Consider the following 57671-nt stretch of genomic DNA (forward strand, 5'->3'; position numbering starts at 1 on the left):
CGTAGGCGGCCGTAGTGGGTTGGATAAGACGGTTGCTTTTCATCGATTGTGCCCAAGGGGTCCTCGTTTTCAGCTGCGCACGGTCTGTGTCCGAATGATGCCCCCTTGACCTGCGCAGCCCGGGCGGAGGCATCGTTGCCACTGTAGCAGATGCGGATTCAATGTGCCTTGTTTCTTCACAGGATGGTAATCGAACCATGACGAATCGGGCCTCGAGCCCGGAGGAAATCTGGTTTCCTTGTGCGAAACAGGGAAAACCGGCATCACCATTCACCATTGTGATAGTTCAGCCGTCATCAGGATTCGAACAAATGTTCGATTCGTTGTTTTAAGTTCCGTCTGGTTGGTTCCGTCTCTATCGCCGCATTGCCACGGTCCCGTCCCTATTCGGGACCTGCGACTCTGGAGGTTTCCCCGGTGGTGTCTTGCGGTGACATCTGGGGGTGCGGGACCGACATGCACCCTGAAAAGCCCTGAGGACGAAAAGACTTTCGGCACATGTCGGGTCAATTTCGCTGATGCCATAATGGCACTATCAGGACGCTGAGACAGAGGCGAGTGTTGGATCCGTATGGTGACGGCCATGGTGTGGCTTTGATTCGACGCACCCATGAGCCAAGCCGTGGTTCCAGGCAAGGTTCGGCCTTGTCGCAGGTCAGGGATGCAGGATGAACAGGAGATGCGATGAAAGAACCGCCATTGGTGCTCGATGATGTCTCGTACCGGTATAACGCCACTGATACCGGCGGAATCACTGGCGTGAACTTACGCTGCGAAGTCACAGGATCCTCCTAAACGTGTGCGCCCGCTCAGGGTGGCCATGGGCGTGGTGTTGCTTGCAGGGGCGCTGTGCATGCTCGTCATTCCTGCATTGGCCACGGGAAAGCTGAACCCCGGTGATTTCGTGTCGCATGGCAACAGGGAAAGCCCGCTGGAAAGCAAGGTCACCGGCTTCATCGGATTTTCGGTAGGGGGCATGTTTCTCATGGTCTTCGCATTGGCTGTCCTCGCGCCATATGTCACGCATTGGTTCACCAAGGGATGGACTCACGTGCTCGCCGTGCCCTCCACAGCGTGGAGGCTCGCCAGGCAACAGTCCGTGGGAAGGATACAGCGGCAGAACGCAACGATCATCCCCATGACCGCTGGACTGTGCCTGCTGATGACGTTCTCCGGTGTGCTGCATACTCTGGCTGACAGTCTGAAAGGATTCGCCGGTCGCGGCGGCATGAACGTGAACCCGCACATGCTGACCAATCTGATGGCCATGCTCGGACCCGCCATCGTCATTGCATTGGTCGGGGCGATAAGCGGTCTGCTGATCACGTCGCGGGCACGAAGCCTAGATTTGGCTCTGACATATGTGTCAGGAGCCGAGGTTGGCCAGTTGCGACTGCTGGGAGCCCTTGACGGTGTCATCACCATGGTCACGTCCGTGTTGCTTGCGTTCGTCATCACGCTGTTGAGCACCGCAGGAACGGCCCTGATGTTGAAACGATACCTAGGCAGTGCAAAACTTAGCGTCCAGTGGGGCTATTGGGCAATCATCATCGTCCTTGCCGTGGCTGCGGGTACCGTCGCCACGGGTGTGCAGGCGTTGTCCACGCGATTCGACGATTCCTTGATAATCATTTCGCATGCGATCGGGGGAGTAAGACCCCCGGAAGGATTGAACGAATCACTGGGTGCTCCACGGCTTTGAGGAATAGACCATTGCATTGTTCGATGTAGCTGCTTAGTTCCCTATATTTGGGAGGCTGCGTCACATGGTTGCGGCTAACGCCGAGGATGATGTGAATGAGGTTTGCGGGATATCGAACACAGGTTCAGAATAATCGTATGAATATCGTATAGATACAAGGAGTAAACAATGAAAACAAGACAAACGACGTTGGATAGCGGCGACGTGCTCCGAGCTCAGGGAGTGGTCCGTAGCAAAGGCCGCTTCACGCTCGGCCCGGTGAATCTGACTTTGCACGAGGGGGAGATAATGGCCGTGGTCGGAGCGTCCGGCTGTGGCAAGTCCTCGTTGCTCAGGGCCATGGCCGGCATGGTGAAGCTGGATCGTGGATCCGTCGTTTTCGAAGACAGGCGTCTGGACAAGCTTGGCGAGGCCGCGCTCGCCTCATTGCGTAGCTCGCAATTCGCGTTCATCTTCCAGGACTACATGCTGCTTGAAAACCTGAGCATCGCCGAAAACGTGGCATTGCCGGCGGCCGTGAGGGGAGAAAGGATGGAGATGGATCGCATACGACGCTCTGTTGCGTGTGTCGGTTTGCAGGAGAAGGCTCTGGACACTCCGGTCACGAACCTGTCCGGAGGCCAGCAGCAGCGCGTGGCCATCGCCCGTGCGCTCGCCATAGGCGCGCAGGTGCTTTTCGCGGACGAGCCCACGGGCAACCTTGACCCCAAGTCACGCGACGATGTCGTATCGACGATTCGTACGTCCATGAACGCCGGTCTTCGTTCGGTTCTGATTGTGGCGCACGATCCGGTGGTGGCCGCCGCGGCCGATCGCATCGTGTTCATGCAGGACGGTCGCATCGTGCGCGAGTTTCCCCAAGGGTTGCAGACACGACAAGTCGAGGAGCTTCTGCTGGGCCGAGCTCCCGCACGGCCGCAGACGTTCGGCGGAGCAAGGCCGGTGATGTCAAGATGACGGAAGACAGGAATCTTCATCGTTCGACGGACAAAGTGAGCCCATCCCCGAGTTCTGGCGTATCGCAATCTCCGGTACCGACCTATGTGAGAACGGAGAAGTTGAGGATGAGCGGCTTCCAGGTAGTTTCGGCTCTGTGGCGCGGGAGCAGAGGATTGCAGGTGCTGGGTGGGGCCGCCATGCGTTCGATGGTCGTCCGGTCAAGACGCTGGCCGAATGCCGTGGGGCTTAACGCACGTGCCATCTGCCTTACTTCAGTGAGCGATTCCCTGGTGATGTCGTCCGCACGGGCAATGGAACTCCTGATGGCATCAAAGTCGGGATTCGACCTGTCAGCGCAGGTCTCTCCATGCGCCTTTCCGTGCGCTGCTGCCACGCCGCCGGCCTCGGCGTTTTTCGACTCTTCCACGTGATTGAGCATCCTCAGCGCCGACTCGTGTGCATAATGGACGGCGGAAAGCTGCTGTCCGAGCGAATCGTGCATCTCCGAAGCCATGCGTGCCCGTTCGCGCGACAGCGTCAGGGATTCGATGGTATGCATGTCGTCTTCGAGTTTTTCGTTGGCTTGCTGCAGTTTCGTGTTCTGTGAAGTGAACACCATGAATACGATTCCTGCAAACAGCACGTACAATGAGGCGATTTTGAACTCGCCGGAACGATATGAGGAAAGCATATTCAGTATTGGGGAGATCGTCCAGATCACGCAGGCCGAGATGAGGATGGTCACATAGCCGAATACCTCGTTGAACAGCAAGGATGCCTCTGCTATCACGATGTACGTCAGCAGATGCCCACCGTGGCGAAGATACGGCGCGGCCCATATGCATGTCGCAATGAGCAGCAGTGCCGCAGCCCTCTGCGAGAGCAGGTTCGGAAGTTTGCGCATGGCTATATACAGTCCGATTATGAGCGCCGGTTGCAAGAGGAGCAAGGCGAAATTGCCCACATACGCCGAATCCGGAATGATGAAGACGAAGCCCAGTATGAACATCATGCTGGCGTAGTTCGGGAACCTTCGCGCCGGCGTATCCCAGTCCGTCCTTGCCTGTGTCCTGATGCTCATATATAGAACTATACCGTTTGCCGAGAGAGACCATACCGCATGGGATGGATTCGTATAGTATGGAGACATGATCGAGCCGAATCCACAATCCGCAGAACCGTCGGTAGTGCACTGCGAGGAAGGCGATGTCGAGGCAGTGCCTGGACAACGCAGTATCATCGTCGGTGCGGACGGCGTGGCGCGTTGCTGGTGGGCGTATACAAGCCCGCTGCAACGGCGTGACCATGACGAGGTATGGGGAGCGCCTTGTTATGACGGTGATGAACTGTTTGCCAGGCTTTGCCTTGAGTGCTTGCAGGCGGGGCTCTCATGGAGCTCGATCCTGAGGAAGCAACGTCGCCTGCGCGAGGTGTTCCATTACTTCAGGCCCTACGCCGTGGCTCGGATGGAGCCCGAGATTCTCTCCCTGCTTCAGGATGCGGGCATCATACGCAACAGGCGCAAGATCGAGGCGATCGTCGCAAATGCGCAGCTTGTCGTGGACCTGCAGGAAGCCGGCGTTCCATTCGCCGATTACCTCTGGCAGATGGTAGGCGGCAAGCCGCTGCTGCGCCGCCCCGCCTCATCGAAGGACGTGCCCGACACCGATTTGACGGCAACTCTTATGAGCACAAGGCTGCGCAAGGACGGCTTCAGATTCGTCGGGCCGACCGTCGCATACGCGTTCATGCAGGCCTCGGGCATGGTGAACGACCATCTTGCCGGATGCTTCAGGGCTGTGCGGAATCCGGAGAAATGCGAGCACTGCGCCGGAGGAATGGTCTTCGACGAGTTCGGCCGAGTGGCGCTTATCGGCCGTGAGCTTCCCGAAGGCGGTTATGAATGGTGCCTGCCGAAGGGGCATATGGAGAACGATGAAACACCTCAGGACACTGCCGTTCGTGAGGTGTACGAGGAAACGGGCATACTCGGAGAAGTGACCCGTGAAGTCGCTGTGGTCGACCACCGGTTCGAATGGGAGGGACACATCGTCCATAAGTTCATCACGCATTTCGCTCTGCGTCGAATCAGCGGAGAACTCAACGCCTCAAACGATCCAGACCATGAGGCGCAGCTTGTGCGATGGGTTCCGTTGCGCGATCTGGAGGCGACGCTCACGCATCGCACGGACCAGGAGGTCATTCGACGCTATATGACAGGCTGAAGCTGAGACGATCCGTCGCAGTGGAAACGAACGTACTTGGTTTTGCCGTGCGTTGCGCACAGGGCACTGGCTTCGGGCCAGTGGGAATGCCAGTCCTTGGCATAATGGCAGTCCGATCCCAATGTGATGGGCAGTGCGTGGTGTTCCTCCAAAGCCTCAAGCAGGAGTTCGTAGAAGTCGAGGTTGTGGTATTTGAACATGCTTTTGGTGTTGATCTCCACAGCCAGTCCGAGAGCCTGGCATGAGTCGAGGATCGCATGGATCTCTTCCGAAAACTCGTCGAAGACGTAGGCGGCGTCGATATGTCGATATCTGAAAGGGTAGTCCAGGTGGGACAGTATCCGGCAATGCCGTCCCAGAGCGCCGATCGCCTCCTGGACCCGTGAGAAGTAGCGTGCGCAGAAGTCATGTCGGTCGTACCTGCTCGTGCTGTTCCCGAGGAGCGCGAAATCCGTGCCCTCGTCCTGATGGATGCTCAGCAGGGCCACGGCGTTCGGGAACTCATCCAACAGGGGAAGGAACCGGCTGAGGCAGTCTGGCGCGTAGCCCAGCTCCATTCCCATGACGAATTCGATTCCAAGCTCCTCTGCCAGCTCCTGGCCTTGGCTATGCAGCGCTGCGAAATCAGGTATGTCATCGCGACCTTCATGTGCCGAATTGCATAATTCCACATGCTCGCTCGTCATCAGCACTCGGTTGTCGAAGTCCGCATACGATTTCAAATCTGCCTGCGAGTCGAACGAATACAGGCTGTGCACATGCTGGTCGACGATCATGATGGCTCCTTTGCTGGGTGTGCGATGCGACGAAATCATAGCACCAGGGCAAGTGCGTATGCATGGTACGGGGTTTCACCGTCAGGTCAATCGACATGGCCGTGCTTGACACGTCAGCGCACAGGGATATACTGGCACACTGTAAGTTCCGGTTCACGTCCGGCCATTTGTCTGGTCAGGCGACCCGGGTCACCTGAATTCCTTAGGAGACATCATGAAGCAGGGTATCCATCCCGATTATCATACCGTACAGGTCACGTGCTCGTGCGGCAACACCTTCGTCACTCGTTCCACGGCCCCGGGCGACCACATGACGGTCGACGTCTGCTCGAACTGCCACCCCTTCTATACCGGCAAGCAGAAGATTCTCGACACCGGTGGCCGCGTTGCGCGCTTCGAGCGTCGCTATGGCAAGAAGACCAAGTAGCTACTTTTTGCGCCAGCACAGCATCCCCTCGATTCAGGGTACATTGCGTGCTGGCGTTTTTGTATGTGATCGCAAATCATTCACATGAGGGTTTCGGTTTACCCGAAGCCCTGTGAAGAGCGGGTACCGGCCTGGGTGGTTGGAACCGACGGTTCAATGTATATCGTGCGCGTACGGCGCGGAAATTGAAGAACAGGCAGGGTGATGGCAGAAGAACAGTTCGCGGCCGCGAAAAAGGCAGAAGAGGAATACAACGACATCGAGAGGCGGATGAGTCGTCCCGAAGTCGCCTCCGACCCGAAGGCGATCCGCAGGCTCGGCCGGCGTCGTGGCGAACTCGTTCCTATCGTCGATGCATATCATGCCTATGTCGGCGCCTGCGACGACCTCGCCGCCGCTAAGGAAATGGCCGCCGAGGACCCCGATTTCGCCGCAGAGGCCAGCGAGCTGGAATCCAGACTTCCATCCATAGAGGACAGGCTTCGTACGGCCCTCATCCCACGGGACCCCGATGACGCCAGGGATACCATCATGGAGATTAAGGCGGGCACGGGCGGCGAAGAGGCGGCTTTGTTCGCGGGGGACCTGCTGCGTATGTACATGCGCTACGCTGAGAAGCGAGGGTGGTCCACCACGATCCAAAGCCAGAACGGCACGGAGCTTGGCGGCATCAAGGACGTTCAGGTGGCCATCCGTGCCAAGGGCAATCCGGCTCCGGAAGACGGTGTGTGGGCCAGTCTCAAATACGAGGGTGGTGTGCATAGGGTGCAGCGCATTCCGGTCACCGAGTCGCAGGGGCGCATACAGACCTCAGCCGCGGGCGTCATCGTGTTCCCGGAGGCCGACGAGGACGATGACGAGATCGAGATAGATCCCAAAGATCTGAAGATCGACATCTTCATGAGCTCCGGCCCTGGTGGACAGTCGGTGAACACCACCTATTCCGCGGTGCGTATGACGCATATACCCACCGGCGTCGTGGTGAGCATGCAGGATGAGAAGTCACAGATCCAGAACCGTGCCGCGGCTTTGCGGGTGCTCAAGTCCCGTCTGCTTGCCATGAAGCATGAGAAGGAAGCTGAAGAGGCCGCGGACATGCGACATTCACAGGTTCGTTCTCTGGACCGTTCGGAGCGCATCCGTACCTATAACTTCCCTGAGAACCGCATCGTGGACCATCGTACGAACTACAAGGCATACAACCTCGATCAGGTTCTTGACGGGGACCTGCAGGCCGTCATCGACAGCGACATCCAGGCTGATGAGGCGGAGCGACTTGGGGCTGGTAGGAACTGACGAACGTTGAACCCGTAGCGTCTTTTCGGCTCATCAGAGCCAAGAGATGTTATCGTCCTGTGTGCGGACGTCGTCATTCAGGCGTCGTGACATGCGTGGATTGCGGTGGATACGATCTTTCGCGAAAGGCTAGCAACTCGGTTTCATGCCGGTGGCGAGAGCCATGTACCGAGTGGAATCGACTTCGGAACCTTGATTGTTTCGAATGGGGGTGGCGATGGTAAGTACGGCAACATTGGTGGGGAGCGCTGCTGTTCTGCTTCGGAACGCGGGAATCGATACACCAAGGAACGACGCCAAGCTGCTTTTGGCGGAGGCGTTTGAGATCGCTCCGGGAGATGTAGAGAAGTCGGTTCTTCTAGGCGAGAATGCCGATGAGCTCATGCAGGGCAGCAAGGCGCGTTCGGACAGGGATGACGGGCGTGCAGGTGAGGGGTGTCTCGATGGTAGGCGACGCTTGGATCGATTCCGCCACATGGTCGCACTTCGCCAGATGCGCGAACCGTTGCAATACATCGTGGGTCACGCACCGTTTCGCTACCTCGACCTGCGAGTCGGCCCCGGAGTTTTCATTCCGCGTCCCGAGACGGAAGAGGTGGTTCAGGCGGCCATTGATTGGATTAGATTGTGGCACCTAGACCATCCGAGGATCGTGGACCTGTGCGCCGGTTCGGGTGCGGTTGGTCTCTCCATGTTCACCGAAATCCCGAACGCCGAGGTATGGGCGGTCGAGATTTCCGAGGAGGCGCTGAAATGGGCACGTTGCAATCGGGATCTTGTCCTTTCGAAAAAAGGGAACTTCCTGTCGTGTGAACGTCTGCGCACGGAAACCGGCGACCCGCTGGCATCAGAGAGTGCTAGTGTTTCCCTGAGCCAGCCCGGGAATGAGAATCGGCGACAGCGACCGTTACCTCATGTCCACAGATATCATCTCGTCCAAGGTGATGCCGTTGATGATGCGGTGCTCGGAGAATTGAACGGAACAATCGATGCGGTGGTGACCAACCCTCCCTATGTGCCACTGTCTCATATCCCTTCGCAGCCTGAGGTTCGCAACCACGACCCTGACTTGGCGTTGTATGGGGGTTCGTCGGACGGGCTGCACGTGCCGCGGCAGGTCGTCACACGCAGCCGTGCCTTGTTGAGGCCGGGCGGGCTGCTTGTCATGGAACATGACATTTCGCAGGCGCAGGCACTTCGTTCCTTTGCGATAGCTGAAGGATTCACGGATGTAAGGACAGGTGAGGACCTTAATGGACGCCCCAGATACCTGAGTGCCTTGAAGGGAATTGAATTTCCCTCATAAGGGAACATTCAGGATTTACGACTATTCGTGCGCGGTGTACGATTGTAAGTAATATACCAGTTTGATGCGGGTCGGTCGCATCTCGACAATGTGGAGGCCAAGTCATGGCTGAAGAGAAGACTCCGGAGATAGTGAACATGGAACGGGCGCAAAAGGCTTATAAGCAGGCCCGATCGGCATACAAAAGCGACAGGTCCGATGCGAAATCCACTCTGAAAAAAGCCCAACGTTCGCATGACAAGGATGTCAAGTCCGCCGAGAAGGCGCTGGAAGAGGAACGTGAGCGCTTGACCAGGCCTCTGGCTTCATTCGCCGGCGCGAAGCTCTATTGGGATCATATCGAACATAAGAAGTCATCACTCGCGTTGGAAGAGGGCATGGTGGTAGAGGTCAACTCTTCAGGAAACACCTATACCACGGTCGCGAACACGGGAACCATAGAGACCAGTTCCAGCAGCCCCGTTGCGTCGGCGTCCTCTTCGGCATTTTCCGAAAACTCCTCGATTGACGAAGGTGGTGTCAGCACGGCAAGCAGGGACACCAGAAACCTTTTCATCACGCTGAAGACTTCCAACAACTCCATGACCATTCAATGTGACCCGGATAAGGAGAAAGGTGCGAGGGACTTCGCGGACGACATCGCTGCCGCTGCGTCGAAGGTAACCGCACAGGCTGAGGTCAATCGCTCCCGTATCAACGAGGCACACAGTGAGATAGCGAAGAGCCGCGGTGATGTCGATGGCGTGAACCTGGCCAAGGACTCCTTCACCACAGTCGAAAGCGACACCACGCAACTCGATGAGGCTAAATTACGTCTGGACCAGGCCGTTTCAGCGGTTCCGCCGGAGGAGTTGAACGAATACCGTTCCGTGCATCGGCGCAGGAAGGCCGTCGCCATACTGGTATGTGTGATTCTGGTGATCATCGTTTTGGTCGCTGTCTACGTTCTGCTGCGTTGATGGTTTCGGTTCCATTCCCGACCACTGGAGCCTGTCCGTCCTGGGCAAGTCGAGGTGCGATGATGCAATAGGCATAACGATTCTGAAACTAGAGATACGGAAGATAGGGTTCAATTCAGATGTACGATGTCTGTGAAGTAAGTGATTCCGCGGTTGCGAGGGCTGCACAAATCGTCCGTCGCGGCGGACTTGTCGTTCTCCCTACAGACACGGTGTATGGCATAGCCTGTAGCCCTTATAACCGGGCGGCAATGGAGCTTGTATACCAAGTGAAACATCGCAGGCTCGACAAACCGTTGCAGGTACTGGTCTCGTCTGTCGATGATCTGGATGACTTGGGTTTGTATCTTCCTGCGCCTCTGGACAAGTTGGCCGTCCGTTTTCTTCCGGGGCCTTTCTCTCCGATAGCACAGGCGCAGGATGATTGCCGTCTGGCGACACTATGCCAGGATGGTCAGTCGGCTCTCCTGACCCAGGGCGTGCGCATACCGGATTCATCGTTGTCTTTGAGGATTCTTCGGGAAACCGGGCCTCTGGCCTGTTCCAGTGCCAATCGTTCGGGTCGGCAGAGTGCCCAAACGGTTCAGGAAGCCATTGATGCGTTCGGTGACGACGTGGAGCTCTATTTGGATGGTGGGCCTACGCAAGGACACGTCGCAAGCACCGTGGTCAAAGCCGATTCCAGTCGAGTCGACGGCATCGAAATCGTGCGGGAAGGCGTCATCGACGAAGCCACGGTCAGGGCGGCCCTGAACGGCAACGGCGGAGGGCTTTCCCGGTGAGAATATATCTGTTCATTGCGGCAATCGCCGGAGGTGTGACTTGGCTTGTGACGCCTTTAGTCCGTCACCTTGCCATTGAGATCGGAGCGGTGGGGGAGGTCCGCAAACGCGATGTGCATACCGTGCCGACGCCACGGATGGGCGGTGTCGCCATGCTCATAGGTTTCGCCGTTGCGATCATGTTTGCTGACAGGATGCCCTTCATCTCAGGACTGTTCCAGAATTCAAAGCAGGCTTGGGTCGTGCTGTTCGGGGCCGTGCTGATCTGCCTGCTGGGAATGGCCGATGATCTATGGGACTTGGATTGGATGCTGAAGCTTGCCGGACAACTGCTGATTTCGGTCTTCGTCGCATGGGGCGGCGTGCAGATCATCTTTCTCCCGTTCGGTTCGCTTGTTACGGCGTCACCGAGCATCTCCATGGCCATAACCGCCTTTCTTATCGTTGTTTCCATCAACGCGGTCAATTTCGTCGACGGGCTGGACGGGTTGGCTGCGGGGATCGTGTCGATCGGAGGGATAGCCTTCGGCGTCTATTCGTACATCCTCGCCCGCTCGTCTCCGAGTTATGCATCGATGTCCACGCTGATCGACGTGGCACTGGTAGGCGTGTGCGTTGGATTCCTGCTGCATAACTGGCATCCCGCAAAACTGTTCATGGGAGATTCCGGGTCGATGCTGCTGGGCTACCTCATTACCTGCGCCTCGATTATCATGACGGGTCACTTGGATCCGGCCTCTGTGCACACCAGCGTTTATGTTCCCGTGTTCATGCCCATCCTGTTGCCCGTCCTGGTCCTGTTCCTCCCCGTTCTGGACATGGTTCTTGCGGTTGTGAGACGCTTGAGCAAAGGACAATCCCCAACGCATCCGGACCGCATGCACCTACATCATCGCATGCTCAACATAGGCCATAGCGTACGCGGAGCGGTGATAATCCTTTGGGGTTGGGCGGCGCTGTTCGCTGTCGGTTCGTTGACTACGCTTTTCTTCCAGCTTAAGCATGTCATCGCGGGCATGTGCGTTTCGGCCATCGTTCTTACCATATTGACGATGATGCCTTACATGCGTAAGCGGATACCTGAAATCAGAAGGGAGAATTCCGAAGCACGGGACGTGCATACCGTTCCGAAGCACAAGGCGGAGTAGTTCTTGAACGGATGCGATCCGGGCTATTCCAAGGCGACGCTTGTCAACGTGCGGATAATGGTGACTGTGCATGGGCGCGGCATCAGCTCCGGAGAAGGTGTCAGTATGCGTAAGTATATTTGTCATATGGCTACAGATTCACTTAATGATGTTCAATCCGCATTCTCACCGTTGCCTGACAAGTTCGAAAAGCTAGGTCTTGCCTATGACGACGTGCTCCTTCTTCCTAATGAGACCGATGTAATTCCTTCCCAGGTTGATACCACGACTCATTTGACGCGTGAGATCACCATGAAGACACCGGCGATTTCGGCTGCTATGGATACCGTTACCGAGTCGGAGATGGCCATCGCCATGGCACGAAACGGCGGAATAGGCGTGTTGCACCGCAACCTTTCCATCGATGATCAGGCTGCCCAGGTTGATATGGTCAAGCGCAGCGAATCGGGGATGATCACCGATCCACTTACCGTAGGTCCGGAAGCCACACTGGCCGACTTAGATAAGCTGTGCGGCCGCTTCCATATTTCCGGCCTTCCCGTGGTTGACAAAGACAACACTTTGGTGGGTGTCATCACGAATCGCGACATGCGCTTCATCGCCGCTGAGGATTATGACAAGCTCAAGGTCAAGGATGTGATGACTCGAGAAAAACTCGTCACGGGTCCTGCCGACATCTCACGCGAGGATGCGCACGATTTGCTCGCCAAGAATAAGATCGAGAAGCTTCCCCTGATTGATGGCGAAGGTAAATTGGCCGGCTTGATCACGGTGAAGGATTTCGTGAAGACCGAGCAGTATCCTGACGCCACTAAAGATGATCAAGGGCGTTTGCGTGTAGCTGCTGGCATCGGTTTCCTAGGTGATGCTTGGCAGCGTGCTTCGGCCCTCATGGAGGCCGGTGTCGATGTGCTTGTCGTGGATACGGCCAATGGCGAGGCAAGGTTGGCGCTGGATATGATTACCAGGCTGAAATCCGACCCGGCGTTCGCCGGCGTCCAGATCATCGGTGGCAACGTCGCCACCGCTTCCGGAGCACAGGCGATGATCGATGCGGGCGTCGATGCCGTGAAAGTGGGCGTCGGTCCCGGATCCATCTGCACCACTCGTGTTGTGGCTGGTGTCGGCGTACCTCAGTTGACCGCGGTTTATGATGCCGCTCGGGTGTGCCAGGCTGCCGGGGTTCCTTGCATCGCCGATGGCGGCATCCATTATTCCGGTGACATCGCCAAGGCGTTGGTCGCAGGGGCTTCAACGGTTATGCTGGGAGGTACTCTCGCAGGGTGCGAGGAAGCCCCGGGGGAGAAGGTCCTGTTGCATGGCAAGCAGTACAAGCTCTACCGCGGAATGGGTTCCCTCGGCGCGATGGCGCCAAGAGGCAAGAAATCGTATTCGAAGGACCGCTACTTCCAGGCTGATGTAACCAGCGGCGACAAAGTCATTCCGGAAGGAGTTGAGGGCGAGGTACCCTATCGCGGCTCGCTCAATGCGGTTCTGTATCAGATGATCGGCGGCCTGCATCAGTCTATGTTCTACATCGGTGCCCACAACATCAAGGAGATGTGGGAGAAGGGGCGCTTCATACGGATCACGGACGCAGGCTTGCGTGAATCCCATCCACACGACATCCTGATGACGGCCGAAGCGCCTAACTATTCAGGCATGCACAACTGATTGGTTAATGGCTTGTAGATATCGCAGTCATGTACCGCCGTATCGGCACTTGCATATCCATGTACCCGTACGGCGGTAGCACGTTTCAGAGTTTCAGCTATGCTGGGTGATGCATGGCCTTCTTGTTGATAGACCTGTCATGCAGGGAACTCGTTTGGCTCAATTGTCTCGTTTGCTGTTTCGTTCGGGATTCGCCTTGGTGCACGAACACATTGGGGATTCGCGAAAACCGACAAGAGTAGGTCAGCAGAAAGCTGTTTCTAAAAGAGTCCTGTGCTGCGTTTCATTCCGGATTGCCTTCGGCTTCCCTGATGAACACCCATCGGTACTCGTCTGAACGACGCACATCATAGCGATAACCAGCCCAGTCGAATCTCCGTAGATTAGTCTCATCCTCAAGTCGGTTCCTGATGATGTATCTGGACATGAGTCCTCGGGCTTGCTTTGCACGAAAGCTCACGATTCTGTATTCATCGCGAACGCGATCCATGAAAATCGGTTGGATGATTCGTGCGTTGACCGCTTCCGCCCGTAACGCGCTGAAATACTCCCTCGATGCTAGATCAATCAATGTGCCGTAATGATGCGAAGCCAGCTCGGTGTTGAGATGTTCAGTCAGGGCTCGTTTCCAAAACCCGCATGGTCCGGTCTTGCCTCCGAGAGGAATCCTCGATCCCATATCCAAACGATACGGCTCGATGATGTCCAAAGGACGAAGAGCTCCGTACAGTCCCGACAGTATCCGCAGATGGTCCTGTGCATAGACAAGGTCTTCCTCACTGAAATCCCGCGCATGAAGGCTTTCGTAGGCCTTACCGCTAAAGGCGAACAACGCTTGGCGCGCATTTACCCCTGGCTCGCAGGCCTTGCTCCAATCCTGGAATCGTCGGTATGTCAGGTTGGCTAATTTCGCGCTGACCCCCATGAACTCTTGAATATCGGCGCATGAGAGCTTGCGGCAGGATTCAATCAGTTCCTCTGCCTCATTCTGGAGCGCGGGGACGGTATAGGTCTCAATGCTCAGCGGGGTAAGGAAGTCCAGCGTTTTGGATGGCGATACAATCACAAGCATACGAGATATAACGCCTTTCATCTGTCATTGTGTAGATTGGGGGCCGCCATTCACGAGCGCGATATGGGAAGGCCAACCATCAGCTTCGACTTTACCAGCGGCTTCGGGGTGGCTTGCCGATGAACGGAAGCGCCACACATGTAGAGAAAAGATGGTAGCCACGGGCATCGTCCGTGTATCGATTCTCTAACTCGTGAAATTCGTAAGACTGCGCCATGTCGGTCCTCTGTGCACGATAGACTTGCATGTTCGGTGGAATCAAGTGGAAAGGCGATGGCTATGGCCGATCATAATGAAGATCTTACGTTCACTCCGGAGGAGTCTCGGCTTATCTGGATCGATTGTGAGATGACGGGGCTAGACATCTTCAATGACGAATTGTGCGAGGTTTCCGTGGTACCCACGGATTTCAATATGAAGGTGCTGGATGAAGGCATCGATGTGGTGATCAGGCCTTCCGACGCTGCAGCGGCTCATATGAACGATTTCGTGCGGCATATGCACACCTCATCAGGTCTGGTAGATGAATGGAACAAGGCAGGTCTCGGACTGGGGGAGGCCGAACGCCAGGTCGTCGATTACGTGAAGCGTTTCCTTCCCGTTCAAGGCAAAGCTCATTTGGCAGGCAATTCCGTCGGTTCCGATAAGAAATTCCTCGACAAATACATGCCAGACCTCATGTCGCTGTTGCATTATCGCGTCATCGACGTGAGCACGCTGAAAGAACTGTCACGCCGCTGGTATCCCGACGTGTACCGCAACAAACCCGCCAAGCATGGTGGGCATCGTGCCCTAGCCGACATCATCGAATCCATCGACGAACTTCGCTATTATCGGGACATGTTCTTCGTGCCTGCACCGGGGCCCAATGAAGCCGCGTCGATTGTCGGTGCGAAGCGCATCGAAGATACGAGTCTTCTTCGTGATTACGAAGCCAAAGGGGCTCCGGTGGAGGATCCGCAGCATCCTCAGAAGGCGGATTACTGATACACTGACAGGTTGGTCGAACCTCGGCTGAGGTCGCCGAAAAACGGAAGAACTGAGGAAGGCGCGGCATGCGGCAATCGGAAGCTTTGACCATACTTGACGCCGGAGCCAGCGTCTTTCTCACCGGTGCGCCTGGGGCTGGTAAGACCTACGTTCTCAACAAGTTCATCGACAAAGCGAGGTCGTCGGGAGCCCATGTAGCCGTCACTGCATCCACCGGCATCGCCGCCACCCATATCGATGGTATGACCATACATTCGTGGAGCGGCATAGGTATATCGCAGTTTTTGACCCCTGAGCTGCTCAAACGCATACGGTCACGCAGGTCGCGTAAGATTCAGGCGGCAGACGTGCTGGTCATCGACGAGGTTTCGATGATGCACGCCTGGTTGTTCGATATGGTCGATCAGGTATGCAAGGCTGTGCGCCACGACCCCAATCCGTTCGGTGGGTTGCAGGTGGTGCTTTCCGGTGATTTTTTCCAGCTCCCACCAGTACGCCGCTCCAATCGGTTCGAAGGGTTCGCCGCCGATCCGCTGCTTCAGGAGTCACGTGAGCGTTATGTCCATGAGGGCAAAGATCCCGAAGGTTTCATCACCGAGTCGTTGATTTGGGATGAGCTCAAACCATTGGTCTGCTACATCACCGAGCAACATCGTCAGGACGATGGACAGTTGCTTGATGTACTGACCAACATCCGTGACGGTGATGTGAATGATGACGACCGCATGGTCCTTGCTTCAAGGCAGCACGTCCAACCTGCTCCGGACCAGGTCGCGGTGCATCTTTTCCCAGTCAACAAACAGGCGGATGCGCTTAATGATCTGCGTTTGGCGAGGATTCGAGATGAGGCGCATACCTACGATGCTCAATCCACGGGTTCCGCCGAGCTGGTGTCACGCCTGAAAAAGAACATGTTGGCGCCGGAACGCCTGACATTGAAGACGGGTGCCGCTGTCATGGCACTGCGCAACGACATGGACCATCAGTTCGTCAATGGTTCGGTCGGTACCGTCATCGGTTTTTCCGACGCGCGCCATGGCGGATTGCCCATTGTGAAATTCGAGAACGGCAACACCGTCGTCATGAAGCAGGCTTCTTGGGACATGATGGATGGCGATACGCCATTGGCCACGGTAAAGCAGGTGCCGCTTCGCTGCGCTTGGGCCATAACCATCCATAAATCACAGGGGATGACTTTGGACAGGGCGGTGATGGACCTTGGACGTACATTCACACCTGGCATGGGTTATGTGGCGCTTTCACGGGTTGAACAATTGGACGGTATCTATCTGGAGGGAATCAACGATATGGTTTTTGCGGTTTCCCGGGATGCCGTGGAGCTGGATGGCGATCTGCGCGCACTTTCACAGAATGCCGTGACCGTTTTACATGAGAATGGACCATCGGCCTTCACTCGCCAGGTAAGCGGACAAAGCGTCGGCGAAGAGGATGAATTCGGTCAGGACGAGTTGTTCTGAACCGGGACGAGCCAGCGATTCATTAAGTTAATGCAGGCACTGATTTCGGTGCTCTTTCGGTAATTCGGTGGCTCCCAGCGACGTTCATGTCGTCATTTTGTTTCCTCCATTGCCGCTTATTCCGTGAGCAAGCTCGTGTGCGGTTTCGGATGAGGCCGCAGGACGAGGCTTGGATCGCGACTTATTTCAGGTCTTGCGTGATGCCCTTTCTCCCGAGCAGCGTCTTCAGCTGCGATACACGCGACGGATCGATCACATTTCTCGTGAGCGATGGCGTGTTGTCGGCTCGAACGCATATTTTAAAGGTATGACTAAAGCACTTCGTATGTCTCGACTCTTCCTCAGAACGCTTCGTGAGGATCCCGCCGACGCCGATGTCGATTCGGCCCGTCTGCTTCAGCGTGCAGGCTATATCCGCAAATCCGCTCCCGGCATATGGACTTGGTTGCCGTTGGGATTGAGAGTGCTCAATAAGATCGAGGCAGTCATTCGCGAGGAGATGGAGTCCATAGGCGCCCAGGAAGTTCATTTCCCCGCGTTGTTGCCGAAAGATCCCTATGAGGCGACGCATCGCTGGGAGGAGTATGGTGAGAACATATTCAGGCTGAAGGATCGGCACAAGGCCGATTACCTTCTTGCACCGACGCATGAGGAGATGTTCACGCTCCTGGTCAAGGACATGTATTCTTCATACAAGGATCTGCCGCTTACGTTGTATCAGATCCAGACCAAATACCGGGATGAGTTTCGTCCCCGTGCAGGTCTTGTCAGAGGACGTGAGTTCATCATGGAGGATGGTTATTCATTCACCATTGACGAAAAGGGTCTTAAGCAGGCCTATATCGATGAGCGTGATGCCTACGAGCGCATCTTCAAGCGTCTCGATCTGGATTATGTGATGGTGCATGCGGTTTCGGGACCTATGGGTGGTTTCGAATCCCAGGAGTTCCTTTCCCCCCTGGCCATAGGCGAGGATACCTTTGCCTTGGCGGGTAGTGGGAAGGCCTGGAACGTAGAGGCATTGAAGACGCCGAAACCGGCCCGGATCGATTGCTCGGAGACACCGGCGATGGCGTTGAAGCCCCTTCCTGAAGCGCACTCAATTGATGATATGGTTGAGCAATGTGACAGACTGTATCCGCGTGATGATGGCCGAGGATGGAAGCAGTCGGACATGCTTAAAAACGTGGTCCTTGCCGTAAAGCATCCTGCCGATGACGAACACGACGGCAAACCGTGGCGAGAAGTCGTGGTCGTAGGTTTGCCGGGCGATCGTCAGGTGGACATGAAACGACTCGAAGCACAGTTCGCTCCTGCAGAGCTTGAAGAGGCCGGTGACGGTGACCTCAAGACTCGCCCCGAGCTCATCAAAGGCTATATCGGACCTATGGTGTTAGGTCCGCAGGCTCGACGCAGAGATGGTAAGCATGACGTCGTTCGCTATTTTGTAGATGCCCATGTAGCCGAAGGCTCGGTGTGGGTGACCGGGGGAGATGAGGATGGCGTCGATGCTTTCAACATCGTGTACGGCCGTGATTTTGAAGCGGACGATGTCGTTGAGGCGACCGAAGTGCGTGAAGGTGATATGAGTCCTGATGGCTCCGGTCCGTTGAGCTTCCAACGAGGCGTGGAGATTGGCCAGGTGTTCCAACTGGGGCTGAAATACTCTGATGCGTTGGGTCTCAAGGTGCTTGACCAAAACGGTAAGGCCGTGCCTGTCTGGATGGGTTCCTACGGCATTGGGGTCTCTCGTGTGATGGCGTGCATAGCCGAGGCACATCATGATGACAAGGGTCTGGCCTGGCCGATACAGGTAGCACCTGCGCAGGTTCATGTGCTCGCCACAGGAAAGAAAGAGGAAGCCTTCGACATCGCGGAAAAGCTCGTTTGCGACCTTGAGGCCCGGGGTGTCGAAGCGATATACGATGACAGGCCCAAGGTGTCACCCGGCGTGAAGTTCAAGGATTCTGAGCTCATTGGTGTGCCGTTGGTAGTGGTGGTCGGCCGCGATACTTTGGAAAACGGCACTGTCGAGTTGCGTGACAGGACCGGGGACAACGCAATGGTCATACCTGTCGGGCAGGCTGCAACTTTGATTTCGGATAGGGTGCATTCCTTACAAGTCTGAGTCGCTGGTCTTTTATTCGTATCGGAACCACTGCCGGGCCAAACCATGAGGTCTAAGTCCAGCAGTGGTTCCTTTGGCATCAATGTCAGAGGATTCATCGTTGTTCTTGCTTGATGAGATGTCGTTGTGCCGTTTTGATGTTTTGATTGTCGTCATTGTTATGGCGTGTTCGTGGCGGAGTAGTCGGTGGCTGTGCACGTTCGATAAATAGTTGTGTGAGTGGTATGCCACACGCCAGCCATCGTTCGCTTTAGGTGCTAAAGCGCAGGAATCGGTTTTTGATTCGCGTCGTACTTCCGCTGTGAAGATCGGTTTGTTTAGTTGCGACACGCCAATGGGCCATGTCATCATACATTCGTCCACAAATGCGGGCGACGGTGCTTTCGCTATGCGTTCGCGGGCATACTGGTAATCACCACGGGGACGAAGCGGAGGCGGTCCTCACATCGTTTTCACCGTCGCCATCTATCCTTCTTCTTTGGGCGGTTCCGATGACGCTTCGTCCTCAGTGGTCCAACGTAAGCCCAAGGTTTCAGGGAAAGGGAGACGAGATGCAGCATGCAATGACTACGATAAGTGGCTATGTGGGGACCGAACCGGTCGTCTTTGGGAAACAGGGTGGTACCCCTGCGGTTTCCTTTAGATTGGCCTATACCCCGAAATTCTTTCAATCGTCAACAGGTCAATGGCAGCAACGTGCCACGGTTTGGATGACAGTGAAGGCTTTCCGGTCCTTGGCTCTCAACGTTCGCCAGAGCGTTCATAAAGGTGACGCGGTAATTGTCACCGGAGCACTGGGAGCCGAAGAATGGACCAAAGACGGGCAAAACCATAGCAGAACAGTGTTACAGGCGACAGGCATAGGCCATGACCTTTCCTTGGGTACATCGGTGTTCACCAAAAGGGCATCGGCTCATGATCCGCATGGAAGCGAAGGTGTTGGTTCTGATGAGGGGCGACTCGATGGTCGTGAAGAGCTCGATTCCGGGCAGATCGGATTAATGAATGAGAATACCGCCGGATTATCGGTCACCAAGGACATCGATTGGGATACCCAGGAAGGACGAAGGAGAGACGTCGAGGGGCAGCCCGATGAATTCTGCCATGATGAAGGCATGTAAAGCCGTTCATCATGGCAGAATACGACGTATTGCAGGGTTTCGGTTTTTCTCCGTCGGGCACAGCCGGGAATTAGCCGAAGCTATAGAGATTATGCAAAGACGTAGCACGATCAATTGATCGTGCTACGTCTTTACCAGAGGTAAGAATTCCTGCTCTGGACTTGGTATCAGATACCTTTCCTAATGCGAAAAACGCGGGAAACGTAGCGGAAGTTCTGAGTCCGTCGCCGTACCGGCGATTGTGGAATGTCATGAAACACAATCGCCGGCAGAGCATTACCAGATATTGACGCGCTGATCAGGATTCATCCACATCGGACTCTCTGGAGTGACATCAAACGCTTTATAGAACAGATCGACATTACTCACGATGCCATTTGTTCGGAATTCCGCAGGGGAGTGCGGGTCGATTTGTAAAAACTGCTCCGCGAGTTCGGGTCTTGTCACTTCCCGCCAGATGGAGGCATAGCTCAGGAAGAAGCGTTGAAGGCCGGTGTATCCATCAATTATCGGTGCAGTGGACAATGAGGCTTCAACCGCTTCTGGCGATCCGTCAATAGGCTTTCCGGCAGACCTATCCAGTGCGAACGCATAGGCTTTTAAGGCGATATTAACCCCGGATAGATCTCCTATGTTTTCACCGATGGTCAGTGCACCGTTGACATGAGGTGCCTTGTTCGGTTCGTCTGCATACCTGTCCTGCAAGTCTTTGGGTACGTAGTGGTTGTACTGTTCAATAAGCTTGTCGGTGAGCATCTTGAAGTTCGCCCGGTCATCGTCGGTCCACCAGTTGGTCAGTTTGCCGTCACCGTCATAATTGCTGCCTTGGTCGTCGAATCCATGGCCAATCTCATGACCGATGACGGATCCTATCGCTCCATAATTGGTGGCATCATCGGCGTCTGGCTGGAAGAAAGGCGGCTGCAGTATTGCAGCAGGGAATACGATGACGTTAAGTGATGATTCGTAATAGGCGTTGACGGTCTGCGGGTTCATCTCCCATTCGAACCTGTCAACGACTTTGCCGACTTTGCTCATCATATAGCCGCAGAGATAGGTCGATGCCGCGTGCATATTCTCCACTAAGCTGTTGTCTTCACGTATGTCGAGTGGGCTGTAATCTCTCCAGTGTTCCGGGTAGCCGATCATCGGTGTGAATTTGGAGAGCTTGTCCAGAGCTTTTCTCTTGGTTTCCTCGCCCAGCCAGGAACTGTTCTTAATGGATACGTGGTAGGCCTCGATGAGATTGCCAACCAGCCTTTCCATCCGCTTCTTGGAATTCTCCGGGAAGTGGCGCTTGACATACTCCCGTCCCACCTCTTCCCCGCATACGCCGTCAACCAGAGACACTCCACGCTTCCAACGCTCCACTTGCACCTTGGAACCGGAAAGGACCTTTCCGTAGAAATCGAATCGCGCATCTTCGAAATCCTTGTTCAACGACGCTGACCAACCTCGCAGATAGGACACCCTCATCCATAGACGAAGATCGTCAATGTCGCTTTCCTTCCATAATGCATCGACACCTTTCAGGAAGCTTGGCTCGTGTACATTGACGTGATTGAACACTGACCTGAAATCAAGTGGCCACGTCTTCGATGTGTCCGTAGCGTCGTACGTGGCTTGGCAGGAATCGAGCCATACGGGAAAATCGAAGTTCGGCAGCATGGCGGAAAGCTTCGCGTAATCGAATGGATTGTTGGTTTTCTGCGTATCACGCGTGGAGACATTGTCCCAATGATAGCTCGCGATTCTGCTTTCCAAATCGACGAAGCGTCGGGCTTGGTCCTCGGCTTCACCTGCATCGGCATAGCCTGCCAGCCGCAGTAGCCTGGCGGTGAAAGCTGTGTAAGCCTTCCGGGTGTCTTCGTAACGATCTTCACGGTAATAGGCTTCGTCAGGCAAGCCGATGCCCGATTGCTCCACATGCAACGCATAATGCTCGGGATCCGACGGCTCCCCATAGACCTCGAACTCGAACATGTCACAACCACCGGTGATGCTGAATGTACCAAGTGCCCGCGTAAGATCCGTCTTGCTCTGTGCACCGTCGATCAGGTCAAGTCCGTCCCTGATTGCGGAAAGTCCGGCCTTTTCTATGGACTCAGTATCCAGATATGACGAATACAGCCATTGGGATTTCTTAGCCGGGCTGTTTGGCTCATCAAGGATCTCTTTGATGTGTTGCTGCGACTGTTCATGCAGTTTCATGAACGAACCGTATCGAGACTTGTCATCGGGCATCTGGAAAGTATCGATCCATGGGCCGTTCACGGAGCGGAACAGATCTGTGGAAGGCTTGATGACTGAAGAGAAAGAGCTTGTTTCCAGCCCCGATTTCATTGGATTATCCATAACTGCATTGTAACAAGTTAGACGACAATATACGTTTCTAAATCCATCCGCTCCAGGACGTGACGGTGTGCAGACATGTCGAAGGCCTGAGTTTTCTTTGATGGCTTCAAAACTGCATGATTCCATTGATATCGGTGCAAGTGAATGCCCGATCGCCTTGCCTGTGTTGTGTAGTGGATTCCATTCCAGATAGGTGAACATGCCATAAGCGAAACTTTGGTCGCCGCTTTCACGGTTTGATCGAGGCCTTATAATTAATAGCGTTATATCGATGGTCTATTTTTCGGTTTGGAAGCGAATAAAGTCAGGTGAATCATGAGTTATGAAACGAACAATTACGTCAATGGTGGTGATGCTGGGCAACCCGGTTACGATCCGGAGAAGAACGAATGGTTCAGGCTCAATCCTTTCAAGTTGGCGGAACAATGGCTGCCTAAGCAGGCCAAGCGCACCATCAGGATGGTTTATGCGATCGTCGGACTGGCGGCTTCGTTGTTCGGAATTGCACTGCTGTTCTGGCCGGGGAAAACGTTGAAGCTTCTCGTATTGGCTATGGGTATCTATTTCATCATCTCAGGTCTTGTGCGCATGGTCGGTGCCATTGTCGAGACAGGTCTTCCGGGAGGCTGGCGCGTACTGGATATCCTGGTCGGACTGGTACTTGCAATAGGTGGCATTGTCATGGTCAAATACAATGGTCTGGCCAGCGCGGCGCTGTTACTCGTGGCCAGCATGGCCATCGGCATCGGGTGGCTTATGGAAGGTATCATGGCACTTGTAGAAACCTGGAGGTTGCCAAGTTCCGGATGGGCGGTGTTCTATGGCATCGTCTCCATTATCGCAGGCCTTGTCATGCTCTGTGCTCCTATCGGTTCGGCGGTATGGCTTGTCATTTTCGCCGGTGTCGTCATGCTTGTCGTGGGAATATCGGCAATCATCCGGGCATTGCGTTTCGGCAAATGATGGATGGCGGTCCGTTGACCGCCGTTGACTTCTTTCCGGAATGCTGCCGAAGCCGGGACTTCGATAGTGAGCGAGTAACAATGTTTCAATGCCACGATTCATCTGCTACGCCTTGTTGGGTATGGCGGCTAGTCTTGATGCCATGATCGAACTGAAAACACCCGCCGAAATCGAGGCGATGAAACCAGCTGGCCGCTTTGTCGGAAGCATTCTCAAGGAACTCAAGGAAGTCACGAAAGTCGGCACCAACCTACTTGAAATTGACGATATCGTACGTCGACGCATCGAAAGCCGAAAGGGGGCCGAGTCCTGCTATGTGGATTATGCTCCTGATTTCGGTACCGGTCCGTTCAGACACTACATCTGCACTTCGGTGAACGATGCCGTGTTACATGGTGTTCCCTATGATTACGACCTAATGGATGGGGACCTGGTCAGTCTCGATCTCGCGGTGAGTGTGGACGGATGGTGCGGTGATTCGGCCATCAGCTTCGTTGTGGGTAACGATCCGGACCCTGATGACCTCAGATTGATCCAGTGTACCGAAGATGCGCTGAAGGCGGGGATAGCAGCAGCCCTACCGGGAAACCGGCTGGGCGATATCTCGGCTGCCATCGGTGAGGTTGCCCACGAACAAGGTTATTCGGTAAATCTCGAATTCGGAGGTCATGGCATAGGCCGTGTCATGCATGCCGATCCCCATGTCGCCAATGATGGGCGAGCCCATCATGGTTATAGGCTTCGTCCGGGTCTGACCATCGCCATCGAGCCGTGGTTCATGAAGACCACCGATGAGATATACCAGGACCAGAAGGACGGCTGGACCTTACGCAGCGCCGACGGATCACGTGGCGCTCATAGCGAGCATACCATCGCGATAACCGAAGACGGGCCGCAGATTCTGACGGTGCGCGAATAGAGATGGACGTCGCTGCGGATACGGCGATTCGGTAGCGTTCGGCGGCTTTTCGAATCCATTATCATCGATGGATTCGAAAGCGCCGAACGTATCTGGTGAAGCCGTTGCAAAATTCAGTCTTTGTTCAGTATGTCCTAGTTCTTGTGCAGCTTTTCATTCAATGTGACGCCTACTTTTCTGTGACGAGCCTCGATTGCGCCTGAAACGGAGTTCCTGATGAAAAGCAGGTTGTCCTTTCCGGACAAATCAGCTCCTTTGACGACATCCAGAGGTTGACCCGCGTCGATTTTTTCCCTGTCATGAATGGTGACTTTCGTTCCTGCCGTTACATACAGTCCGGCTTCCACGACGCAGTTGTCACCTAAAGAGATGCCGATGCCGGCATTGGCACCGAGCAGGCTGTGTTCTCCGATTGAGTTCCGGAGTTTGCCGCCTCCCGATAACGTCCCCATGATTGAAGCCCCACCTCCTACGTCGGATCCGTCACCTACCGTGACGCCTTGCGACACCCGGCCCTCGATCATGCAGCTGCCGAGGGTACCTGCGTTGAAGTTCACGAAACCGGCATGCATGACGGTCGTTCCGGAAGCGAGGTACGCTCCCAGACGGACGCGGTCCGAATCGGCGACGCGAACGCCGGTCGGAACCACGTAATCCAACATTCTTGGGAATTTATCAAGGGCGAGTACGTTGACCTCTCCCTGCGGAGTGCTGGGAGAGTTGGTTGATGGGGCGTTTTCATTCAGCGAGGACATGACCTGGAGTCTGCGTAGGGCGAAGTTCTCAACCGCGAAGGGGCCGAGATTTGTCCATACTACATTGGTCATTGCTTCGAAAATGCCTTCGAGATTGAGCGTGTTGGGTCGCGCCATCCTCATGCTCATCAGATGCAGCCTTAGGTAAGCGTCCGCCGTATCGGTAATTGGCTGGTCCAGTATGGAGACGGTAAATACAGCCTTTCGCCTGACGCCGCGCATGTCCGGTTCATCATGTTCCAACGGGCCGAAGTCATGGTTCGGGCGTTCGTTCCGGCTTGGTGGTTCGCCCAGTTCAAGATCGGGATACCATACGTCAAGCGTTTTCCCCGCCTCGTCGATGGAAGCTAAGCCCCATCCCCATGCCGTATTCGTCATCTCTGCCGTCATGGCCTCTCCTTCGTGTTGCCCTTATGGGCATACTCCTAAGTGATTGTGTTGACAAGTCTACTCCAGAAGTCGCTCTCGCGAGAAGGAAATGCGGTTTTCGAGCGAACCTGCTGAAATCGTACGTTCTGGCTATCATGGACACATGGGCATAGGCAGGATAGGAGCAGAGGACGGGCGTGAAAAAGCCGTCTTTTTGCGGGCCGGTCATGGAACGCCATTCAAGGTCTGCGTGCTTCTTAGGCTGATATTCCCGATGCTTGTTGCGGGCCGTTGACTCTCGGTTCCGGTTCGGGCTGTTTCTTCAAGTCTCAGCCGAATATGCAACGTTAAGGAACTTGGTGTCAAGCATGGCATCCGGTGCTGTGCGGATCACGGATCAGCATAGCGGAATACATGGTGAAGGATTATGGCAGAATTCGATTTTTTGCAGGCACTGGAAGCGGCACGTGCCAAGTACGATTCAATCGTCAAGGCTTTGGATGTCGAACGTCTCTCATCGGAGATCGCGGAGCTCCAGGAGGAGGCGACGCGCCCGGATTTGTGGAATGATACCGAGCACGCCCAGAAAGTGACCAGCGCACTCTCGAACAAGCAGTCGTTGGTCAAGAAGCTTGATGTCATAAACAGCAGGCTTGATGATGCACAGACCCTGTTCGAACTAGGCCAAGAGGAAGACGATAAAGGTTCCATGGACGAGGCGGAGCATGTGGTCGACTCGCTGAAAAATGACCTGGACGAGCTGGAAATAGAGACCCTGCTCGACGGCGAATACGATGAAAGAAGTGCCGTCGTCACTATTCGCAGCGGCGCCGGCGGTGTCGATGCCGCGGATTTCGCTCAGATGCTGATGCGTATGTATCTTCGTTGGTCCGAGCGTCACGGTTACAAAGTGAAGGTCATGGACACATCGTATGCAGAGGAGGCTGGAATCAAATCCGCGACCTTCCAAGTGGACGCACCCTATGCCTATGGAAGGCTTTCGGTCGAGGGAGGGACTCATCGCTTGGTGCGCATCTCACCTTTCGACAACCAGGGAAGGCGCCAGACCAGCTTCGCGGCTGTAGAGGTCGTACCTTTGGTCGAAGCTACGGACCATATCGACATCCCTGATTCCGATATTCGCGTGGATACCTATTGCTCGTCAGGACCAGGAGGGCAGGGTGTCAACACCACGTATTCGGCTGTGCGCATCACCCACTTGCCCACCAACATCGTGGTTACCATGCAGGACGAGCGTAGCCAGATCCAGAACCGCGCCGCGGCCATGGCGGTGCTGCAGTCGCGTTTGTTGGTGCTTCGTCATGAAGAGGAAGCCAGGAAGAAGAAGGAGCTGGCCGGAGACATCAAGGCGAGCTGGGGGGATCAGATGCGTTCGTATGTCCTGCATCCCTACCAGATGGTCAAGGATCTGCGGACAGGATACGAGACCAGCCAGACCCAGGCCGTGTTCGATGGTGACATCGACGGGTTCATCGATGCAGGCATACGTTGGCGCCATGAACAGCGGCGTATCGAAGAGCAGGAGGAAGGTTGATGGCACTGATAACGCTGGACCATGTTTCCAAGATGTACCCCAAGGGGGCCAAACCGGCGCTCGATGACGTCACGCTGCATGTCAACCGCGGTGACTTCGTCTTTCTCGTCGGTGCCTCCGGTTCCGGGAAAACGACTTTGCTGAGTCTGCTGCTGCACGAAGAGGAGGCTACTGACGGCGAGATTCGCGTCTCCGGCAACGACCTGCGCCGTATGAGCCCCAGCCAGGTGCCTCAGTACCGGCGCAACATCGGTTTCATATTCCAGGACTTCAAGTTGCTCAACAACAAGACGGTCTGGCAGAATGTGGCTTTTGCCCTTGAGGTGATCGGCACTAGCAGGTCCACCATCAGGTCCTTGGTCCCAAAGGTCCTTAAGACCGTGGGTCTTTCGGGCAAGGAGAAGAACTATCCTCACGAACTCTCCGGCGGCGAGGCCCAGCGTGTCGCGATAGCAAGGGCGTATGTCAATCATCCGCAGATACTGCTCGCCGACGAACCGACAGGGAATCTTGACCCTACGACTTCATTGGGCATCATGGAAGTGCTTGACGCCATCAACAGGACCGGAACGACCATCGTGATGGCTACTCATAACGAGGAGATCGTCAATTCAATGCGCAAACGGGTCGTGGAGCTTCACGCCGGGAAGATCGTTCGAGATCAGGCGCATGGTTCTTATGATTCGGCCTTGTTCTTCCCGGACGCCGATGTGGAGTCCCAGGCGCAGCAGGTGCTCAGTCCCGTGCGCCAAGCCAACGTAACCGGCGATGTCGCCGCCGCTACAGAATCCTTACGGTCGATACGGTCCAACGGCGTATCAAGTGCCATCGATGACAGCTCGGTGGCGACCCGTCAGGCGATGGATGCCGTATTGGATGCGGTGAATTCACAGGATGGAGAAAACCTCGGAATAGCCCGGCTTGCGAGCTCGGTTCACTCCGGACGAAAAGGGCGTTATGGAGAGGCCTTCCAAGAGGCCGAAACGACGATGACTTGGGGGAAGGGGCTTTCTGAGATCACGACCAAGGATGCCAAGGGCACGGCGGTGCCTGATGGGTCGAAAACCCATGCGGACAAGCCTCCGCTGCCTCCTGCACCACCCTCCGCGAAGCCCAGTGGCCATGGAAGTCGTCAACGGAATGATGACACGATCCAGAAAGGTGTTCGACAATGAGATTCCGTTTCATTCTTTCTGAAACCTGGACTAGTTTGCGCCAAAACGTCTCCATGATCCTCTCGGTTTTGCTGGTGACGTTCATCTCCTTCATCTTCATCGGTGCATCCGTGCTGATGCAGGCGCAGGTAAGCAAGGCCAAGGGCGACTGGTATAAGGAAGTGGAAGTAGTAGTATGGCTATGTCCTGATGGAACCAGTCAGGTAGCCAACTGTTCGTCCGGCAAAGCACCGACGCAGGCTGAAATCGTTCAGCTCGAACAGAACATACATAACGATCTGAGCGATGTGGTTGCGAAGATTACCTACACAAGTCGTGAGGACTTCTATAAGAATACCTTCCTCAAGCAGTATCCTGGTGGGGTTTACCAAGGGAGGACTCTGACCGCAGCGGACATGCAGGACTCATTGCGTCTCAAACTCAAGGACCCGACCAAATACCAACAGGTCAGCGAGACGCTGACGAATAAGCAGGGTGTTGAGGAGGTCCAGGATCAGCGTCAGATTTTCGATCCCGTATTCAATGTGCTGAACAAGGCCACAATCGTAACCGTGGTGCTGGCGGCGGTGATGATCGTCGTGGCGGTTCTGCTCACCGGCACCACAATCAGGATGAGCGCAGCCAGCAGAAAGAACGAAACGGAGATTATGCGCTTGGTGGGTGCTTCCAATTGGACCATACGTCTGCCGTTCATACTCGAAGGCGTGATCGCCTCGTTCCTGGGTTCGTTGCTGGCCTGTGGCGCATTGAGTCTCATCGTCAAAGTGTTCATCACCGATGGTCTTTCCAATAGCGTTCGTTGGATGCCTTACATCGATCAACGCTCAGTATGGTTGACTGCTCCGGCACTCATACTTGGGGCGATGTTGCTGTCCGCTATATCTTCAGCCGTCGCGTTGAGACGATATCTCAAGGCCTGATTTTACGCCAATTGTCGGCTTCTCTTGTGGAGTTCATGAGCGTCTGTATAATGGGTTCTAGTCTCAAGGAAAGGAAAGAACATGACGAACGCAGGTCGTCTAGGGAGAAGCGTTGCGTTGCTGCTTGCCGCTGCCACGGTTTCGGGTACGGGGCTGTTGATGGTCGCACCGCAAACGCATCCCGCCTATGCAGATGTCTATAGCGACTACAATCGGAGTGTCGCCAACCGTGATGCATTGAAACGTCAGCTTTCCGGAGTAGACAGCGATTTGGCGAACCAGATTCTGCAGCTTGATGATTTGAATTCGAACAAGATTCCGGCGGCGCAGCAGGCGGCTGATTCCGCACGTCAGTCAGCGGATCAAGCGAAAAGCTTGGCCCAGGCCACTGCCGACAGGCTTCAGGCGGCACAGCAGGATAAGCAGAATCTTGAGACTCAGATAAAGCAAACCGGTGCCGATTATGATGATGCCAAGGCCGGTGTGGCTCAACAGGCCAGGGATGGTTTCCACGGTTCCGATGCGTCTCAGGTGATGGATGTAGTCACGAAGTCGAGTACGACACGTGATTTCGTCGACAAGATGCAGTCTTCCGCCGCTGTAGCAAGAAGCGAGTCCAATGCGGCATCGGCCGATGCCGCCTGGCTTGGAAGGTCCTCGAACCGCAAAGACCGTTTGGCGGCGATTGAGACGCAGATAGGCAAGTTGAAGGAAGAAGCGGACAGTCAAGCGGCCTCCGCCCAGAAAGCTTCCGATGATGCGCAAGCGCAGCAGGCGAATCTGCAGGCTCTGCGAGATCAGGGGGCACAGGCGCGTCAGAGCCTCGAAGCCAAGAAAGGCGAACTGACCTCCGCTTCAGCGCGCGAAGCAGCCCAAGTCGCTCTGCTGAGCTCGAAAATCGATGCCTTGAATCAATCCTCCGCGGTCGTCAACGCCCATCCGAACGCAAGCTCCGGTGGGCAGCAAGGAGCGTATCGTCCGCCGAGCGCCAACAACGGAGGCGGTGCGCCGGCCGCTCCAAGCAGTCCCGGATACAATGGACACCCGACAGGCGATGCTGGGTATAACGGTTACCCCTCCGGACAATGCACATGGTGGGCCTACGAACGCCGCCATCAACTCGGTCTGCCCGTCGGATCGTTCTTTGGCAATGGCGCGCAATGGGCAGGCGCTGCCAGAGCGTTCGGCTATAGTGTGGACAATACCCCGAGGTCGGTAGGTGACATCGTCGTCTTCCAACCCGGTCAGGCCGGGGCGGATCGCACCTATGGGCATGTCGCTATTGTCGAAGGCATTTTTGGCAACAGCATCATGGTGTCCGAATGCAATTACGGTTCCGTGTACGTCACGCGGAGGATGGTCGGGAACGCTGGCGCGTACCAGTACATACACAGCTGATTCATGCTTGGACGTGTTCTGGCCTTCATGCGTTGCCTCCAACGTATGAAGGCCAGAACGTTGTTCAAGAATAGGAGGATTCGTGGCTAAAGAGCGTGGAACCAAACTTATTGCCCAGAACCGCAAGGCAAGACATGACTACACCATTTCAGATCGCTATGAGGCCGGATTGGCTCTTACAGGTACGGAGGTCAAGTCGTTGCGCGAAGGACGGGCTTCGCTTGCCGAGTCTTTTGTGTCAATAGACAGACGTGGTGAGATTTGGTTGGAAAACGCCAATATTCCTGAGTACCTCAACGGGACCTGGACCAATCATGCTCCGAAACGCAAACGCAAGCTGCTGTTGCACGCGGCGCAGATTGCCAAGCTCAGTAGGCAAACAGAGGCCAAAGGTTATACTGTGGTGCCTTTGAGTCTTTATTTTAAAGATGGTCTGGTGAAAGTGGAGATTGCCTTGGCCAAGGGGAAGAAAGAATATGACAAGCGGCAGGCGTTGCGTGAGGAACAGGATAAGCGTGATGCATTGCGCATCATGCGTTATAAGAACAGGCAAGTGATATAGTCCCTCCCTTCCCGTCCCATTCATGATCGCCATGCGGTTTCATAGAACCGCATGGCGTTTTTTTATAACGGAAACACCTTTCGACACGCCGGTGTATAAATATACAGCATATCTTATATTATGTAGAACAAGTAATTCATAAAACATGAGGAAGGGGGAACTCCATGACATTCAAACATATGAGACGTGCATGTGCTTTGGTAAGTGCCTTAGTATTGAGCGCCTCACTTGGCGCTTGCGGGACGTCCGATATGACGGCGGACACGAAGATTCCTGGATATGACGTCAGCTATGTCCATAAGGATGATGCGATCGCAGCGATGGTTCCCAAGGACATCTCGGAAGATGGTGTGCTGACGATCGGCAGTGAGACGACGTATGCGCCGGTCGAATTTGTGGCGCAGGATGGCAAGACCGCCGTGGGATTTGAGATTGATTTGGGCAAGGCAATTGCCGCTCTCATGGGCCTTAAACCGAAGATTGTATACACGCCCTTCGATACCGCCATCCCAAGCACAGGGTATCGGTATGACATCAGCATTTCCGGTTTCACTCCGGAGGAAGACCGCAAGACCGTGGCGGAATGGGTCTATGACTATTCAAGCGGTCTGCAGTTCGTCGTCCGGCATGGCAATCCCAAAAATGTCGACACCAAGAATCTTTGCGGACATTCTGTGTCGGTACAGACAGGCACCTTGCAGGAATCGGATCTTCAGAACATGAGCAAGCAGTGCAAAACCAAAGGCAATCCGGGAATCATGGTTCAGTCAATGAGCCTTCAAACCGATGCCACCACGGCCGTCATCACCGGAAAATCCGACGCTTTTTTCGCTGATGCCACGGTAGCCAACTATGCAGTCAAACAGACCGAAGGCAAGCTGGACGCGCTGGGTGAACCTATGGACCGAATGCCTCAGGCGATCGCCATCAGAAAAGGCGACATGCAAACGGCCAAAGCAGTGCAAGCCGCGATTAACAAGCTCATTGATGACGGCACCTATATGAAGATATTGAAATATTGGGGAGTCGAATCAGGGGCGATCAAGAAATCAATAGTCAATCCAAAGCTCACGCAGCGCTGACTGCGCCAATCCAATGACTGAGAAACACTGAAAAACGATGAAGGGAACGAAAATGGAAGGCAAACATACTACAACCGAAATTCCTGGCAAAATCAAGGCGTTACCGGTAAAACGGCCTGGTTCGCTCATAGCTGGTATTGTGGTGGCGCTGCTTGCGGTCTGGATAGCCCGTGGTCTCATAGGCAATGATAAATTGGATTGGCCGACGGTATGGCATTATCTGTTCAACGAGAATGTTCTTGATGGTATTTTCTGGACTCTGATTCTTACGGTCGGCTCAATGGTCATAGCCGTCATTCTTTCCGTGATTCTCGCAATCATGAGGAAATCAGTGAATCCTGTACTGCGGGGAGTAAGCTGGTTTTACATTTGGTTCTTCCGTGGCACACCGGTGTATACGCAGTTGATTTTCTGGGGATTGTTTGTAGTCTTGGTGCCTAAGCTTTCGCTTGGCATACCTTTTACCTCACTGACGTTTTGGTCGATCAATACGCAGGACATATACAATTTCGTAGAATCGGGCTTCATGGCGGCATTGCTGGGATTGGCGCTTAATGAAGCCGCCTATCTTGCCGAAATCGTGAGGACTGGTTTGGATGCCGTTGATTCAGGTCAGATAGAAGCGGCTCAGGCTCTCGGTATGAGCCGTGGGCAGATCATGCGTCGCATTATCCTTCCGCAAGCCATGAGGATCATTATCCCCCCCACCGGCAATGAGACAATAGGCATGCTGAAAACCACCTCGTTGGTCATGGCTGTTCCGTTCACCTTTGAACTGCAATGGGCCACGACTACCATCGCCAACCGTATCTATAAGCCGATTCCGTTGTTGTTGGTGGCGGGCATCTGGTACTTGGTCATCACCTCCTTCCTCATGGTGATCCAAGCTCAGCTGGAGAAGCATTTCGGTAAAGGCTTTACCAAGGAGGCGGCGAAGCAGAACGGTTCCGACGTCACTATGACAGACGCGAAGCCCAACGGAGCTTCGTCCGGAAACGACGAAACCGATTTGAAATTCATGGGCCTCAACGCCTGATGCCAAACGATTCGAGGAACAATTCAGACATGGAAGGAAAAACGATGACTACAACGGAGAATTTCAACGCTGATCATGCGTCAGTACCCACGGTCAAGGCAACCAACGTGCACAAGATGTTCGGCGATCTGCATGTACTTAAAGGCGTGGATCTGATTGTCGAACCAGGAACGGTGAACGTCATACTCGGCCCATCTGGTTCAGGCAAATCTACCTTGTTGCGGCTCATCAACCAGCTTGAAACGCTCACAGCAGGGAGTATCGAGGTCAATGGTGAACTGATGGGGTACAAACACGTCAAGCACAATGGTGAAGACATGCTCCAAACGCTTAACGAAAAGGAGGTTGCCAAGCAGCGTGAGCACATCGGCATGGTCTTCCAACGCTTCAACTTGTTTCCCCACAAAACCGCCATCGAAAACGTGATGGAAGCTCCGGTCCATGTTGCGAAAGTCCCCAAGAGCGTGGCCAAGGAACAAGCCATGGCACAGTTACAGCGTGTGGGGTTGGCGGATAGGGCGGACTATTACCCCATGCAGCTTTCGGGTGGTCAGCAGCAGCGCGTCGCAATCGCACGGGCACTTGCCATGAATCCTGAACTCATGCTGTTCGATGAACCCACCAGTGCCCTCGATCCGGAACTCGTAGGTGAAGTGCTCAAGGTGATGCGCCAGCTTGCCGATGACGGCATGACCATGATTGTGGTGACGCACGAGATTGGTTTTGCCAAAGAGGTAGCGGATCAGGTGGTGTTTATGGATGGAGGAGTCGTAGTCGAACAAGGCGGCCCTGAAATCATTGACAATCCGACAAGTCCGCGTTTCTCCGAGTTCCTCAGCCATGTGCTGTAGAGTTACGCTTGCTTTCATAACCAGGATGACATGAGTGCAGGCGGAGCTTTCGCCTTCCAGCCGAGTCTGATTGTCGTGATGCGGTGTTTTTACGATGATCGGACGCGGCTCTTTTGGCATGTATCTTGTAAAAACATGGCGACTTTCCGGCGGTTTCAAACCTATGAGCGCTCACAACGAATTTGACTTAGAACCAGAAGAAGAGTACAGAGCTTCCTGCGTATGTTTTTCGGCCGCCATGTCTTTCTAGAAGTTTGTCAGGTCGGTATCGCCTCCCTATCGGTTGGGTTTGAACCTGTCAAAGTGCCCTGTAACCTTGTCTCGCGGTTAGTTCTTCGATCCAGACAGAGAATGCGCATTCGGCTGAAGGCATGTTCCGTCATGAGATCGTTTACACTGGATGTTCATGTGTGGAATCGTAGGATACGTAGGAAACGGCACGGCATGCGGTAAACCGCTGGAAGTGTGCATGGAAGGTCTGAAACGTCTCGAATACCGCGGGTATGATTCCGCTGGAGTTGCGGTGGTGGCTCCAGGACTCGGATCTGCACTCGTGCGCAAGAAGTCAGGAAGGCTGGCGAATCTGTCCGCCGAACTTGAGCGAGACCCATTGCCGGAGGCGACAGCTGCCATAGGCCATACCCGCTGGGCCACCAACGGAGAGCCGAGTGATGTGAACGCCCACCCTCATACCAGTGCCGACGGGCATATCGCCATCATCCACAACGGCATCATCGAAAACGCAGGCGTATTACGCGAGCAGCTCAAAGAAGAAGGCTATAGCTTTGACTCGGCTACCGACACGGAAGTGGCGGCCAAACTTCTGGGTAGGAACGCTGACGAGATCATCGCGGAAAACGGTGAGACCGATCTGTTCGAGGCACTGCGTCGAACGGCACGAATGCTGACAGGAGCCTTCACGATCCTGGCAGTGGACTGCAGACAACCCGACATCGTCGTGGGTGTGCGACATGATTCGCCACTGGTCGTAGGCCTTGGAGTAGAGGAGAACTTCCTTGGCTCGGATGTCGCGGCTTTTGTAGCGTACACCAAGGAGGCCATGGAATTAGGACAGGATGAAGCCGTGTGCATCAGCTCTCACGAGGTCATCGTCACCGATTTCGATGGCACACCAATCACCGACTCGCGACGCTTCAGCGTCGATTGGGATGCGGGCGCCGCTGAGAAAGGTGGCTGGGACTCCTTCATGGACAAGGAAATCCACGAAGACCCCGCAGCTGTGCGCAATACATTGCTTGGCCGTTTCAGCGCGCAAGGGGACATCGTTCTGGACGAAGTCCGCATTGAGCCGGAGGTGTTCCGTGCCGTGGACAAGATTATCGTTGTAGCTTGCGGGACAGCCAGCTATGCGGGGATGGTTGCGAAATACGCCATCGAACATTGGGTGCGCATACCGGTCGAGGTGGAGCTCGCCCACGAGTTCCGCTATCGTGACCCGATTCTCACGCCCCGTACCTTGGTAGTGGCCATTTCCCAGTCCGGAGAGACCATGGATACGCTTATGGCATTGCGCCATGCACGTGAGCAAGGTTCTCATGTACTGGCAATCTGCAACACTCAGGGTTCGAGCATTCCAAGGGAGTCGGATGCCGTGCTCTATACTCATGCAGGTCCCGAAGTGGCTGTCGCCTCCACGAAGGCCTTCGTCTCCCAAATCGTCGCCGCTTATCTGCTTGGTCTGTATCTGGCGCAGGTCAAGTCCACCTTGTATGCCGATGAGATACACGAGGTGGTCGAGCAGCTTAAGGCCATGCCGGACAAGATCCAGTGGGTCCTTGACAATGTGTCCAGTACTGTAGAGGCCGCTGCGAAAAGGTTGGTGAACTCACGTTCGTTCCTCTTCCTGGGCAGACATGTCGGTTACCCGGTGGCGATGGAGGGCGCCTTGAAGCTCAAGGAGGTGGCTTATACATTTACCGAAGGCTTCGCCGCAGGTGAACTCAAGCATGGTCCCATCGCCTTGGTCGAGGAGGGCGAGCCGGTCGTCGTCATCGTCCCTTCGGCGCGTGGACGTGACGTGCTTCATAACAAGGTCGTTTCCGGTATCGAAGAAGTGAAGGCCAGAGGCGCCTTTACAGTCGCAGTGGCCGAGGAAGGCGATCCAGATGCCGAGCGGTATGCGGATGTCGTGTTCTGGCGTCCTCAGTGCCCGACGTTGCTCAGCCCTTTGGTGGATGTGGTCTCGTTGCAGCTACTTGCGCTCGATATGGCCAGACTTAAAGGGTACGACGTGGACAAGCCCCGCAACCTGGCCAAGTCGGTCACGGTGGAGTGATTCGGTGGCGTCGGTCAGGCACCGTTGGGTGACGGATGAGCCGAGGATTCCCTTCAATCTTGAAGTCCTATACGACGATGCATCAATCATCGTCGTAGACAAACCCCACTTTCTGGCGACCATGCCGCGCGGAATGTGGTATCGGCAGACGGCGCTCATGCGACTGCGCGCGATGTATGACGATGATTCCATCGTACCTGCCCACCGTCTGGACCGGATGACTGCGGGAGTTGTGCTGTTTGTCCGCGACCCCGCGTTGCGCGGGGCCTATCAGACGATGTTTCAGGAGCACAAGGTGGAGAAGATCTATGAATGCCTTGCGCCCGCTAAACCGATCGCTCGACCGTGGAATGGTACGGTGGAGTTCATTGCACGGCCGAATGTCTTCCCGCTGATAAGACGTTCGCATATTGTCAAAGAGCGAAGCCGACTCCAGGCTCGCGAGATTCCCGGTGAGCCCAACGCCCAGACTATGATCGATCTTGGCCGTCCTCCTGCTTGTGCGCAAGGATACAGAGAATACGTCCTACATCCTTGCACAGGAAAGACGCATCAGCTGCGTGTCCATATGAACTCCCTGGGTCTGCCCATTTGCGGCGACGATCTTTATCCGACGGTCGTAGATAGGCCTTATGATGACTTCTCTACTCCTCTGGAACTTGTGGCTCGTTCATTGGAATTCAAGGACCCTGTCAGTGGCACAGTGCACAGGTTCACGTCCAAGGTGCCTATTGGTGTAGCCTAGAACCTGATGGGAAACGGTATGACGATGAGAGTGAAATTGGCACGGTTGACGGCTATGGTATGCACCGTGGTGAACCTTTTTGCATTGAGTTCCTGTCAGGCTGCCACGGACAATCGAACGCTTATCAACGTCTGGTCGTGGGAACCGAGTATGGAGGCCGAGGCCAGAGTCTTTGAACGTGAGAATCCGGACATTCGAGTCAAAGTCACCGAGAAAAGCGGCTATGACAATCTCAACACCGCCATTCAGGATGGTTATGGGCAACCGGATGTCGTGCAATTGGAGTATTACGCGTTGCCCCAGTACGCTGTGAGCGGGCAGATACGTGATATCACCGACGAGGCGTCAGGATACTCTTCTTCGTTTTCACCGGGCACGTGGTCGTCGGTTCAGCTCAACAACCGGGTGTATGGCATCCCCCTTGATTCCGGCCCAATGGCATTTTTCTATAACAAAGACGTCTTCGATCAGGCTGGGGTCGACGCCACTGCGATACATAGTTGGGAAGACTATTACAATGCGGCCAAAAAACTCAAATCGATAGGCGCGTATATCACGGCGGATTCCGGGGATGCAAGCTTCTACAATGCGATGATATGGCTTGCGGGGGGTCGTCCTTTCAAGACCTCTGCGGACGGGCATCAGGTGACCATCGATCTTGCGCAGGATCAGGCGACAAGACGATTCACTGGATTCTGGCAGAAAATGGTTGATGAGGGGCTTGTGAACACCACTTTGCCGACATGGTCCGATGGTTGGAAGAAGTCGGTGGGCAATGGCAGTGTCGCTTCGTTGTTCGCGGGAGCCTGGCTGCCGTCGCTGCTGCTGTCGGACCTTCCGGGCACATCCGGGCTATGGAGGGTCGCTCCGATGCCGACGCCGGACGGCAGGACCGGGAACTCTGAGAATGGGGGGTCCTCCTTGGCGATCCTGCAGTCAAGTCGCAAGCCCCAGGCAGCCTTCCGCTTTATACGTTATGTATGCCACAGCAGGGAAGGCATCGATCGCAGGGTGGAGGGCGGCGCCTTTCCCGCGGATTCGAGCTCGTTGAAGAGCCAACGGTTTTTGCGGAAGACCACGCTCAGGGATGCCCGGGGCGTTGAAGTCAATTACTTCGGTGGTCAGGAGTTCAATCGTGTGCTTTCCCGGTCGGCTGCAGATGTTTCGGTGGGTTACACATATCTGCCCTTCGAAGTCTACGCGCGAAGCGACTTTCGGAACACGGTCGGCGCGGCGTATCAGTGGTCCAACAAAAAACTGGCATTCGAGCGGACCGAACAACGGATCGAGGAGGGACAGATGAACCCGGATGGCTCTCCGCTGCAGCTTCCGCAGAACCCAGGGGCGAAGGTGAGTCTTTCCGATGGCCTGGAGGCCTGGCAGAAAGATCTCAAGGAGTATGGTACCAACCAAGGGTTCGATGTGCGCTGACGGTGGCTTGATCCATAACGCCTGTGAAACGCAGTATGCCGACGGCAGAGTCCGGCCGATGAGATCTCTACTGCAGGCGGTGTGCGCCGGGCGTTCGGGCTGCGCCGCCTGCCCGGTGTGAGGAGGGTCGATCGATCGTCTGGGTGTATATCTGCAGCATTCCTTTGAAGATGAGATCCGGATCGTATACGTCGATCATATCGGTCTCTCCTTTGAGTACCGAAGACAGTCCTCCTGTCGCGACTACCGTGAAATCCTCCTTGAGCTCCCGACGGAATTGTTCGATGATCCGTTCCGTGCCGCCTAGGAAATCATAGAACAGTCCGGCCTGCATGGCGGTTTTGGTTTCCGTGGCTAGTATGGTGTTCGGTCTGGTGATTTCGACTTCGGGTAGTTGCGCGGTCCCCTGCCACAAGGCCCGCGCGCAGGTGCGTAGGCCCGGCGTGATGAGCCCGCAGGTGATGCAACGGTTCGCATTGACGTAATTGAAGGTGGTGGCGGTGCCGAAGTCGATCACGAGCACGGGGCCTCCATACAGGTGGTATGCACCCACGCAGTCGGCAAGGCAGTCCGCCCCCAATGATTTGGGGTCGTCGATGCGGATGGAAAGTCCTGACTTCGTCCCTTGCCCCACAACCATGGGTTCCAAGCCGAGGAATTTGAGTATTCCCGCCTTGAACGAGTGCATCACCTGAGGGACCACGGATGAGATGATCACATCGGTTACGTCGTCAGGCACGATGCCGGTCAGATCAAGCAACTGCGTCAGTTTCAGACCGTATTCGTCGCTTGTGCAGCCACTGTCGGTTGCTATGCGATACGTGTCGATCATCCCGTCTGAGTCAAGAAAACCTATGACGATGTTCGTGTTCCCGATATCCGCCGCAATAAGCATGGGTGCCACTTCCTTCCATCCCTGTTCCTGAGCACACGCCGAGCGCTGATATCTGAGATTATAGACTTGCCGTTGCCACAATCAGCGTTGTGTTCCGACGGTGCATATCGCAGCGGTGACGACTGTGGCGGTCTAACCAATCACGCAGGTTATACCGGGGGCAGAAAGCTTTATTTGTATGTCGTCATATGCGAATCTGGTTTTTTCGAGTCGTTGATCATGTTGTGTTTCCGGGTTGTCGAGAAGGTTGGAAGTCTTGGCAGATGTCGTAACCATGAATTTCTTCCATGGCTGTAAGAAAAGCAATGGTCTTCAGATGGCCTGTAACCCATGCTCCCGGCCGCGTCGCAGCTCATGAGGATGCGTTGGCGAATTCGACGACCGCCTCGTTTTCGTGTTGATTCACCAGCATGGAACGGGCGTTAGGTCAACACTTCGCGTTTGGTTCCTTCCCAATTCATTTTGAGCATGGATCTCGCCTCCGTGCGCCACCAATCATACGATATTCGGATACGCATTTTTACCCCTGCGTTACTTCATAAGGGGTATGATTACATCGGTAATGAAGGGACAGGCAGTTCACTCCCCGAATTAGATGATTGAGAAGCTTATCGGAGTACGATGAAACAGCAGGATATGAGAACGATCTATGAATACAACGCGGTTCTATTTGATTTGGATGGTGTGCTGACCCCGACGAGTGTGCTTCATCGTCAGGCCTGGAAGCAGCTGTTCGACGAGAAACTCCCGGTCGATGTACCAAAATACACGGCCCAGGATTATTTGGAGTACGTGGATGGCAAACCCCGCTATGAAGGAGTGGATTCACTGCTCAAGAGCCGCGGATTGAGTCTGCCATGGGGTAGCCCGGACGATGATGTCGACGCGCAGACTGTTTGCGGATATGGAAACAGGAAGAACGATGTGTTTGAGAGGCTCATGCATGAGGAGGGAATAGCACCATATCCCGATTGCGTCGACGTGCTTCGTCATCTGCGGGCGAACCATGTCAAGATGGCCGTCGTCTCAAGTTCCCGCAACGCGAAGGAAGTCCTTAAATCCGCAAGGATCTTCAACTTCTTCGATCGCATCGTAGATGGTCGCGTCGCCGAAAGCGCCCATCTTCGGGGCAAGCCTCAACCTGATACCTATCTTTACGCAGCCGAGCGCCTGGACGAACAGCCCAAGGACTGCGTCGTGGTGGAGGATGCGCTTTCAGGAGTCACCTCGGGCAGAGCGGGGAAGTTCGGACTTGTCGTAGGAGTGAACCGCGGTGCCGGGGAACATGAGCTCTTGGCTGCCGGAGCGGATGTGGTTGTGGAGCAACTGGCCGACATGATCGATTCATCCGCCTCGGAATTGAAGAGAAGGGAGAGCACCGGAGGTGGCCAGGACCCTTTAGACATGGAACGCTATCCGATTGACCCTTGGTCGTTCAGTGAGAACGGCAGGCCGAACGCACAAAGCGCCACCATGTTTTCCGTCACCAATGGCAGCATCGGTGTACGAGGTTCAGGACAGACGTCACGCGACCTCGGCCTCGGCACTTTCCTGAGCGGTTTCCATGAGACCTTTTTCATCAGACATGCGGAAGAGGCTTACGGCTATGCCCGTATCGGACAGGTCATTCAGAGCGTCCCCGATTGCTGTGATTTCCACTTTGTCGTCGATGGAAAGGAACTCACTGAATGTTCCTCGTTCAAGCAGGGCTTGGATTTCAAGACGGGCGTATCGTGGACGGAGCAAAGATTCGCAGTAGGCCAGGGGTTGTCGTTGGAAGTCAGAATTGAACGGGTTGCCTGCCTGTTCAGAAAGGATTTGGTGCTGTGCCGGTTGGGTCTGACGGTACATGGCGGTGACTTGAGGATCCAGGTAGAAGCTGCGGCCAATGAAAACAAGCCGAAATTGACAGCGACTGACGATCCACGTAAAGGCGAGCATGTGTCCAGTGGCGGCCTTGAAACGATAGAGCTCAAGGAAGCTACTGATAATGACATCCAATCCGGTTATACGCGAAAGGCCTTCCGCTGCCGCAATTCCCGTATGACGATGGCCTTGGTGTATGCACAAAGCCGAGGCGAAGAAAAGCTGCCGGAATCGGTTTTCTTCATGCTACATGATGGTGAGACGCAAAGTCTGATGCGCTATGCATCATATAACACCTATCCTGTGGTGCCCAGAGCCATGAACCGTGGCTTGGTCTCGGCCCGCCCGAGCGAGCAGGATGCCTCGATTCTTCTCGAACGCTGTGAATCCACGCTGCGGTGGGCCATGACGACAGGAGAGGAGAGGCTGTTCTCGATGCAGCAGGATTGGCTCAGTGAGTTCTGGCGGCAATCGGACGTCACCATTGAAGCCGAAAATGCAGATCGCATCCAGCAATTGGTGCATTGGGAATTGTTCAATCTGGCTCAGTCGACGGATTTCGTAGACAACGGCATCGGTGCGAAGGGCCTGAGTGGGTCGGGTTATTCAGGGCATTACTTCTGGGATACCGAGATATTCATTCTGCCTTTTCTCACCTACAACAGGCCCGAGGCGGCCCGGTCGGCCTTACATTTCCGATACACCATGCTTCCTGCAGCGAGGAGGCGAGCAGACGCTTTGGGCTTGGAAGGGGCACTGTTCCCGTGGAGAACCATCAATGGAAGAGAGGCATCGGCGTTTTTTGAGGCCGGCTCTGCCCAATACCACATTGACGCGGACATCTCCTATGCAGTCGCCCAATATGTCAACATCACACACGACACGGTGTTCCTGAGAGAAGAGGGCATCGACATTCTTGTGGAGACGGCGAGGATGTGGAATTCCATAGGCAATGTGTCCCTGGATGGAAGATTCCATATCAATTGTGTGACCGGTCCGGATGAATACAGCGCGTTGGTCAATGACGATTATTATACGAACAGTATGGCAAGGTTCAACATGCGGGCCGCATGCATCGCCTTGGACTGGCTTAGTGACAATGATCACGAGGGATACGCCTCGGCCTGCGATCGTTTGGAGATCACAGCCGACGAACACGAAAGCTGGCTGAAAAATTCCGATTCCATGGAACTCCTACATGATGACGATCTCGGCGTTGACATGCAATACGCAGACTTTACGCAGAGAATGAGCTGGGATTTCAAGCACCGTAACAAGCGGCCATTGCTGATGCATTACCATCCTCTTGACATCTACCGGCACAACGTCATCAAACAATCCGACTTGGTGCTGGCTCTTTACTTGCTTTCAGACGAATTCGACGCGTCCAGCAAGAAGGCGGATTTTGAATACTATGACCCACTGACCATCGGTGACTCGACGTTATCCGCCTCCGCTCAGGCAATCATTGCGTCCGAGATTGGTCGGTCCGATCTGGCGATGCGCTATTTCCGAGAGGCGTTGTTCACCGATGTGGCCAATCTGCATGGCAACACTTCCGACGGCATTCATCTGGCCTGCGCCGGAGGTGTTTGGGCGATTCTCGTAGCCGGTTTTGGAGGTTTCCGTGATTCGGGTGGGCGACATCTTTCAATCGACCCCAAATTGCCCGAGGAATGGAAATCGCTTTCCTATAACGTAAGAATCGGAGGGACGCCGCTTGCGGTCACGGTCACGCATAACGGCGTTGACATCAAAGGACTTGTTGGTGATGGAATAGCCATAGACATCCAAGGCAAGACGGTGCGCTCATAAGATTCGGAAGTCATCTTGAGGGCATGGGAGGGGTCGCGATGAAAGCTGGCCGTTTAGCGGCTTAGCTTGGCGAGTTTGATCGCGGGTTCGGCCGCTGCAGGGCTTGCGTTTCGTAACGTTCGTGCGCGCATGTCGCGCTTGGTCCGTCCGGGTTGGAGTCGGCGGCCGAGGTTGTTGATGGTGTTTGGGTTCCATACCGGGTTCTGATTTCCCGTCTTTATAACCTCTCAGGGGCCGCCGACGTATACCCTGTGTCACGATTCCCCCCGGTTCGCGGGTTCTTATGTGGCTCAGAAATGCTCAGAGGTTCCCACGGTCCGATATCTTTCGGCGTCAGGTTTGAAAAGTTCCGTGCCTGCCATATCATTGTTGTTGCAGTCGACCCCAGTGGCGGCGAGCATTTAGCATATCAGTTGATCATGGCGAAGAGCGCTGCGCTCGAAGCCGTTGCCTTGCCGGGTGATGGCGAGCCATGGACGGGCTTGGCAAGAAGGAATATGGCATCAACTCAAGGTGCGCACGATTTTGACGGCGCAACCACGAATCGGGGCGTTTCGAATCGCAAACGAGGCAACGAAAGCCTGACGGAGGGGCATGTCCCTGCCAGCATGGATCCGGCCTTGCAGGCCAGAGCCCGGCACGAGCTGCCAACTTACGACGTCTGGAAGTCAAATCACAAAAGCAAGTTGTGGGTACTGGCCATCATGACGATGGTGGTCGCCATGGTCGTTTTGGCATTCGTTCGTCCGCCGGCACGCGGGGGTGACGGCCGACCAGCCGGTTTTCAGACGCAGTCCGCGCAGCGCGTTTCGATAGGCTTGAAACTCGCCCCCGCGAACCTTGACATTCGTAACCAGTCGGGTTCCTCGTTGGATCAGGTTTTGATCGGGAACGTGTACGAAGGAATCGTCGCCAGGGACTCAAACAACAAGGTGGTTCCCGCTTTGGCGAAAAGCTGGGTCGTCAGCAATGACGCCCTTCGCTACACCTTTACGATGAACACGGGGATGACGTTCTCCAACGGCGACAGGCTGAATGCCGAAGACGCCGCATGGTCCGTCAATGAGCTCGTAAAGCGAGGTTATCATGATGCGCAGCTGTTGAAGCATTTCGAATCTGCAAAAGCGCTGGATAACAGTACCTTGCAGATCGTTCTTACGGCACCGTATTCCGACCTACTCTGGGTGCTTACCGGACGTCCCGGTCTTGTGTTCGACAGACATGCCCGATACGACATGAAGACCCAGGCGATAGGTTCAGGCCCATACACCGTGGAGAGGTTCGTGCCCAACAGTTCGTTGACGCTCGTGGCCAATTCACGATACCGTGGTCCTTATCGAGCCAAGACCGCATCGATTGTTCTGCACTATTATAACGACGACAACGCCGCCATCAACGCGCTGAAATCCGGCGACATACAGGTTCTGGCACCAATCACGCAAAGCCTGTCAGGGCCTTTTGACAGAGACAGCACCAATTATGACGTCAAGGTGGGGGAGGGAACCGATAAGTTCGTGCTCGCCATGAACTGCAAGGGATCCAAGACCTCCGACGTACGAATTAGGGAAGCCATTCGGATGGCCATCGACCACAAGGCAATCGTTGCCTCCAGAGGTGGGGTCGACAGACTCATGGGTGGACCGATCGCACCGCTGGACCCAGGGTACGAGGACCTTGGCGCGCGAGTCTCACACACCGATGTCCGTCGGGCCGCGAAACTCCTCAAGGAGGCAGGCTATGATCGGCAGAACCCTCTTGCCCTGCGTCTGGAATACGCCAATATCTACGGAACCGAACTCGGTGACCAGCTTCGTAGCCAGCTCAGGGAGATCGGCATCAATCTACAGGTACATGTCGTGGAATTCTCGACCTGGATGCAGGATGTCTATACCAACAAGAATTATGACCTTTCCTTGGTTGATCACAATGAAAGCCATGACTTCTCCCAATGGGCGGATCGCGGCTACTACTATAACTATGACAATCCCGAGGTTCGGAACCTGTATGACCAGGCGATGTCCGCCACCACCGAAGCGCGCAAAAGTGAATTGCTGCAGCGGGCGGCGCGAGTTGTGTCATCGGATTCGCCGGCAGACTGGCTTTTCAACTATCGGATCACGACGGTCATGCGAAGCGGTGTGAGCGGATTCCCGATAAACATGAATCAGGCCCTGATGCCGTTGTGGAATGTGACGTTCACTCATGAATGATGTACAAGGCGCGAGGGTACATGAAAACGCGAACGTCGAGCGAAAGTCCGCGTTCATGAGACGCAGAGGAGGTGCGATGCGGTTTGTTCTGCAACGGCTTGCGCTGTTCGTGGTGACACTTTTAGGCGTTTCGGTACTTGTCTTCGCCGCGCTGAGGGTCCTTCCGGGCGACATGGCTCAGCTCATGGCGGGAATGAATTCCACGCCTGGTAGGGTGGCGTCCATACGAAAGAGCATGGGACTCGATAGGCCAGTGTTCGAGCAATATACGGGCTGGCTGTGGGGACTGATGCATGGCGATTTCGGTATGTCGATGCTGACTGGACGCGCCATCGCTGCAACGGTGAAAACACGCGCGTCGGTGACGTTCCCCCTCATTGCTCTGGGTCTGCTCGCGGCTATGGTGATCGGCTTGGTCTTCGGCTATGAAGCCACGATGTCGCACCGGCCTGCCGTCCGCGTGATGTTTCACTTGCTCGCTCTTGTAGGAGGAGCGATACCAGCTCTTTGGGGCGGTTTGCTTCTGATCCTCCTGTTCTCCAAAGGCATGGGAATCATCGGGCTTTTCCCCTCCCAAGGTTTTCCGGCATCTGGGTGGAGGCAACCAGTACAGGCGTTGTCGTCCTTGGCTTTGCCGGCCCTGACCGTGGGAATAATCGATGGGGCTACATTGATGAGATACACGCGTTCCGCCCTTACTGAACTGCTTTCCTCAGATGTCATCGCCATGACGATGGCGAGCGGTTACACCCGCCGTCAAGCCATGGTTCGTGTGGGTTTCCGTCTGGCGCTTCCGCAGCTGGTCTCCGTCACTGGACTACTATTCGCCAGCATGGTCACCGGCGTGATGGTCATCGAAAACCTTTTTGCCCTACCGGGCATCGGTTACGGTTTGGTCACCGATCTGGGCAACAGGGATCTTATCGCGGTGCAGAGTGAACTGTTCATGTTGGCGGCGTTTTTCCTATTCGTCGGTTTCATCGTGGATGTCATACACAGGTTGCTTGACCCGCGCATGAGGCATCCGGAACAGGAGGGTTAGATGCGTAAAACCCGAATCGTTGCACGATCGGTATGGAAGACCGCAGAAGGGCGTTTCTCGGTCGTGGTCTTGGGTATCTGGATCGCAGTTTCACTGCTCTCCCTGGTTTGGACGCCATGTTCGCTGTGGAGCACCGACGGTTATGACACCTGGGCAAGTCCCTCGACCCGTCACTGGCTCGGCACCGACGGCACGGGAGCTGATGTCTTCAGCTGGCTGATGGCCGGATCGCGCACGGATTTGGTCATCGCCGTGCTGGCGACCATGTTCTCGGCCGCTTTGGGATTTCTGCTCATAGGGATGACGGCATCGCGTTCCAATGTGTTCTCCAATATGTCCGTGGTGCTGATCGACGCATTGATATCCATCCCGACGATACTCATCGCGCTCGTCCTCGCCGTTCCCCTGGGTGCATCGGTCGCGGTCGTCGTCATTGCCTGCGGTATTGGGCATGGGCTCAACCTGGCCCGTGTGTGCCGCCCCCAGGCCCTGCTCGCGGCGCGCTCCGGGCACGCAAAATCTGCCTTGTCCGCCGGAGCCGGTGGACGCTATGTCCTCCTACACCATGTACTGCCCAATATATTACCTACGCTAATCGTTCAGCTTTCCCTTTCGGCAGGGACCGCAGTCCTTGCCGAAAGCGGTCTGACGTATTTGGGTGTCGGTGTGCCGTCGGGCGTCCCGAGTTGGGGACATTCCCTGGCCACCTCCGTCAAATTCGTCGACGTCTTTCCAATCACCGTCATCTGGCCCGGCTTGCTGGTCACCGTCGTCGTGGTGGCGCTCAACATGTTCGGCGATTGTCTGAGGAACGCCGTCGATCCGGTATCAAACGCCATGCTGCGCAAAAACGGTGCCGTCGGAGCTTCGGAAGAAGGGAAGTCGAGATGAGCTTGAAGATACGCGATCTGGGTATTACCATAGCCGGTTCGACCGTCGTCCGCGACATCGACCTCGACGTTCCCGACGCCGGGCGCATCGGACTGGTGGGTGCCTCGGGATCCGGCAAATCAATGATATGCAAGGCCATCCTAGGCTTATTGCCCTTGGATACCCAGGTAAGGACCAGCGGCTCGATAACCATGGACGGGATCGAGATTCTGGGCGCCAGTGACAGGATGTTGTCCAACTTTCGCGGAAGCGCCATCGGAACCGTTTTTCAGAACCCGGCGTCCAGTCTGAACCCCATGATGAAGGCCTTTGATCAGATTGTATTGCCGTTGAAACTGCACTATGACCTGAGAAGGGAGGAGCGACGGGAGCGCGTGATGGCCATGCTGGACAAGGTCGGTCTTGATGAACGACACGCCCAAGCATATCCTTGCGAACTATCAGGTGGGCAACAGCAGAGGGTCGCCATTGCAGCTGCTCTCGTGACGTCTCCACGCCTCATCATCGCTGACGAACCTACGACCGCTTTGGATTCATTGACCCAACGGCAGATCATCGACCTCCTGATGTCCTTGGTGGACCAGACGGGTTCTTCCATGCTGTTCATCACCCATGATTTTTCGGTTCTGCGGCGTGCGTCACAGTATTGCTATGTCATCGACAGAGGGGCCATAGTCGAAGCAGGTCGGACGGAGGTTGTGCTGGAACACCCTTCTGCGCGACCGACCAGGATGCTGGTGCAGGCTGCCGATGATTTGACGCTGCACTCGGGTATCACCAAAGGAGACGTGCAATGAGGACATCGGAAACATCTGACATGGATTCATTCGCCGGCGTCCGAGAACAACCCATTGGTTCAGATGCTGTGCCATTGTCGAGTGTCCGGCATGCCGTGCGTCGGTTTCGCAGTGCGCAACGTTCGGTCACGGCGCTGAACGATGTCAGCATCGATGTATTCGAAGGTGAATGCGTGGCTCTCATCGGTGGTTCCGGTTCGGGCAAATCGACGCTTGGCGGCATCATGCTTGGCTTGGACCACGTTGAGGAAGGCTCTGTTGAATACCGATCCATGCCGGTATGCGGCATACGCAGCGCAGGTTATCAGGCGCTACGGAAGGAGTCGGGGTTGGTGTTGCAAAACCCATTCGATTCATTGAATCCCAGATGGATGGTCGAACGGATAGTCAGAGAGCCGTTGGATATACAAGACAGGAGCCTGAGCCGAGACGAAAGGACAAGCCGGGTATGTGACGCCATCCGCAGCGTCGGTCTGGATCCCGCCGAGTTTGTCGATCGTTATCCAATGGACCTCTCAGGCGGTCAGGCGCAAAGAATCGCCATAGCGAGGGCCATCGTCAACATTCCGACGCTTCTGGTGGCCGATGAACCCATGAGCGCCATCGACGTGAACGCTAGAGTGACGATACTTGACACCTTCGCCTCTATACGCCGACGTCATCCGTCGATGGCAATGCTCTTCATATCGCATGATCTCGGCGTAGTCCAGCATATCGCTGATCGCATAGTCGTCCTGCATGACGGAGAGGTATGTGAATCCGGTGATGCACAACGTATCCTGAACCATCCGGGCTCCTCATATACAAAAGCCTTGATTGCTGCGGCGTCATGGCAAAAGTCGTGATTCGCGGTCTTGGTTTTCATCATTGCGCACGCGTTTGATGCCTTCGTGGCCTGGTCAGGGTATCATTGAGATATGGCTGATTTTGACGAGATTCTTTCCACACAATCCGATTTCGACGCGGGGGACAGGGAATGGCTACATCTTCTGGTAGCCGATTGGCAGGTGGTCGCAGATCTGTGCTTTTCGGACCTGCTGCTGATTCTCAGACGCGACGATGGCAAATTCATCGTGGCGGAACAATGCAGGCCTTCCACGATGATGACCCTCAGGTCGGAAGACGTGGTCGGTCAGGAAGTCCCCTTAGAAAAGGCTTCTGAGGTCGAACGCGCGTTCCGCGCCAACGGTGTGACGACTTCCCAGGTTCTGGAGAAGATGGGAAACAACACGGTCTGCAATGTTTTTGCACCGGTCCGCTGCGGATCCAAGACGTTGGGGCTCGTGGTGCGCGAGACGAATATGTCAACCAGGGAGTCGAATGGTCGATATGAGAACGAGAGCATCAACGCCGGTAAGAAACTGTACGATATGATTGCGCGCGGGCAATTCCCATATCACGACGCGCTGATGAGCCAGCGCCATAATGCAAGGGTTTCGGACGGGTTCGTCGTGCTTTCAACCGAAGGTGTTATCGACTATGCATCACCCAATGCAATCAGCTGCTTCCGTAGGCTTGGGGCTTTGACCGACATGGAGAGACATTTTCTGAGCGAGGTCGGGACCAAGCTGATTCATCGCGGCGATCCCGTTCCTGACGAGCTTCCCGATGTGCTGAGCGGGAAGATGGCCGCTGATTGCGAATTGGATGCCAACAATTCCATGGTGTCCATGCGATCGCTGCCTCTTTATGACGATGAGCAGCGAATCGGTGCCATCGTGCTTTGCCGGGATGTCACCGAGCTGAGACGCCGTGAACAGGAGCTCCAGACCAAGGATGCCACCATCTCGGAGATCCACCATCGGGTCAAGAACAATCTGCAGACCGTTTCGGCGCTGTTGCGCCTACAGGCACGAAAAACCAAACTTCCCGAAGTCAAGGTGGAGCTCAAGGAGGCCGAGCGGCGCGTACAGACCATCGCACGTGTCCACGAGGGACTAAGCAAGACCGTCGACGAGATAGTCGACTTTGACGATGTCATTTCAGGGTTGCTGAAGATGAGCGTCGATGTCGCGACGCTGAACGACCAGCACATCAACATCCATTACATCGGTAAATTCGGCATGATGCCCGCCCAGGATGCAACCCCGCTTTCACTGGTGCTCACGGAGCTGATCACCAATGCCGTCGAACATGGTTTCGAGTCCAGAAAGGATGGCAACATCACCATTTCCGTGGGTCGCAGCGGCAAGCATCTCAACGTGGTCGTCGAGGACGACGGCTCCGGCATTGACACGGAAGAGCAGGGAGGGCAGGCTCGTTCCTCGGGTTCGGGACTGGGAACGCAGATTATCAATACCTTCGTGACGAACGATTTCGGCGGAACAGTCCGTTGGGAGCCAAGCAGGGAAGGCGGCACACGCGTGATTCTCGATATGAAGCTGCGTGCCGCTCAGGATTGATCGTCATTCCAGAGCGTTCTTGGTATGGAGCGGTAATGTTCAGATAATGAAGCGATCTCGCGCATATCATGAAGAGGGGCGAACACCATGGGGACACGCCGGTGCTCGGTGTCCGATTCTCCTTACATGGACGAGATCGGGCGAACATCCTCATGTTTTGGTATGTCATTCTGGCATAATTGAACGGCTCGTATTCTCTGGAAACGGAGCCGTGGCGTTTGGAGGGAGAGGTAATGATCGATGAAGTCGTGCTGCTACGGCACGGAAGGACCAAATACAATCTGGTGCACAGAATCCAGGGGCAGGTTGATGTTCCGTTGGACATCGTCGGTCAGTGGCAGGCCGATCAAAGCGGTATGGAGCTAGCCAAGAAATACTATTGGGCCAAGACCTCCTATATCGCGCGTCATCCAGAGAGTCTGTTCCAACCAGGGCCGGATGCCGCCGAACAAAGCGACGCCGGCGAATATGTCAAGGCGCCGGCAAGTCGGCGTGCGTTGAAAGTGGTATCTAGCGATTTAAGCCGTGCTGTGCAGACGGCTCATGCGTTCGCTGATGTTTTGGGTTTGCCTGTGGAACTCGATTCGCACGTCAGGGAACGTGATTTCGGACGTTGGGAAGGCCTTACCGGTTCACAGATTCGGCAATTGGACCCGGAAGCATACGCTTCCTGGCGAGCATTCCAAGGCGGAGAACGCAAATATGGCGTTGAAAGCCGCACTGCTTTGGGGGAGCGCGGCGTGCAGGCGCTAGTCCGATTGGTCGAGCGCGATGAGGCCAATCCTGTTCTTTCCACATTGGTCGTGGTTACTCATGGATCGTTCATCGCGGCGACCATTGAAACACTCCTGGGGTTGGATCCGGAGCGCGATGTCCTCGGTGCGATCCAAAACGCGCATTGGTCGACGCTTAGCGTCAAGCCCATTGACGAAGGAAACCGGCAATGGAGTCTGGAGGCGTTCAATGAAGGTCCCGAGGTTGCGGAGTCGGTCGATTGGATGGATGGTCCGGATGAATTGCGCAATCCGGACATGCCGCTGATGAAGCCCTATGGCCAGATGTGAGAAGTCATACCCGTTGATGCCGTTCGCGAAACTCATGGCCGTATGTTGCAGTCGGGGTTTAAGGTGATTTGTTGGTTGGCGGATGGTCATTGGACTGAGTTCGAAAAGTGGGTGAAATAGGAATGCTGCGGATCTTCAACACCATAGACGGCAAGGTAGAGGAAAGAAGGAAGCCCGAGGACGGTTCCTGGCTTTGTCTGAGCGACCCAACCGACGTTGAACTGACCACTGTGAGTCAGGAGACGGGCGTTCTTCTTTCGGACCTGCGTGCCCCGCTTGATGATGAGGAACGTTCCCGAGTGGACATCGAGGACGATTACACGATGGTCATCGTTGACATTCCGACCGTTGAAGAACGCGAAGGACGCGACCATTACGAAACCATACCTCTGTCGATCATCGTCTGTGGCGGGCTCATCATCACGGTATGCATGCAGGACACGCCGGTTCTGCATCCATTCATGGAGGGGACGATACGGGGTTTCAACACGTATATGCGATATAGGTTCATTCTCCAAATCCTGTACCGCAACGCCACCATGTATCTGCGCTACCTGCGCATCATCGACAGGAAATCAGATAATCTAGAACTCAAGCTTCGCCATTCCATGCAAAACAGGGAGATTCTCCAGCTTCTCGAGCTGAGCAAAACCTTGTTGTATTTCACCACGAGTCTGAAATCGAACGAGATAGTGATGGAAAAGCTCAATACGTTGGGCAAAGGCAATGGTATACGTCATCTGAAGCGATATGAGGAGGACGACGACCTGCTACAGAACGTGATTATCGAGAACACACAGGCCATAGAGATGGCGAACATATACAGCGGGGTTTTGGCCAATATGACCGATGCTTCGGCATCCATCGTCTCAAACAACCTCAACAATGTGATGAGGATATTCACCATCGTGTCCATCATCCTTTCCGTGCCGACGCTCATTTTTTCGATGTACGGCATGAATTTCCAAAAGGGGATGATAGGCATGCCTTTTTCGAATTCCCCTTATGGCTTCATCATCGTGGTCGTCATCTCGGTAGTGTTGTGCGTTCTCGTCACATGGTGGCTGTTGCGTTCCAAACTTTTCAAGTGATCGTCGCTCGCTTCGGCATATCTCATGCACACATGGAGGAACATGCTTAGCCAATTGAAAAGAACCGCCGTGGTCGCTCTGACGGTGGTGATGTCGTTGTCAATGGGCGCGTGCGGGCCGAATGACAACCAGTCGCAGATATCCGGCGGCCCGACTATAGCTGTCGGACTCTCGCTGGACATCCCAGGCATCGGACTGGAACATGAAGGCAGGTATTCGGGGTTTGATGTGGAGATTGCCAAATACGTAGCCCATAAATTGGGGTATTCCGACAAGCAAATTGTTTTTAAGAACATCGAGCCCAGTGTCAGGGTCGATGCCCTCAACCATAACGTCGTCGACATTCTCGTTTCTCCCTTACAGCAAAACATCGCCAAGGTGCACGAAACGTCGGCCGCTGCAAGCAATGATTTCGAATTCGCCGGTCCGGCCCTGACAACCCGACAGGGTTTTCTCGCATTTGCCGATGCCATCGATTCGTTCAAAGACGGGTCGCTTTTGTCGGGGAAACGCGTATGCACGGTCTCGGGTTTGGGCGACGAGGCGGCAATCACGTCCATGTCACCAGGGGTCGGCATCATTGAATTCTCAAATTATGGGCAGTGTCTGACGGCTTTGATGTCGAGCGAAGTCGATGCCATGAGCGCGGACGTGGCGGCGCTCAAAGGGTTCTCTTCGCAGGTGCCTGACGAGCGGTTGTCCGTGTCGGAGCTCGATGGCTCGGGCATCGAGCATGGCATATGGACACGGGCCGGCACGACACGACTTAAGGAGAAGATCAGGGGCATCCTTTCCGACATGGTCAGTGAAGGTGCTTGGAACGACGCTGTTTCGCATATGGAGAAAAGCACGGGATTCCGTCCTGAGGGGAAGCCCAACCTCACAACCCGTCAATGATGCCGTTCGCCACGATGGAAGGCGCGTGTCCAGCTAAATAGCCATACTTTTCATATGACTGAAAATGTGACGAGCACAAACGAGACCAACGCCGCACCCCAAACACCGGCGTACCGTTACGATGCCCATATGGCCCAAGACATCGAACTCAAGTGGCAGACTTATTGGGATGACAACGGGACGTTCTGGGCAGCCAACGCGAAAGGCAACCTAACGGATGGTGAGGGGCGCAACGCCGAAGGACGCGCTCCGTACTTTGCGATAGGGATGTTCCCGTACCCCTCGGGCAAAGGTCTGCACGTAGGCCATCCCCTGGGCTACCTGGCCACGGACGTAGTGAGTCGATACCACCGGATGAAGGGCGAAAACGTACTCCACGCGATGGGCTACGATGCCTTCGGACTTCCGGCGGAGCAATACGCCGTGCAAACCGGTCAGCATCCGCGAATCACCACTGAGGCCAATATCGCCAACATGCGACGCCAGTTGCACCGCATGGGCTTGAGTTTCGATGACCGCCGGACGTTCGCGACCATCGATGCCGACTACATGCGCTGGACGCAGTGGATTTTTTCGCGAATCTACGACTCATGGTATGACGACGACTACGTTCGCAAGGATGGGGGTCAGGGGAGTGCCAGACCGATCGATACGTTGATCGAGCAGTTCAGGACTGGTAAAAGAGCCATACCGGGGTTTGAAGACAAGTCCTGGTCTGATCTGAGCAAGGTTGACCAGGCAAACGTCCTCAACGGATTCAGGTTGGCGTATATCTCGAATTCGCCGGTCAATTGGTGTCCCGGCTTGGGAACTGTGTTGGCGAACGAAGAGGTCACCGCGGAAGGCAAATCCGAACGCGGCAATTTCCCTGTGTTCCAGCGCGAGCTCCGTCAATGGTCCATGCGTATTACGGCCTATGGGCGTCGGCTTATGGATGACTTGGGCCTCATAGATTGGCCCGACAAGGTCAAGACCATGCAACGCAATTGGATAGGTGAGTCTCATGGCGCCACCGTTCACTTTAAGGTGGAGACGGACCAGGGCGAACGAGACATGGAGGTCTACACGACACGTCCGGATACGCTTTTCGGAGCCACGTTCACCGTCGTCTCTCCAGAACATGCGCTACTGGAGTCTGTTCCCTCCTCATGGCCTGAAGACACCCCGGAAAATTGGAAAGATGGTTACGAAACACCACGCGAAGGTGTGGAGCATTACCGTCGCTTGGCGCAGTCCAAGACCGCCCAGGACAGGGTGGACGAAGCCGGGGAGAAGACGGGTCTGTTCACCGGTCTGTATGCTCGCAACCCGATCACAGGGGATTCTTTGCCCATCTTCACCGCCGATTATGTGCTTATGGATTACGGAACCGGTGCCATAATGGCGGTTCCTGGTGGAGACCAACGCGATTATGACTTCGCGGTGAAGTACGGTCTCCCAGTCACATACACGGTTGAGCCTTTGCCAGATTCGGGTGATGATCTGGGTAATTACGAAGGGAAGGCGCCGTTCGTGTCCCACGAGGGAATTGTCATCAATTCCTCTACGGCGCGGACCGCCGCCCAAGGTGACGCTCTCTCGCTTGACGGCCTGCACGTCGACGAAGCCATTGCCAAAGTCACGAAGTGGCTCGAATCCGCTGGGGTCGGTCATGGCACCGTGAGCTACAGGCTGCGCGATTGGCTGTTTTCACGCCAGCGTTACTGGGGCGAACCATTCCCAATTGTCTACGATGAGGATGGTGTTCCATATCTGTTGCCTGATTCCATGCTTCCCATCAACTTGCCTGACGTGCCTGACTACAGTCCGAAGACCTTTGCGCCGGACGATTCTCAGTCCAGTCCCGAAGCGCCTCTCAGCCGAAACAAGGAATGGGTCAAGGTCACGCTTGACCTCGGGGACGGGCCCAAGACATATTACCGCGACACGAACACCATGCCGAACTGGGCGGGTTCCTGTTGGTATTACATGCGGTATCTCGACCCTTCGAATAGCGACCACATGGTGGATCCCGAGGAGTATGACTACTGGATGGGGCCTGAGCATAACGCCACGGCGGGAGTCGCAGGTGGTGTGGACCTCTATGTCGGTGGCGTCGAGCACGCGGTTCTTCATTTGCTATATTCCCGCTTCTGGCATAAGGTTCTTTTTGACCTAGGCTACGTCTCAAGTCCCGAACCGTTCCACAAGTTGTTCAATCAGGGCATGATCCAGGCTTACGCATATACGGATGACCGAGGCCAGTATGTTCCGGCATCAGAGGTTGAGGAAGGCCCTGCTGGCTCCGACGGCGAACCTACATTCACTTGGAAGGGTCAACACGCCAACAGGGAATTCGGGAAGATGGGCAAGAGCCTGAAGAACATCGTCACGCCCGATGACCTCTACGATAGTTACGGGGCCGATACGTTCCGTGTATATGAGATGAGCATGGGGCCGCTTGACGAGTCTCGTCCATGGAACGACCGCAACGTTGTAGGAGGTATGCGTTTTCTTCAGCGCCTTTGGCGAAACGTGCTCGACGAAAATACGGGAGAAGTCACGGTAACCGATGAACCGGCCGATATGAAGACGCTCAAGTTGCTGAACAACACCATCGCTGAAGTGACGGTGGAGATGGAGGAGATGAGGCCGAACACAGCTATCGCAAGGCTTATCGTGTTGAACAACCATCTTACCGGACTGAAGTCAGTTCCCAGAAGCGCGGTCGAGCCGTTGATTCTCATGCTTTCGCCGATAGCTCCTCATATATGTGAGGAGCTATGGAGCCGACTAGGTCACGACGAATCGCTTGCTCATGCATCGTGGCCGAAGGTTGACGCACGTTATGTAGGTCAGGACAGCGTCACCGCCGTCGTTCAGATCAAGGGAAAGGTTCGCGCAAAATTCGAGGTTGATTCTGACATAGATCCGGACGAATTGCGGCGAATGGCTCTCGACGCAGTGGCTTCGCGGCTTGGTGGCAGGGAACCGCGCAAGGTCATCGTCAAGGCGCCGCGAATCGTCTCCATCGTCCCCTCGGAGTAAGGGTGAGTAGTTACACTATGTGTGTTTGAAAGGCCTCCTTATGTCGTGCCTTCCCGGTCCGATCCGTGAAGGCACGATTCTTATTGTGGCACGTTGCAACACACGTCATGCGTCGGTGAGAATCGTTCGACCACATTGACGGACACGGAACGCTGAAAGCCACTTCGCGTCGGATGATGGTGTCATGCAAAGGCATCAATATAATGGCGTCGCCGCTCGACGGCTGAAACAATACCGGTACGATAGTGCCGCAACCGTCGAAGACGCACATGACGGCTCGTACACTTTCCCTCGAGTCCGGCTCGCTACACCTTGGCCTGATGTTGTACCAAACCGGCGAATCCGGCTTTCGAGAAGACTTCAGATAGATCCTCGAACCAACGTTGATAAATCGCCTATACACCGGCTTCCCAAAAGACGCTCGTCGTCTGGTCAAACCGAAGCTCAAGACCGACCAAAGGTTTTCGTCTCCAATGATGCTGTACCGAAGATCGCCACGCTCGATCTGCTCAGTGGGGTGCATGTAGGCGACGGCGGAGAGGCTCCTGGCCGCGGTGACGGCGATGGCGGGAGAAACGTCCCGCGACTGTCGCTCAGGCCGGTCCACTCGCTTTTGTTGATTTTTATCCTCATCGTGGCGTTGTGCGCCAGCCTAACCATGCTGATACAGCAAGGCGCTAATCTTTCCAGGGGCACAACGAATCATGGCTCAAAAGCCTCACGGAGCACATCCATTGACGCCCCTGTTCACTCCAGTCGCGGCGGCGACAAGCTTCGCGAGCAAAGCCGGGCTTCCGAAACGACCGTTGACGGTAAGGAATCAGTACAGTCACAAGGAAATTCTGGTGTGCAGGATGATGCACGGACTTCTGATCCGGCACAACGGAGCAATGTCTCGGGCACGCATGTCGTGGTCAATCTCAATACCGCGGACGTTAGGACCTTACAGACAATTAAGGGAATAGGTCCGGTCACGGCGCAGCGGATTATCGATTATCGCAGTTCGATCGGTCAATTCACCAGTATCGATCAGCTACTTGAAGTAGATGGCATAGGCCCTAAGAAAATGGAGAAGATACGGGGACTGGTGACGTTATGAACGACGCGCTGTCAGGGCATTGCAATCATCGTGCAGCTCATGAACAAGGAAGCAGGGACCTGCGGTTGTTCATTATGGCAACTGCGGTCTGGTGTTCGACGCTTGCTTCACAGTGGTTGTTTCGTCGGACATTTTCCGAA

45 protein-coding genes and 1 pseudogene (1 of these 46 running past the window's edge) are annotated in these 57671 nt (G+C 55.1%); 39 read left to right on the top strand and 7 right to left on the bottom strand.

The window, feature by feature from the left end; genetic code table 11:
- Positions 1-47, bottom strand: the 5' end (the start) of a protein-coding gene (locus BBOMB_RS01740; protein ID WP_044086886.1) for an ECF transporter S component. Its footprint begins 580 nt before the window's first position; only the first 47 of its 627 coding nucleotides appear in the window; it begins with the start codon at positions 45-47; its stop codon lies off the left edge, out of view.
- Between the two features lie 773 nt (positions 48-820).
- On the opposite strand from BBOMB_RS01740, the gene BBOMB_RS01745 reads away from it, so the two are divergent.
- Together BBOMB_RS01745 and BBOMB_RS01750 are read left to right on the top strand one after the other, a co-directional pair.
- Entirely contained in the window at positions 821-1702 is an 882-nt protein-coding gene (locus BBOMB_RS01745) for a hypothetical protein (RefSeq protein WP_044086561.1), read from the top strand.
- 168 nt (positions 1703-1870) lie between these two features.
- Complete coding sequence (locus tag BBOMB_RS01750) at positions 1871-2659, top strand: ABC transporter ATP-binding protein (protein ID WP_052377337.1); 789 nt, start codon at positions 1871-1873, stop codon at positions 2657-2659.
- A gap of 82 nt (positions 2660-2741) precedes the next feature.
- On the opposite strand, the gene BBOMB_RS01755 is transcribed toward BBOMB_RS01750, so the two are convergent.
- Entirely contained in the window at positions 2742-3722 is a 981-nt protein-coding gene (locus BBOMB_RS01755; protein WP_044086562.1) for a histidine kinase, read from the bottom strand.
- Between the two features lie 67 nt (positions 3723-3789).
- Here BBOMB_RS01755 and BBOMB_RS08165 point away from each other — a divergent pair, with 67 nt between their 5' ends.
- A complete protein-coding gene (locus tag BBOMB_RS08165) occupies positions 3790-4866 on the top strand; it encodes a DNA-3-methyladenine glycosylase I (protein ID WP_161787683.1) in 1077 nt (358 codons plus the stop codon).
- Here BBOMB_RS08165 and BBOMB_RS01765 read toward each other — a convergent pair.
- Positions 4851-5642: a PHP domain-containing protein gene (locus BBOMB_RS01765; protein WP_044086564.1), complete on the bottom strand. Its 792-nt coding sequence runs from the start codon at positions 5640-5642 to the stop codon at positions 4851-4853. The genes BBOMB_RS08165 and BBOMB_RS01765 overlap by 16 nt on opposite strands.
- Positions 5643-5856: 214 nt before the next feature.
- On the opposite strand from BBOMB_RS01765, the gene rpmE reads away from it, so the two are divergent.
- From rpmE to guaB, 7 genes are all read left to right on the top strand, one after another.
- Positions 5857-6069: a 50S ribosomal protein L31 gene (gene rpmE, locus BBOMB_RS01770; protein ID WP_044086567.1), complete on the top strand. Its 213-nt coding sequence runs from the start codon at positions 5857-5859 to the stop codon at positions 6067-6069.
- Between the two features lie 204 nt (positions 6070-6273).
- Positions 6274-7365, top strand: coding sequence for a peptide chain release factor 1 (gene prfA, locus BBOMB_RS01775; protein WP_044086571.1), 1092 nt, complete (start codon positions 6274-6276; stop codon positions 7363-7365).
- A 217-nt stretch (positions 7366-7582) separates the two neighbouring features.
- Positions 7583-8671 carry a N5-glutamine methyltransferase family protein gene (locus BBOMB_RS08250; protein ID WP_238549852.1) on the top strand — a complete coding sequence of 363 codons (1089 nt, stop codon included), beginning with the start codon at positions 7583-7585 and terminating at the stop codon, positions 8669-8671.
- Between the two features lie 104 nt (positions 8672-8775).
- Complete coding sequence (locus BBOMB_RS01785) at positions 8776-9630, top strand: hypothetical protein (RefSeq protein ID WP_044086575.1); 855 nt, start codon at positions 8776-8778, stop codon at positions 9628-9630.
- A 119-nt stretch (positions 9631-9749) separates the two neighbouring features.
- Positions 9750-10412: an L-threonylcarbamoyladenylate synthase gene (locus tag BBOMB_RS01790; RefSeq protein ID WP_044086576.1), complete on the top strand. Its 663-nt coding sequence runs from the start codon at positions 9750-9752 to the stop codon at positions 10410-10412.
- Positions 10409-11560 (top strand): MraY family glycosyltransferase, encoded by a 1152-nt coding sequence (locus BBOMB_RS01795; RefSeq protein ID WP_044086578.1) that lies wholly within the window; start codon positions 10409-10411, stop codon positions 11558-11560. The genes BBOMB_RS01790 and BBOMB_RS01795 overlap by 4 nt, the downstream gene beginning before the upstream one ends.
- Before the next feature lie 126 nt (positions 11561-11686).
- Entirely contained in the window at positions 11687-13234 is a 1548-nt protein-coding gene (gene guaB, locus BBOMB_RS01800; protein WP_044086889.1) for an IMP dehydrogenase, read from the top strand.
- A 283-nt stretch (positions 13235-13517) separates the two neighbouring features.
- Here the strand turns inward: guaB and yaaA are convergent, their stop codons facing one another.
- Entirely contained in the window at positions 13518-14306 is a 789-nt protein-coding gene (yaaA, locus tag BBOMB_RS01805; RefSeq protein WP_044086580.1) for a peroxide stress protein YaaA, read from the bottom strand.
- A 279-nt stretch (positions 14307-14585) separates the two neighbouring features.
- Here yaaA and orn point away from each other — a divergent pair, with 279 nt between their 5' ends.
- The 4 genes from orn to BBOMB_RS01825 all read left to right on the top strand — a co-directional run bounded on the left by orn (position 14586) and on the right by BBOMB_RS01825 (position 20023).
- Positions 14586-15293 carry an oligoribonuclease gene (orn, locus tag BBOMB_RS01810; protein ID WP_081867228.1) on the top strand — a complete coding sequence of 236 codons (708 nt, stop codon included), beginning with the start codon at positions 14586-14588 and terminating at the stop codon, positions 15291-15293.
- Positions 15294-15361: 68 nt separating this feature from the next.
- Positions 15362-16774, top strand: a complete 1413-nt coding sequence (locus BBOMB_RS01815) for an ATP-dependent DNA helicase (protein ID WP_044086583.1) — start codon at positions 15362-15364, stop codon at positions 16772-16774.
- A 307-nt stretch (positions 16775-17081) separates the two neighbouring features.
- Positions 17082-18902: a proline--tRNA ligase gene (locus tag BBOMB_RS01820; protein WP_044086890.1), complete on the top strand. Its 1821-nt coding sequence runs from the start codon at positions 17082-17084 to the stop codon at positions 18900-18902.
- A 563-nt stretch (positions 18903-19465) separates the two neighbouring features.
- The gene (locus tag BBOMB_RS01825) at positions 19466-20023 is read left to right on the top strand and encodes a single-stranded DNA-binding protein (RefSeq protein ID WP_161787684.1); all 558 of its coding nucleotides are present in this window, start codon (positions 19466-19468) and stop codon (positions 20021-20023) included.
- Between the two features lie 276 nt (positions 20024-20299).
- Here BBOMB_RS01825 and BBOMB_RS01830 read toward each other — a convergent pair whose 3' ends face one another.
- On the bottom strand, positions 20300-22378 hold the full coding sequence (locus BBOMB_RS01830) for a M13 family metallopeptidase (protein WP_044086584.1): 2079 nt from the start codon (positions 22376-22378) through the stop codon (positions 20300-20302).
- A gap of 315 nt (positions 22379-22693) precedes the next feature.
- On the opposite strand from BBOMB_RS01830, the gene BBOMB_RS01835 reads away from it, so the two are divergent.
- Both BBOMB_RS01835 and map read left to right on the top strand, forming a co-directional pair.
- A complete protein-coding gene (locus BBOMB_RS01835; RefSeq protein ID WP_052377339.1) occupies positions 22694-23341 on the top strand; it encodes an HdeD family acid-resistance protein in 648 nt (215 codons plus the stop codon).
- Between the two features lie 142 nt (positions 23342-23483).
- Positions 23484-24260 carry a type I methionyl aminopeptidase gene (gene map / locus BBOMB_RS01840; RefSeq protein ID WP_044086894.1) on the top strand — a complete coding sequence of 259 codons (777 nt, stop codon included), beginning with the start codon at positions 23484-23486 and terminating at the stop codon, positions 24258-24260.
- Between the two features lie 134 nt (positions 24261-24394).
- Here map and dapD read toward each other — a convergent pair whose 3' ends face one another.
- Positions 24395-25393, bottom strand: coding sequence for a 2,3,4,5-tetrahydropyridine-2,6-dicarboxylate N-succinyltransferase (gene dapD, locus BBOMB_RS01845; protein ID WP_044086895.1), 999 nt, complete (start codon positions 25391-25393; stop codon positions 24395-24397).
- 418 nt (positions 25394-25811) lie between these two features.
- Between dapD and prfB the strand changes: the two genes are divergently transcribed.
- The 11 genes from prfB (at position 25812) to BBOMB_RS01905 (ending at position 38435) form a co-directional block, all read left to right on the top strand.
- Positions 25812-26939, top strand: a complete 1128-nt coding sequence (gene prfB, locus BBOMB_RS01855) for a peptide chain release factor 2 (protein ID WP_044086586.1) — start codon at positions 25812-25814, stop codon at positions 26937-26939.
- Positions 26939-28114: a cell division ATP-binding protein FtsE gene (gene ftsE / locus BBOMB_RS01860; RefSeq protein WP_044086587.1), complete on the top strand. Its 1176-nt coding sequence runs from the start codon at positions 26939-26941 to the stop codon at positions 28112-28114. The genes prfB and ftsE overlap by 1 nt, the downstream gene beginning before the upstream one ends.
- The gene (gene ftsX / locus BBOMB_RS01865) at positions 28111-29034 is read left to right on the top strand and encodes a permease-like cell division protein FtsX (protein WP_044086588.1); all 924 of its coding nucleotides are present in this window, start codon (positions 28111-28113) and stop codon (positions 29032-29034) included. Before ftsE ends, ftsX begins: the two co-directional genes overlap by 4 nt.
- Positions 29035-29115: 81 nt before the next feature.
- Positions 29116-30432, top strand: a complete 1317-nt coding sequence (locus BBOMB_RS01870; RefSeq protein WP_044086589.1) for a CHAP domain-containing protein — start codon at positions 29116-29118, stop codon at positions 30430-30432.
- Between the two features lie 82 nt (positions 30433-30514).
- Entirely contained in the window at positions 30515-30994 is a 480-nt protein-coding gene (gene smpB, locus BBOMB_RS01875) for an SsrA-binding protein SmpB (RefSeq protein ID WP_044086591.1), read from the top strand.
- Between the two features lie 164 nt (positions 30995-31158).
- Entirely contained in the window at positions 31159-32076 is a 918-nt protein-coding gene (locus tag BBOMB_RS01880; RefSeq protein ID WP_044086592.1) for an ABC transporter substrate-binding protein, read from the top strand.
- A 52-nt stretch (positions 32077-32128) separates the two neighbouring features.
- The gene (locus BBOMB_RS01885; RefSeq protein WP_414133043.1) at positions 32129-33112 is read left to right on the top strand and encodes an amino acid ABC transporter permease; all 984 of its coding nucleotides are present in this window, start codon (positions 32129-32131) and stop codon (positions 33110-33112) included.
- A gap of 44 nt (positions 33113-33156) precedes the next feature.
- Positions 33157-33963, top strand: coding sequence for an amino acid ABC transporter ATP-binding protein (locus BBOMB_RS01890; RefSeq protein ID WP_044086594.1), 807 nt, complete (start codon positions 33157-33159; stop codon positions 33961-33963).
- A 406-nt stretch (positions 33964-34369) separates the two neighbouring features.
- Complete coding sequence (glmS, locus tag BBOMB_RS01895) at positions 34370-36259, top strand: glutamine--fructose-6-phosphate transaminase (isomerizing) (protein WP_044086896.1); 1890 nt, start codon at positions 34370-34372, stop codon at positions 36257-36259.
- Positions 36260-36287: 28 nt separating this feature from the next.
- A complete protein-coding gene (locus tag BBOMB_RS01900; protein WP_414133063.1) occupies positions 36288-37004 on the top strand; it encodes a pseudouridine synthase in 717 nt (238 codons plus the stop codon).
- 18 nt (positions 37005-37022) lie between these two features.
- Entirely contained in the window at positions 37023-38435 is a 1413-nt protein-coding gene (locus BBOMB_RS01905; RefSeq protein ID WP_044086897.1) for an ABC transporter substrate-binding protein, read from the top strand.
- A 133-nt stretch (positions 38436-38568) separates the two neighbouring features.
- Here the strand turns inward: BBOMB_RS01905 and BBOMB_RS01910 are convergent.
- Positions 38569-39330 (bottom strand): annotated as a pseudogene (locus tag BBOMB_RS01910) (type III pantothenate kinase); the annotation flags it as partial.
- 621 nt (positions 39331-39951) lie between these two features.
- On the opposite strand from BBOMB_RS01910, the gene BBOMB_RS01915 reads away from it, so the two are divergent.
- The 12 genes from BBOMB_RS01915 (at position 39952) to BBOMB_RS07485 (ending at position 57531) form a co-directional block, all read left to right on the top strand.
- Positions 39952-43011: a beta-phosphoglucomutase family hydrolase gene (locus BBOMB_RS01915; protein WP_052377340.1), complete on the top strand. Its 3060-nt coding sequence runs from the start codon at positions 39952-39954 to the stop codon at positions 43009-43011.
- Between the two features lie 497 nt (positions 43012-43508).
- Positions 43509-45221, top strand: coding sequence for an ABC transporter substrate-binding protein (locus BBOMB_RS01920; protein WP_044086900.1), 1713 nt, complete (start codon positions 43509-43511; stop codon positions 45219-45221).
- Positions 45222-45297: 76 nt separating this feature from the next.
- Complete coding sequence (locus tag BBOMB_RS01925) at positions 45298-46263, top strand: ABC transporter permease (RefSeq protein ID WP_044086901.1); 966 nt, start codon at positions 45298-45300, stop codon at positions 46261-46263.
- Positions 46264-47154 carry an ABC transporter permease gene (locus tag BBOMB_RS01930; protein ID WP_044086599.1) on the top strand — a complete coding sequence of 297 codons (891 nt, stop codon included), beginning with the start codon at positions 46264-46266 and terminating at the stop codon, positions 47152-47154.
- Positions 47151-47951, top strand: coding sequence for an ATP-binding cassette domain-containing protein (locus BBOMB_RS01935; protein WP_044086600.1), 801 nt, complete (start codon positions 47151-47153; stop codon positions 47949-47951). Before BBOMB_RS01930 ends, BBOMB_RS01935 begins: the two co-directional genes overlap by 4 nt.
- A 53-nt stretch (positions 47952-48004) precedes the next feature.
- Entirely contained in the window at positions 48005-48796 is a 792-nt protein-coding gene (locus BBOMB_RS01940) for an ABC transporter ATP-binding protein (protein WP_044086903.1), read from the top strand.
- A gap of 72 nt (positions 48797-48868) precedes the next feature.
- Positions 48869-50353 (top strand): sensor histidine kinase, encoded by a 1485-nt coding sequence (locus tag BBOMB_RS01945; protein WP_044086602.1) that lies wholly within the window; start codon positions 48869-48871, stop codon positions 50351-50353.
- Between the two features lie 233 nt (positions 50354-50586).
- Positions 50587-51417, top strand: a complete 831-nt coding sequence (locus tag BBOMB_RS01950) for a histidine phosphatase family protein (protein WP_044086603.1) — start codon at positions 50587-50589, stop codon at positions 51415-51417.
- 122 nt (positions 51418-51539) lie between these two features.
- A complete protein-coding gene (locus BBOMB_RS01955; protein WP_044086605.1) occupies positions 51540-52508 on the top strand; it encodes a magnesium transporter CorA family protein in 969 nt (322 codons plus the stop codon).
- A 42-nt stretch (positions 52509-52550) separates the two neighbouring features.
- The gene (locus BBOMB_RS01960; protein ID WP_044086606.1) at positions 52551-53405 is read left to right on the top strand and encodes a transporter substrate-binding domain-containing protein; all 855 of its coding nucleotides are present in this window, start codon (positions 52551-52553) and stop codon (positions 53403-53405) included.
- Positions 53406-53459: 54 nt separating this feature from the next.
- On the top strand, positions 53460-56432 hold the full coding sequence (leuS, locus tag BBOMB_RS01965; protein WP_044086608.1) for a leucine--tRNA ligase: 2973 nt from the start codon (positions 53460-53462) through the stop codon (positions 56430-56432).
- Between the two features lie 184 nt (positions 56433-56616).
- Positions 56617-57531, top strand: coding sequence for a ComEA family DNA-binding protein (locus BBOMB_RS07485; RefSeq protein ID WP_052377341.1), 915 nt, complete (start codon positions 56617-56619; stop codon positions 57529-57531).
- Positions 57532-57671: the final 140 nt, after the last annotated feature.

It is taken from the genome of Bifidobacterium bombi DSM 19703 (genome assembly GCF_000737845.1).
Lineage (GTDB): Bacteria > Actinomycetota > Actinomycetes > Actinomycetales > Bifidobacteriaceae > Bifidobacterium > Bifidobacterium bombi.

Excerpts from the sequence above, each read along its gene's own strand:
- BBOMB_RS01830 (WP_044086584.1), bottom strand. The coding sequence starts at position 22,378 with ATGGATAATCCAATGAAATCGGGGCTGGAAACAAGCTCTTTCTCTTCA.
- prfB (WP_044086586.1), top strand. The coding sequence starts at position 25,812 with ATGGCAGAATTCGATTTTTTGCAGGCACTGGAAGCGGCACGTGCCAAG.
- BBOMB_RS01785 (WP_044086575.1), top strand. The coding sequence starts at position 8,776 with ATGGCTGAAGAGAAGACTCCGGAGATAGTGAACATGGAACGGGCGCAA.
- BBOMB_RS01745 (WP_044086561.1), top strand. The coding sequence starts at position 821 with ATGGGCGTGGTGTTGCTTGCAGGGGCGCTGTGCATGCTCGTCATTCCT.
- ftsX (WP_044086588.1), top strand. The coding sequence starts at position 28,111 with ATGAGATTCCGTTTCATTCTTTCTGAAACCTGGACTAGTTTGCGCCAA.
- rpmE (WP_044086567.1), top strand. The coding sequence starts at position 5,857 with ATGAAGCAGGGTATCCATCCCGATTATCATACCGTACAGGTCACGTGC.
- guaB (WP_044086889.1), top strand. The coding sequence starts at position 11,687 with ATGGCTACAGATTCACTTAATGATGTTCAATCCGCATTCTCACCGTTG.
- BBOMB_RS01945 (WP_044086602.1), top strand. The coding sequence starts at position 48,869 with ATGGCTGATTTTGACGAGATTCTTTCCACACAATCCGATTTCGACGCG.
- BBOMB_RS01915 (WP_052377340.1), top strand. The coding sequence starts at position 39,952 with ATGAAACAGCAGGATATGAGAACGATCTATGAATACAACGCGGTTCTA.
- BBOMB_RS01955 (WP_044086605.1), top strand. The coding sequence starts at position 51,540 with ATGCTGCGGATCTTCAACACCATAGACGGCAAGGTAGAGGAAAGAAGG.
- BBOMB_RS01880 (WP_044086592.1), top strand. The coding sequence starts at position 31,159 with ATGACATTCAAACATATGAGACGTGCATGTGCTTTGGTAAGTGCCTTA.
- BBOMB_RS01835 (WP_052377339.1), top strand. The coding sequence starts at position 22,694 with ATGAGTTATGAAACGAACAATTACGTCAATGGTGGTGATGCTGGGCAA.
- BBOMB_RS01935 (WP_044086600.1), top strand. The coding sequence starts at position 47,151 with ATGAGCTTGAAGATACGCGATCTGGGTATTACCATAGCCGGTTCGACC.
- dapD (WP_044086895.1), bottom strand. The coding sequence starts at position 25,393 with ATGACGAATACGGCATGGGGATGGGGCTTAGCTTCCATCGACGAGGCG.
- BBOMB_RS01870 (WP_044086589.1), top strand. The coding sequence starts at position 29,116 with ATGACGAACGCAGGTCGTCTAGGGAGAAGCGTTGCGTTGCTGCTTGCC.
- BBOMB_RS07485 (WP_052377341.1), top strand. The coding sequence starts at position 56,617 with ATGCAAAGGCATCAATATAATGGCGTCGCCGCTCGACGGCTGAAACAA.
- BBOMB_RS01925 (WP_044086901.1), top strand. The coding sequence starts at position 45,298 with ATGCGGTTTGTTCTGCAACGGCTTGCGCTGTTCGTGGTGACACTTTTA.
- map (WP_044086894.1), top strand. The coding sequence starts at position 23,484 with ATGATCGAACTGAAAACACCCGCCGAAATCGAGGCGATGAAACCAGCT.
- orn (WP_081867228.1), top strand. The coding sequence starts at position 14,586 with ATGGCCGATCATAATGAAGATCTTACGTTCACTCCGGAGGAGTCTCGG.
- BBOMB_RS01825 (WP_161787684.1), top strand. The coding sequence starts at position 19,466 with ATGACTACGATAAGTGGCTATGTGGGGACCGAACCGGTCGTCTTTGGG.
- BBOMB_RS01930 (WP_044086599.1), top strand. The coding sequence starts at position 46,264 with ATGCGTAAAACCCGAATCGTTGCACGATCGGTATGGAAGACCGCAGAA.
- glmS (WP_044086896.1), top strand. The coding sequence starts at position 34,370 with ATGTGTGGAATCGTAGGATACGTAGGAAACGGCACGGCATGCGGTAAA.
- BBOMB_RS01960 (WP_044086606.1), top strand. The coding sequence starts at position 52,551 with ATGCTTAGCCAATTGAAAAGAACCGCCGTGGTCGCTCTGACGGTGGTG.
- BBOMB_RS01750 (WP_052377337.1), top strand. The coding sequence starts at position 1,871 with ATGAAAACAAGACAAACGACGTTGGATAGCGGCGACGTGCTCCGAGCT.
- BBOMB_RS01890 (WP_044086594.1), top strand. The coding sequence starts at position 33,157 with ATGACTACAACGGAGAATTTCAACGCTGATCATGCGTCAGTACCCACG.
- BBOMB_RS01815 (WP_044086583.1), top strand. The coding sequence starts at position 15,362 with ATGCGGCAATCGGAAGCTTTGACCATACTTGACGCCGGAGCCAGCGTC.
- BBOMB_RS08250 (WP_238549852.1), top strand. The coding sequence starts at position 7,583 with ATGGTAAGTACGGCAACATTGGTGGGGAGCGCTGCTGTTCTGCTTCGG.
- ftsE (WP_044086587.1), top strand. The coding sequence starts at position 26,939 with ATGGCACTGATAACGCTGGACCATGTTTCCAAGATGTACCCCAAGGGG.
- BBOMB_RS08165 (WP_161787683.1), top strand. The coding sequence starts at position 3,790 with ATGATCGAGCCGAATCCACAATCCGCAGAACCGTCGGTAGTGCACTGC.
- BBOMB_RS01820 (WP_044086890.1), top strand. The coding sequence starts at position 17,082 with ATGACTAAAGCACTTCGTATGTCTCGACTCTTCCTCAGAACGCTTCGT.
- BBOMB_RS01885 (WP_414133043.1), top strand. The coding sequence starts at position 32,129 with ATGGAAGGCAAACATACTACAACCGAAATTCCTGGCAAAATCAAGGCG.
- BBOMB_RS01905 (WP_044086897.1), top strand. The coding sequence starts at position 37,023 with ATGACGATGAGAGTGAAATTGGCACGGTTGACGGCTATGGTATGCACC.
- BBOMB_RS01790 (WP_044086576.1), top strand. The coding sequence starts at position 9,750 with ATGTACGATGTCTGTGAAGTAAGTGATTCCGCGGTTGCGAGGGCTGCA.
- leuS (WP_044086608.1), top strand. The coding sequence starts at position 53,460 with ATGACTGAAAATGTGACGAGCACAAACGAGACCAACGCCGCACCCCAA.
- BBOMB_RS01755 (WP_044086562.1), bottom strand. The coding sequence starts at position 3,722 with ATGAGCATCAGGACACAGGCAAGGACGGACTGGGATACGCCGGCGCGA.
- BBOMB_RS01765 (WP_044086564.1), bottom strand. The coding sequence starts at position 5,642 with ATGATCGTCGACCAGCATGTGCACAGCCTGTATTCGTTCGACTCGCAG.
- BBOMB_RS01950 (WP_044086603.1), top strand. The coding sequence starts at position 50,587 with ATGATCGATGAAGTCGTGCTGCTACGGCACGGAAGGACCAAATACAAT.
- prfA (WP_044086571.1), top strand. The coding sequence starts at position 6,274 with ATGGCAGAAGAACAGTTCGCGGCCGCGAAAAAGGCAGAAGAGGAATAC.
- BBOMB_RS01920 (WP_044086900.1), top strand. The coding sequence starts at position 43,509 with ATGGCATCAACTCAAGGTGCGCACGATTTTGACGGCGCAACCACGAAT.
- yaaA (WP_044086580.1), bottom strand. The coding sequence starts at position 14,306 with ATGCTTGTGATTGTATCGCCATCCAAAACGCTGGACTTCCTTACCCCG.